The sequence below is a fragment of the Flavobacterium xizangense genome, from assembly GCF_054075145.1.
This window is the reverse complement of sequence record NZ_JBSIPG010000002.1, coordinates 1-57671: the sequence shown is the minus strand read 5'-3', so window position 1 is coordinate 57671 and position 57671 is coordinate 1. Positions and strand designations below refer to the sequence as shown.

42 protein-coding genes (1 of these 42 running past the window's edge) are annotated in these 57671 nt (G+C 35.1%); 27 read left to right on the top strand and 15 right to left on the bottom strand.

The genetic code is table 11. From position 1 onward, the window contains the following. Window positions 1-1332: the 5' portion of a glycoside hydrolase family 97 protein gene (locus ACWA1B_RS05745; RefSeq protein WP_456904955.1), read on the bottom strand. The gene continues 612 nt to the left of window position 1, outside the view; the window shows 1332 of its 1944 coding nt (coding positions 1-1332); it begins with the start codon at window positions 1330-1332; the stop codon falls past the left edge of the window. A 286-nt stretch (window positions 1333-1618) separates the two neighbouring features. Here ACWA1B_RS05745 and ACWA1B_RS05740 point away from each other — a divergent pair, with 286 nt between their 5' ends. Beyond that, complete coding sequence (locus tag ACWA1B_RS05740) at window positions 1619-1804, top strand: hypothetical protein (RefSeq protein WP_456904953.1); 186 nt, start codon at window positions 1619-1621, stop codon at window positions 1802-1804. Window positions 1805-1919: 115 nt separating this feature from the next. On the opposite strand, the gene ACWA1B_RS05735 is transcribed toward ACWA1B_RS05740, so the two are convergent. The 5 genes from ACWA1B_RS05735 to ACWA1B_RS05715 all read right to left on the bottom strand — a co-directional run bounded on the left by ACWA1B_RS05735 (window position 1920) and on the right by ACWA1B_RS05715 (window position 12010). After that, window positions 1920-3143 carry a sensor histidine kinase gene (locus tag ACWA1B_RS05735; RefSeq protein WP_456904951.1) on the bottom strand — a complete coding sequence of 408 codons (1224 nt, stop codon included), beginning with the start codon at window positions 3141-3143 and terminating at the stop codon, window positions 1920-1922. 20 nt (window positions 3144-3163) lie between these two features. After that, window positions 3164-9538: a HAMP domain-containing protein gene (locus tag ACWA1B_RS05730; RefSeq protein WP_456904949.1), complete on the bottom strand. Its 6375-nt coding sequence runs from the start codon at window positions 9536-9538 to the stop codon at window positions 3164-3166. A 143-nt stretch (window positions 9539-9681) separates the two neighbouring features. After that, window positions 9682-10113, bottom strand: coding sequence for a response regulator (locus ACWA1B_RS05725; protein ID WP_456904947.1), 432 nt, complete (start codon window positions 10111-10113; stop codon window positions 9682-9684). Beyond that, window positions 10100-11560 (bottom strand): ATP-binding protein, encoded by a 1461-nt coding sequence (locus ACWA1B_RS05720; RefSeq protein WP_456904945.1) that lies wholly within the window; start codon window positions 11558-11560, stop codon window positions 10100-10102. Before ACWA1B_RS05720 ends, ACWA1B_RS05725 begins: the two co-directional genes overlap by 14 nt. A gap of 72 nt (window positions 11561-11632) precedes the next feature. Then, window positions 11633-12010 carry a response regulator gene (locus tag ACWA1B_RS05715; RefSeq protein ID WP_456904943.1) on the bottom strand — a complete coding sequence of 126 codons (378 nt, stop codon included), beginning with the start codon at window positions 12008-12010 and terminating at the stop codon, window positions 11633-11635. A 457-nt stretch (window positions 12011-12467) separates the two neighbouring features. On the opposite strand from ACWA1B_RS05715, the gene ACWA1B_RS05710 reads away from it, so the two are divergent. The 4 genes from ACWA1B_RS05710 to ACWA1B_RS05695 all read left to right on the top strand — a co-directional run bounded on the left by ACWA1B_RS05710 (window position 12468) and on the right by ACWA1B_RS05695 (window position 16475). Continuing rightward, window positions 12468-13649, top strand: a complete 1182-nt coding sequence (locus ACWA1B_RS05710; RefSeq protein WP_456904941.1) for a serine hydrolase domain-containing protein — start codon at window positions 12468-12470, stop codon at window positions 13647-13649. 133 nt (window positions 13650-13782) lie between these two features. Then, window positions 13783-14778, top strand: a complete 996-nt coding sequence (locus ACWA1B_RS05705) for an SDR family NAD(P)-dependent oxidoreductase (RefSeq protein ID WP_456904939.1) — start codon at window positions 13783-13785, stop codon at window positions 14776-14778. Between the two features lie 92 nt (window positions 14779-14870). Continuing rightward, window positions 14871-15692, top strand: a complete 822-nt coding sequence (locus ACWA1B_RS05700; RefSeq protein ID WP_456904937.1) for an AraC family transcriptional regulator — start codon at window positions 14871-14873, stop codon at window positions 15690-15692. Window positions 15693-15707: 15 nt separating this feature from the next. Continuing rightward, entirely contained in the window at window positions 15708-16475 is a 768-nt protein-coding gene (locus ACWA1B_RS05695; protein ID WP_456904935.1) for a methyltransferase domain-containing protein, read from the top strand. Between the two features lie 27 nt (window positions 16476-16502). Here the strand turns inward: ACWA1B_RS05695 and ACWA1B_RS05690 are convergent, their stop codons facing one another. Then, entirely contained in the window at window positions 16503-17645 is a 1143-nt protein-coding gene (locus ACWA1B_RS05690) for a PepSY-associated TM helix domain-containing protein (RefSeq protein WP_456904933.1), read from the bottom strand. Window positions 17646-17875: 230 nt separating this feature from the next. On the opposite strand from ACWA1B_RS05690, the gene ACWA1B_RS05685 reads away from it, so the two are divergent. Then, complete coding sequence (locus ACWA1B_RS05685) at window positions 17876-20278, top strand: TonB-dependent siderophore receptor (RefSeq protein ID WP_456904931.1); 2403 nt, start codon at window positions 17876-17878, stop codon at window positions 20276-20278. A 90-nt stretch (window positions 20279-20368) separates the two neighbouring features. Here ACWA1B_RS05685 and ACWA1B_RS05680 read toward each other — a convergent pair whose 3' ends face one another. Further along, on the bottom strand, window positions 20369-21148 hold the full coding sequence (locus ACWA1B_RS05680; RefSeq protein WP_456904929.1) for a bestrophin-like domain: 780 nt from the start codon (window positions 21146-21148) through the stop codon (window positions 20369-20371). Between the two features lie 222 nt (window positions 21149-21370). Continuing rightward, the gene (locus ACWA1B_RS05675; protein WP_456904927.1) at window positions 21371-22168 is read right to left on the bottom strand and encodes a polysaccharide deacetylase family protein; all 798 of its coding nucleotides are present in this window, start codon (window positions 22166-22168) and stop codon (window positions 21371-21373) included. A gap of 264 nt (window positions 22169-22432) precedes the next feature. Here ACWA1B_RS05675 and ACWA1B_RS05670 point away from each other — a divergent pair, with 264 nt between their 5' ends. Both ACWA1B_RS05670 and ACWA1B_RS05665 read left to right on the top strand, forming a co-directional pair. After that, window positions 22433-23068 carry a hypothetical protein gene (locus tag ACWA1B_RS05670; RefSeq protein ID WP_456904925.1) on the top strand — a complete coding sequence of 212 codons (636 nt, stop codon included), beginning with the start codon at window positions 22433-22435 and terminating at the stop codon, window positions 23066-23068. A 140-nt stretch (window positions 23069-23208) separates the two neighbouring features. Then, window positions 23209-23661, top strand: a complete 453-nt coding sequence (locus tag ACWA1B_RS05665; protein ID WP_456904924.1) for a hypothetical protein — start codon at window positions 23209-23211, stop codon at window positions 23659-23661. 77 nt (window positions 23662-23738) lie between these two features. Here the strand turns inward: ACWA1B_RS05665 and ACWA1B_RS05660 are convergent, their stop codons facing one another. Continuing rightward, window positions 23739-25346 (bottom strand): class I SAM-dependent methyltransferase, encoded by a 1608-nt coding sequence (locus ACWA1B_RS05660; RefSeq protein WP_456904922.1) that lies wholly within the window; start codon window positions 25344-25346, stop codon window positions 23739-23741. 193 nt (window positions 25347-25539) lie between these two features. On the opposite strand from ACWA1B_RS05660, the gene ACWA1B_RS05655 reads away from it, so the two are divergent. Further along, complete coding sequence (locus tag ACWA1B_RS05655) at window positions 25540-25986, top strand: YybH family protein (protein ID WP_456904920.1); 447 nt, start codon at window positions 25540-25542, stop codon at window positions 25984-25986. A gap of 2 nt (window positions 25987-25988) precedes the next feature. On the opposite strand, the gene ACWA1B_RS05650 is transcribed toward ACWA1B_RS05655, so the two are convergent. Continuing rightward, window positions 25989-26807, bottom strand: coding sequence for a helix-turn-helix domain-containing protein (locus tag ACWA1B_RS05650; protein WP_456904918.1), 819 nt, complete (start codon window positions 26805-26807; stop codon window positions 25989-25991). 106 nt (window positions 26808-26913) lie between these two features. Then, the gene (locus ACWA1B_RS05645; RefSeq protein ID WP_456904916.1) at window positions 26914-27900 is read right to left on the bottom strand and encodes a GlxA family transcriptional regulator; all 987 of its coding nucleotides are present in this window, start codon (window positions 27898-27900) and stop codon (window positions 26914-26916) included. Window positions 27901-28047: 147 nt separating this feature from the next. Between ACWA1B_RS05645 and ACWA1B_RS05640 the strand changes: the two genes are divergently transcribed. The 5 genes from ACWA1B_RS05640 to ACWA1B_RS05620 all read left to right on the top strand — a co-directional run bounded on the left by ACWA1B_RS05640 (window position 28048) and on the right by ACWA1B_RS05620 (window position 33028). Beyond that, window positions 28048-28359 (top strand): EthD family reductase, encoded by a 312-nt coding sequence (locus ACWA1B_RS05640; protein WP_456904914.1) that lies wholly within the window; start codon window positions 28048-28050, stop codon window positions 28357-28359. A gap of 169 nt (window positions 28360-28528) precedes the next feature. Beyond that, on the top strand, window positions 28529-30253 hold the full coding sequence (locus tag ACWA1B_RS05635) for a tetratricopeptide repeat protein (protein WP_456904912.1): 1725 nt from the start codon (window positions 28529-28531) through the stop codon (window positions 30251-30253). 128 nt (window positions 30254-30381) lie between these two features. Then, window positions 30382-30960: a Crp/Fnr family transcriptional regulator gene (locus ACWA1B_RS05630; RefSeq protein ID WP_456904910.1), complete on the top strand. Its 579-nt coding sequence runs from the start codon at window positions 30382-30384 to the stop codon at window positions 30958-30960. Between the two features lie 164 nt (window positions 30961-31124). Further along, window positions 31125-31982 (top strand): SDR family oxidoreductase, encoded by an 858-nt coding sequence (locus ACWA1B_RS05625; RefSeq protein WP_456904908.1) that lies wholly within the window; start codon window positions 31125-31127, stop codon window positions 31980-31982. Window positions 31983-32023: 41 nt separating this feature from the next. Next, entirely contained in the window at window positions 32024-33028 is a 1005-nt protein-coding gene (locus tag ACWA1B_RS05620; protein ID WP_456904906.1) for a VOC family protein, read from the top strand. 95 nt (window positions 33029-33123) lie between these two features. Here the strand turns inward: ACWA1B_RS05620 and ACWA1B_RS05615 are convergent, their stop codons facing one another. Beyond that, complete coding sequence (locus ACWA1B_RS05615; protein WP_456904904.1) at window positions 33124-33912, bottom strand: polysaccharide lyase; 789 nt, start codon at window positions 33910-33912, stop codon at window positions 33124-33126. A 500-nt stretch (window positions 33913-34412) separates the two neighbouring features. On the opposite strand from ACWA1B_RS05615, the gene ACWA1B_RS05610 reads away from it, so the two are divergent. The 6 genes from ACWA1B_RS05610 (at window position 34413) to ACWA1B_RS05585 (ending at window position 38844) form a co-directional block, all read left to right on the top strand. Next, entirely contained in the window at window positions 34413-34568 is a 156-nt protein-coding gene (locus ACWA1B_RS05610) for a hypothetical protein (RefSeq protein WP_456904902.1), read from the top strand. 65 nt (window positions 34569-34633) lie between these two features. Further along, window positions 34634-35146 carry a PRC-barrel domain-containing protein gene (locus ACWA1B_RS05605; protein WP_456904900.1) on the top strand — a complete coding sequence of 171 codons (513 nt, stop codon included), beginning with the start codon at window positions 34634-34636 and terminating at the stop codon, window positions 35144-35146. 53 nt (window positions 35147-35199) lie between these two features. Then, the gene (locus tag ACWA1B_RS05600; protein WP_456904898.1) at window positions 35200-35577 is read left to right on the top strand and encodes a nuclear transport factor 2 family protein; all 378 of its coding nucleotides are present in this window, start codon (window positions 35200-35202) and stop codon (window positions 35575-35577) included. A gap of 227 nt (window positions 35578-35804) precedes the next feature. Beyond that, window positions 35805-36755 carry an aldo/keto reductase gene (locus ACWA1B_RS05595; RefSeq protein ID WP_456904896.1) on the top strand — a complete coding sequence of 317 codons (951 nt, stop codon included), beginning with the start codon at window positions 35805-35807 and terminating at the stop codon, window positions 36753-36755. Between the two features lie 589 nt (window positions 36756-37344). Further along, window positions 37345-38013, top strand: coding sequence for a GNAT family N-acetyltransferase (locus tag ACWA1B_RS05590; protein ID WP_456904894.1), 669 nt, complete (start codon window positions 37345-37347; stop codon window positions 38011-38013). 132 nt (window positions 38014-38145) lie between these two features. Further along, on the top strand, window positions 38146-38844 hold the full coding sequence (locus ACWA1B_RS05585; protein WP_456904892.1) for a DUF1826 domain-containing protein: 699 nt from the start codon (window positions 38146-38148) through the stop codon (window positions 38842-38844). Window positions 38845-39375: 531 nt separating this feature from the next. Here ACWA1B_RS05585 and ACWA1B_RS05580 read toward each other — a convergent pair. Further along, the gene (locus tag ACWA1B_RS05580; protein WP_456904890.1) at window positions 39376-40095 is read right to left on the bottom strand and encodes a LytR/AlgR family response regulator transcription factor; all 720 of its coding nucleotides are present in this window, start codon (window positions 40093-40095) and stop codon (window positions 39376-39378) included. Continuing rightward, window positions 40082-41146, bottom strand: coding sequence for a sensor histidine kinase (locus tag ACWA1B_RS05575; protein ID WP_456904888.1), 1065 nt, complete (start codon window positions 41144-41146; stop codon window positions 40082-40084). Before ACWA1B_RS05575 ends, ACWA1B_RS05580 begins: the two co-directional genes overlap by 14 nt. Window positions 41147-41302: 156 nt before the next feature. Between ACWA1B_RS05575 and ACWA1B_RS05570 the strand changes: the two genes are divergently transcribed. The 7 genes from ACWA1B_RS05570 to ACWA1B_RS05540 form a co-directional block, all read left to right on the top strand. Continuing rightward, on the top strand, window positions 41303-43153 hold the full coding sequence (locus ACWA1B_RS05570) for an alpha-amylase family glycosyl hydrolase (RefSeq protein ID WP_456904886.1): 1851 nt from the start codon (window positions 41303-41305) through the stop codon (window positions 43151-43153). A 36-nt stretch (window positions 43154-43189) separates the two neighbouring features. Beyond that, the gene (locus ACWA1B_RS05565; RefSeq protein WP_456904884.1) at window positions 43190-45829 is read left to right on the top strand and encodes a DUF5916 domain-containing protein; all 2640 of its coding nucleotides are present in this window, start codon (window positions 43190-43192) and stop codon (window positions 45827-45829) included. Window positions 45830-46232: 403 nt separating this feature from the next. Beyond that, entirely contained in the window at window positions 46233-46877 is a 645-nt protein-coding gene (locus tag ACWA1B_RS05560) for a carbonic anhydrase family protein (RefSeq protein WP_456904882.1), read from the top strand. Between the two features lie 209 nt (window positions 46878-47086). Next, window positions 47087-47539, top strand: a complete 453-nt coding sequence (locus ACWA1B_RS05555) for an Hsp20/alpha crystallin family protein (protein ID WP_456904880.1) — start codon at window positions 47087-47089, stop codon at window positions 47537-47539. Window positions 47540-48396: 857 nt separating this feature from the next. Continuing rightward, window positions 48397-49308: a PorP/SprF family type IX secretion system membrane protein gene (locus ACWA1B_RS05550; protein ID WP_456904878.1), complete on the top strand. Its 912-nt coding sequence runs from the start codon at window positions 48397-48399 to the stop codon at window positions 49306-49308. An 11-nt stretch (window positions 49309-49319) separates the two neighbouring features. Further along, window positions 49320-51263: an OmpA family protein gene (locus ACWA1B_RS05545; RefSeq protein ID WP_456904876.1), complete on the top strand. Its 1944-nt coding sequence runs from the start codon at window positions 49320-49322 to the stop codon at window positions 51261-51263. A gap of 55 nt (window positions 51264-51318) precedes the next feature. After that, window positions 51319-57671 (top strand): Ig-like domain-containing protein (locus ACWA1B_RS05540; RefSeq protein ID WP_456904874.1); only part of this gene is annotated, 6353 nt, incomplete at its 3' end.

Below are 57671 nucleotides of genomic sequence, written 5' to 3'. Positions count from 1 at the left end.
GCGGGGCAGGGTAGCGCCATGGAAGTTGATGTTCAGACCAAATTCTGCGGCATCAACAAGTATATCGTGATACAATTTCATAGTTGCTTGTTTGTCTCCGCCAAAGAAATCAATTTTTAATCCTTTCACGCCAATTTCCTGCAGCCATTTCATTTCTGAACGTCGGGCTTCTGAGGTATTCATTTTGTTTTTTGGCGTTTGCGGAGCGGTGTTCCAATTTCCATTTGAATTGTACCAAAGCAAAAAACCAACATTTTTTGATTTGGCATAATTAACCAATTCCGCCATTTTTTCTTTACCAATATTGACATCCCAAAGCGCATCAATTAAAATGAATTCGCAGTTCATATCAGCCGCAAGATCAATAAAAGTTTTTTGATCGTTATAATTGCAGCTTTCATCTTGCCAGACAATCCAGCTCCAGCTTGCGCGGCCTGCATCAAATATTTTTGGTGTTTTTACAAGCGGTTTTACAACATCTGTAGCTGCGGTTGATTCCACAATTGGTTTCAGCGTTTTTCCTATTGTTATTGTTTTCCATGAAGTTTGCATTGGAAGTGGAGCAGTAGCGGTAACAGGTCCGTCATGATTGTTTTCTCCCTCTTGTGGAAAAGTAACCGTATAAATTCCGTCTGTACTTGCGTCGCTTAATCGGGTTCCGACATAATTTCCGCTGATTCCGGTTTCAGAAATCAAAAGCCAGCCATTATTTCCTAAATGAAAAAGCGCCGGAAAAGTAAAACCTAGTCCGTATTGTGATTTTGTTCCAATTGGTTCTTCTCTCGTATATTCTTCTTCATAAGATGGTTTTGTTTTTTCCCATCCGCTTAACGGCGGCGCTTGAGGTGTAATAAAAGTGGTGGTTTTTGAAGGAAGTTTAAAACCAGTAATTTCTTTTTCAATGGTACAGTTTCCAGTATTTTTTTTGCTTTTCGGGATCAAATAGGAGAAAGCAACATCTGTATTTGTAACTCTGAAAATGATGTTTATCGTGTCATTAGCAAAGTTTGTAAAGGTGCAATTTATTTCATTTGCTTTATAATTTACCTGACTTACTTTAGAACGATTCAGTTGATACGATTCCTGAATTTTATTTGTTTTGCTTCCAATTAATTTAAGTCCTTTCGTAAAATCTCCAGCGGAACTTATTATTCCTAATGGAGACTTAGCAAGGAATTCTTCGCCTTGGAAAAATACTTGGTAGTAAGCAAGGCCATTATCGACAGAAATTTCAAGTTTTAAATTTTTATCGGTACTAAATGTTGAAAGTTGTTGCGCTCGAAGCGAATTTGAAATAATGAATAGGAGAAAACTAAGAAAGAAATATCTCATTTTTTGCAGTATTTTGATCGGTTAGTAAAGTTTGGGATTTTAAAAAAAGTAATAAGTGTAAAAATAACACTATTTTTGAAAAGAAAAATTTTGAAAAGGAAAGTATTTGTAAAATTTCAACTATTTCGAACAGAATACAATAAAGAAAAGGGAGGAATAATTAAATCAATCTTTTCGTTTTAAAAAAACAAACACCTTTTGGAGTGTCTTTTTAAACCATAATTGAGATGTTTACGTATATAAGAATGAGTTGAGTTTTCTTTTTTCAAAATCTTAAAATAAAAATATGATAAGTAATATCCCAGAAAACAGTTTAATAGTAGAGCTCATTTTAATATCAATTATTTTTTTAGGATTTTCGGTTTGCTTTTTTATTGTCAAAAGCAAAGTTTTAACTTTTAAAAAAGAAAAAATAACTGATGAAGACTTTGATAAAAGTCTTGAAAAAGCAATAAAAAATTTAAGAAAATAATGCTTAATAACAGCCGTAAATTCTCAGTTACAGGCTGAATTCAGTTATTTTAAAGATACTCCAATTTGGAGGGATATCTTTAAATTTGTTTTTCTTTATTTTATTTGAAGAAAATTTATTGCGGAATAAAAATATCAAAAGTAGCACCTTTCATAGGCTGAGATGTAGCCATAATTATTCCGTTATGATTTTCAACTATTTTTTTTACAATGGCCAGGCCAATACCTGTTCCGTCATAAACATCCCTGCTGTGGAGTCTTTGAAAAACGCCAAATATTTTTTCGCTGTGCTCAGGTTCAAAACCAATTCCGTTGTCCTGAAAACTGATATGACAGTAAGTTTCCAAAGGAATTAATTTATCGTTATGCAAATCTTTTCCAGTTGCCATTCGGCTTTTAATTGTAATTTTAAGTGGAACTTCTTTCTGAGAAAATTTCAGTGAATTATTGATTAAATTTTCAAGAAGCTGAATGAACAAAAATGGAATAATATTTATTTTTCCATGTAGATCAGTAATAATCAAAGCATTTTTTTCGTTGATGTTTTCTCTGAGCGCTTCTTTTACATTTTCAATTATAGTTTCAAGATCTGTATTTTCGTAAATGCGATCAATAATATTTGTTCTGGAAAAAGCCAAAAGATCGTTGATTAATTCACGCATTCGATTGGTCGAATACAAAATGCGATCAAACTTTAATCTTCCGTCAGGGCTTAAATTTTCATATTCTTTTGCAAGAATAATATTTGAAAATGTCTGGATTTTGCGCAACGGTTCCTGAAGATCATGACTTGAAATGTGAGTGAAAGCATCTAATTCGGTATTTTTTCTTTTTAATTCGTTTGCATATTTTTCGATAGCTACATATTGGGCAGCCAAATCTTCATTGGCCTTTATAATTTTGGCGTTAAGTGCATTTGCTTCTTCTTCTTTGAGCTGTAATTCTCTTGTTTTTTTATACAATTCAGTAAAAACCATCACTTTTGCCTTCAGAATTTCCGAGGATAATGGCTTGATCATATAATCAACCGCTCCCGATTGGTATCCTTTAAAAATATAATCGGAAGTATTCATATTGGCAGTGAGAAAAATAATGGGCACATGTTTGAGTTTGTCACTTTGACGAATGAGTTCAGCAGTTTCAAATCCATCCATAAGAGGCATTTGCACATCCATCAGAATAATGGCAAAATCCTGACTTTTCAAAAGTATTCGCAAAGCATCCTTGCCTGAAGTAGCTTCCACAAATTGATATCCCAAATCAGCAAGAATTACCTGAAGAGAAAGTAAATTTTCCTTTTTGTCGTCAACTAATAATATTTTAACTGGAGCGTGTTCCATGATGTTTTTTATTTAAAATATTATTTTAGCCAAACTCTCATTAATGAAGATAATTGCTCTACATTAACCGGTTTTGTAATATAATCCGAAGCACCAGATTCAATACATCTTTGTCGGTCGCCTTTCATTGCTTTTGCGGTAACGGCGATAATGGTTAGATCTTTATGTTTTGGATTTTGTCTGATGATTTTCATTGTTTCATAACCATCCAGTTCCGGCATCATAATATCCATCAAAACAATATCCATTTTGACATTCTGATTTAGAATTTCGATAGCTTCATGACCACTTTCAGCACTGATAACATCCAACCCAAAACGTTCTAGCGCAGTTGTAAGCGCAAATAAATTTCGGACATCATCATCAACAAGAAGCACTTTTTTATTGATAAGTACATCTTCTTTCAAATAATACGTTTCAATTCGTTCCCTCATGCTGTCAGGCATGTCTTTATGCACACGATGGAGGAATAGGGCAGTCTGATCGACCAATTCATCAATCGAAGTGGCGCTTTTTGTTATAATACTATAAGCAAAACGATTGAGTTTGCTTCTTTGTTTTTTATTGACGTCGCCCGCAGAATGGATAATTATGGTTGTTTCCTGAGTATTTATATTATTTTCGAGATCATTAATTAAGTCAAGACCGTCAGCATCTGGAAGAAATAAATCCAATATAATACAGTCGAAGGATTTTTCTTTGATTAATTCTACAGCTGCTTCTGCTGTTAGAGCCGTTGATATTGAAATGTCATCACCTTTGACCGCCTCTACAATTAGCTTTAAATCCACGGGATTATCATCAACTACTAGAAGATTTTTTTCTTTTTTATTTTTGAAATCATGAATATCGTTAAACATTGCAGTCAGTAAATCATTTTTTACCGGTTTTACAAGAAAGTTTCTGGCGCCACGTTTTAAGCCTTTATTTCTTTCATCTTCTCCCGAAATGATATAAACCGGAATGTGTCTTAACGTAAAATCAGTTTTAAGGCGATCGAGAATTTTCCATCCGCTGGTATCCGGCATATTCAAATCCATTGTGATAGCATGAGGTTGAAACTGATTGATATAGTCAATTACATCATTTCCTTTAGTGGTTACAACAGCTTTAATATCATGCTGATGCGCTCTTTCCAGAAGGATTTTTGCAAAAGTTATATTGTCTTCAGCAATTAAGAGAATTTTGTCATTTGGCCTAATATTGGCGCGGTCGTCACCAACTTCATCCACAAAATACAAATCAACATCTGATTTATTGAAACTAGCTGACGGAAGCGATTTTAAACGACTTTTTCCGGCGTGAATTACATTTGTTTCTTCATTGACGCTTATTTCTTCAATTTCAGTATTATGAACAAATTTTAGTGGCAGGAATAAAGTGAATTTGCTTCCAATATTGGTATCACTTTCGAGTTCGATACTTCCGCCTAATAAATCAGAAAGTCCGCGGCTGATGGATAATCCTAATCCAGTTCCCCCATATTTACGGCTTGTAGAACCTTCTGCCTGCTGGAAGGCTTCAAAAATGATATTTTGTTTTTCTTTTGAAATTCCGATTCCGGTATCTGAAATTTCGAATGCCACGACAGCTTCAGCATTTTCCAGATTATTGTTTTTTGTTTTCCAATTATTATCTGCTTTGTAAATGCTTAATCGGACTTGGCCTTTTTCGGTAAATTTGAATGAATTGGATAACAGATTTTTCAGAATTTGATTTAATCGCTGTGAATCAGTTTCCATTAATTCAGGAAGATTATCGTCCATCAATATTTCAAAATCAAGATGTTTTGCCTGAGAAATAGGGTTGAAGGTTGATTCCACAAATCGGCTGATTTCAGCAAAACTAATCGGATTATAATCCACAGAAATATAACCAGATTCAATTTTAGAAAGATCCAGAATGTCATTAATTAACTGAATAAGGTCATCACCGCAGGAATTGATTGTTTTGGCAAACTGAATTTGTTTTTCAGATAAATTTCCGTCACGATTGGCGATTAATTCATTGGCCAAAATTTGCAAACTGTTAAGCGGCGTTCTTAATTCATGTGACATATTCGCAAGGAATTCCGATTTGTATTTGGATGTTAATGTAAGCTGATCGGCTTTTTCTTCCAGAGCTTTTCTCGCAACCTCAACTTCCTGGTTTTTAAGTTCAACTTCCTCTTTTTGGTTGGCCAATAAAATCGCTTTTTCTTCAAGTTCCTCATTAGTGTTTTTCAATACTTCCTGCTGACTTTTCAGCTCGTTTGCCAATGATTGCGACTGAACCAATAATTCTTCGGTTCTTGAATTGGATTCAATGGTATTCAATACAATTCCGATACTTTCCGTTAAACCTTCAAGGAAATCTAAGTGTGTTTGGTTAAAAGTATCAAGCGACGCTAACTCAATTACCGCTTTAAGTCTTCCTTCAAATAAAACCGGAAGAATGATGACATCTTTTGGTTTAGCATCTCCAAGTCCCGAATTAATTCGGATGTAATCTTTCGGAACATTGCTTAAAATTACTCGTTCTTTTTCAATAGCAACCTGACCAATAAGTCCTTCGCCCATTGCATATTGCGTGATGGAATCTTTTCTTTTAATGTAAGCATAAGAAGCAATCAGATTCAATTTGGAATCCATAAAATCTTCACCTTCTTCTAAAATATAGAAAAGCCCATGCTGTGCCGTAACAACTGCAGCAAGTTCAGAAAGGATTTTTTTAGTAACCGCATTCAATTCTTTTTGACCTTGAAGCATTTGCGTAAATTTAGCTAAATTCGATTTCAGCCAATCTTGTTCCTGATTTCGCAAAGTAGTTGCCTTAAGATTTGAAATCATTTGGTTGATAGTATCTTTGAGCGCCTCAACTTCACCTTTTGCTTCAACACCAATTGTTCTCGTCAAATCTCCCTGCGTTACCGCCGATGCAACCTCAGAAATTGCACGTACCTGAGTCGTAAGATTTGCCGCTAACTGATTTACGTTTTCTGTTAAGTTTTTCCAGGTTCCTGAAGCTCCAGGAACGTTTGCTTGTCCACCCAGTTTTCCTTCAGCACCCACTTCACGTGCCACCGTTGTTACCTGATCAGAAAAAGTCGCGAGTGTGTCAATCATTTCGTTGATTGTATCCGTTAATTGCGCCACTTCACCTTTAGCATCAATAGAAAGTTTTTGTTTCAGATTTCCTTTTGCTACAGAAGTTACAACTTTAGCAATTCCACGAACTTGTCCCGTTAAATTTGAAGCCATGACGTTAACCGAATCCGTTAAATCTTTCCAGGTTCCGGCGACACCTTTTACTTCCGATTGTCCTCCTAATTTCCCTTCCGTACCCACTTCACGTGCCACACGAGTAACCTCAGAAGAAAAGGAATTTAACTGTTCCACCATTGTATTGAAAGTGTTTTTCAGATCCAGAATTTCCCCTTTTACGTCAACGGTAATTTGTTTCGAAAGGTCACCATTTGCCACGGCTTTGGTAACATCAGCAATGTTACGAACCTGACCGGTTAAGTTCGATGCCATTTGGTTCACGGAATCCGTTAAATCTTTCCATGTACCGGCAACTCCAGGAACGAATGCCTGACCGCCTAGTTTTCCGTCTGTACCAACTTCACGTGCCACACGAGTTACCTCAGAAGCAAAAGCACGAAGCTGATCTACCATAGTATTTACGGTTTCTTTTAATTGAAGAATCTCTCCACGAACGTCGGCGGTAATTTTCTTGGACATATCTCCGTTGGCAACAGCAATGGTTACTTCGGCGATATTACGAACCTGAGTAGTTAAGTTACCCGCCATTTGGTTCACCGAATCCGTCAAATCCTTCCATGTTCCGGCAACACCCGGTACGTTGGCCTGACCTCCCAATTTTCCTTCAGTACCAACTTCACGCGCCACACGCGTAACTTCTGAAGCAAATTCACGAAGCTGATCCACCATTGTATTTAGCGTTTCTTTTAATTGCAGAATTTCTCCAGCTACGTCAACCGTAATTTTTCGGGACATATCTCCATTCGCAACGGCAATCGCCACATCGGCAATGTTACGCACCTGAGCGGTAAGATTTCCCGCCATTTGATTTACTGAATCGGTTAAATCTTTCCAAGTTCCCGCAACTCCAGGAACGTTTGCTTGCCCTCCCAGTTTTCCTTCAGTTCCAACTTCTCGCGAAACCCTTGTAACCTCCGAAGCAAAGCCTCGAAGCTGATCCACCATGGTATTAATCGTATTTTTTAATTCTAAGATTTCTCCTTTTACGTCTACCGTAATTTGAAGTGAAAGGTCGCCCTTTGCCACGGCAGTCGTAACTTCGGCGATATTACGAACTTGGCCAGTTAAGTTGGATGCCATTTGGTTAACAGAATCCGTTAAATCTTTCCATGTTCCGCCGACACCTTCAACCTGCGCTTGTCCTCCCAGTTTTCCTTCGGTACCTACCTCACGCGCTACACGAGTTACCTCAGACGCAAAGGAATTCAGCTGACCCACCATGGTATTGATGGTGTTTTTAAGCTCTAAAATCTCTCCTTTGGTATCAACGGTAATTTGTCGGGATAAATCTCCTTTTGCAACAGCTGTTGTTACTTCGGCGATGTTTCGTACTTGCCCGGTTAAGTTGGATGCCATTTGGTTCACCGAATCAGTTAAATCTTTCCATGTTCCGCCCACACCTTTTACTTTTGCTTGACCACCGAGTTTTCCTTCAGTACCAACTTCAAGCGCCACACGCGTTACTTCAGAAGAGAAGGAGTTCAGCTGATCCACCATCGTATTAATGGTTTTTTTCAATTCGAGAATTTCCCCTTCGGCTACTGCCGTAATTTTTTTCGAAAGGTCACCATTTGCAACGGCTGTCGTTACTTCGGCAATATTTCGTACTTGTCCGGTTAAGTTGGATGCCATTTGGTTTACCGAATCCGTTAAATCTTTCCAGGTTCCACCAACACCTTTTACTTTGGCCTGACCTCCCAATTTTCCTTCAGAACCTACTTCACGTGCCACACGAGTTACCTCGGCACCAAAAGAGTTCAGCTGATCCACCATCGTATTGATGGTATTTTTTAGTTCGAGGATTTCTCCCTCAACATTTACGGTAATTTTTTTCGATAAATCTCCTTTTGCTACGGCTGTTGTTACTTCGGCAATGTTTCTAACTTGTCCGGTTAAGTTGGATGCCATTTGGTTCACCGAATCGGTTAAATCTTTCCAAACTCCACCAACACCACGTACTTTTGCCTGACCTCCCAGTTTCCCTTCAGAACCTACTTCTCGTGCCACACGAGTTACCTCAGAAGAGAAGGAATTTAACTGATCCACCATGGTATTGATAGTGTCTTTTAGTTCCAGAATTTCCCCTTTTACGTCAACGGTAATTTTTTTCGAAAGATCTCCTTTTGCCACCGCTGTTGTTACATCGGCGATATTACGTACTTGCCCGGTAAGATTGGATGCCATTTGGTTAACGGAATCCGTTAAATCTTTCCAAGTTCCACCAACACCTTTTACCTGCGCCTGACCGCCTAGTTTTCCTTCGGTACCAACCTCACGCGCCACACGAGTTACCTCAGAAGAAAACGAGTTCAGCTGATCCACCATCGTATTGATGGTGTTTTTTAATTCCTGAATTTCTCCTTTTACGTCAACAGTAATTTTTTTGGATAAATCTCCTTTTGCCACCGCGGTTGTTACATCGGCGATATTTCTAACTTGTCCGGTAAGATTGGAAGCCATCTTATTTACTGAATCCGTCAAATCTTTCCAAACTCCACCAACACCCCGAACTTTTGCCTGACCGCCCAGTTTTCCCTCAGTTCCCACTTCGCGCGCTACACGCGTAACTTCCATAGAAAAAAGGTTCAACTGTTTTACCATGGCGTTTACTTCTTTTGCAATTCTGAGAAACTCTCCCTGCAACGGATTTCCTTCAATAGCTAAAGGCATTTCCTGTGATAAATTTCCTTTTGCAACTGAGGTAATTACGTGCGCAATTTCAATTGTAGGGTGAACTAAATCGGAAATCAAAGTGTTTACGGAATCCACACAGGAACTCCAAGAACCGCGTGCTCCGTCTAAAACGACACGATTGGTCAATTTTCCTTGTTTACCAATGCTTTTTCCAACCTTCTGAAATTCAAAAACCATTCTTTCGTTCAGGTCAATTATTTCGTTTAAAGTATCGCAAATGGCTCTTTTTGTTCCATCCTGATCGGTAGGGAAACGTTGGGAAAAATTACCATTTTTTACTTTCAGCAAAATTTTAAGAAACTCAGCATCACTAAGAATTGATTCCTCAGTTTTGCTTTTCTTGCTTTTACTGTTAGGTTTTATTTCATCTGTTATAACAGGCACAGCAATCAGCATGTCATTTTTCAGTCCTTTATCGTTATGTTTCTTATTTTTCATAATTGGTAAATCTTTGCTATAGGATTGGTTTTTGGTGATTCGAGGTTAATTGTTAATTGTTAATTGTTAATTGTTAATTGTTAATTGTTAATTTGGTTTTTTGGCTTTTCATTAATAATTAACAATTCATAATTAATAATTGTTTAAACGTTTTCATTCAATAAAATCTTCCTAAGATGAAATTGTACGAAAGCATCCATAGAATCTGGTCTTTTTGTGTTGTCGTTGTAATTTAAAGGCTTTATGATATATCCTGAAATGCCTAATTTTTCAGCAGTTATGCGATCACTGCTTTCAGAAGAAGTGGTCATGATAAACACTTTTAAATGTTTTAAATTTTCATCAGTTCTCAGGATTTTCAGAAATTCAATTCCATTCATTTTTGGCATATTAATATCCAGTAGAATCACATCCGGAACAAGCGGATTTTCCGTATTTCTGAGCATTTGAAGTGCTTCAAGTCCATTATAAGCTGTATGTAGAAAATATTGAATCTCTAGCTTTTTTAATGAACGCTCAACAGAAATTGTATCGAGTTCATCATCTTCAATTAATAAAATATTAGGCTTTCTCATACTGTTTGTTATTTCTCCAGGTGAAAGTAAATGTGGTTCCTTCTCCTAGTTTTGATTCTACATGTATACTTTCTCCCTGATCATCAATAATTTTTTTAACAATGGCGAGTCCAACGCCGGTGCTTTCCATTTCATTTTTCTCTCTCAGTGTCTGAAAAATTTCAAATATTTTTTGGTGATATTCTTCATCTATACCAATTCCGTTGTCTGTTACTGAAAATTCATAGTAGTTGAGTACTTTCTGGCACTTTATTTCGATATATGGATTTTCAGGTTTTGAATATTTGGCTGCATTACTGATTAAATTCGAAAAAACCTGTTCCAGTTTTAAACGTTCTGTAACTAGCTCTGGAAGATTTATAATTTCGAGTCTGAATTCTCTCGGAACAATAGATTGTGCAATTTCATGAACAAGCATATTAGTATCAACCAATTCTGGCAAAGTCTTCCTGTTTATGCGCGCATAATCTAAAAGTCCATTTATTAATGCTTCCATGCGTTGTGTTCTTTTCGGAATAATATTGAGATAATTTCTCAATGAGGGGGAAAGTTCGTTCGATAAATCTTCCTCAATCCAGCTTATTACATTGTAAATTCCCCTAAGTGGCGCTTTTAAATCATGAGAAACAACGTAGGCAAATTTGTTAAGTTCTTCGTTTTTGTTTTCCAGTTCCTGAATATTCTTTTCGAGTCGGCGCGACATAATATTCAACGATGCGGCGAGAGCGCTTAGCTCATCTTTTTTAAAATCCCGAACAATAGTAAAACGGCCTTTTGAAATCGTATCGGCGACCCGAACCATAGAATTTATTCGTTTTGTAATCATAATTACAATATAAGCCGTGCTACATATTCCAACAAAAATGGTAAGGGATAAAAAAACCAGTGAATAATTTCGCGCTTTGTTTAGAGAATGCAGCAACATTTCACTGTGATGGGCTCTCGTTTTGTATTCGATTTTTTCAAATCTTTTAAATTTTTCTGTAATCGAATCATTAATGTTCTTGCCAATGTGCTTCTTAAACTTAGTATCTAAAAGGAATTGGTACGTTTTAGGATTTTCTCTTCGTGCCCGAATTAATTCGGATGTAAAAGAAAGCCATTCCGAATGAAGAATACTTATAGAATCTAAAATAGAAGACTGAATAGTATTGCTGTCAATGAGCGTATGTTGTTCTACAAAAAAGTCCGGAACTTTTTCTATTCCGCTATAATAAGGCGCCAGATAGGTCGTGTCATTAGTAAGTAAATAACCCCGAACAGCGCTTTGCATTTGTAAAATGGCTCTGTGAGTTTTATTTGAATTTCGGATGACAGCTTCTGATTTTGAAAGAAACTTTGAGTTTTGATTGACTTTGAGAGACAGCCTGTAATTGGTATATGAATCTGCAGCAGAAAGCAAAATGATAAGCGTGAAGGCCAAAATTATTTGAGTTGATAATTTCATTGTCTTTCTATTAAGAAAATCGCATTAAAAAATTAGTATTTAAACTGAAGCTTTTTTATGTTTAAAAGTTGCTTATATTGTAAAGTGGCTTATGATTTTTTTCATTTCGTTAAAATCATTTGGCTTTGAAATAAACTCTTTTGCTCCATATTTTCTGGCTTTTATTTTTGTTTCTTCAAATTGGGACGTAGAAAAAATAACAATGGGAATATCCTGAATAACTTTTTTTGTTTTGATTTCGGCCAAAAATTCAAACCCCGACATTATTGGCATATTCAGATCAAGAAATATAATATCTGGGCTAAGTTCTTGACGAATTAATTTGTTGAGCGCTTCAACAGAATTGTGCATGGCAGTATAATCAGCATCAGACACAGCTTGCAAAGCTTCCATGAAAAATTCGCAATCGTCAATATCATCGTCGATTTGCAATATGTTTTTATAAATCATGAGTATAGTTGTTTCATAAAATTCAATATCAGTTTATGTTATTAACTAATGAAAGTAATAAATAAGATTTTCCTTTATTTTACATGATTCTCGATTTATTTTATATAATTATCATATTGTACTTAAATTTTTGAAAGACAGCGCTCTATGATTTTCTGAAAAATTGATTGTTGAAATGATTTTGGACTACTTTATTTTTATTGCAAAAAAGTCGCAATCAGTTATTTTTAAACTGTTCGCGACGATTGGATCTTTTTTTTCTGATTTGAATATTTTATATTTTAGATTGATTTTGAAATTGTTTGTTTTTCTTTTAAGTTTATAATCAGATTGTTTTGGGTTTATTTATAAAAAAAGAAGCACTTTGAAATCTTAATAAGATGTTTCAATAAGAACTCAAAACAATAAATTAACGTGTTAAAAATCTTAAAGCCATTAATAATAAATACACTTAAAAATGAGGAAATTTCTTTTGATAATTTTTTTTGCGGGTATTTTTTCCAGTGTTGCTCAAAAGTCTGTTTTAATAAAAAAACTGGATGGGAGTACTATTTCTTCGGATAGTTTGACGAGTAAAATTGGAAAGCTGATGATCAACGGCGACGTAAAAGGATTAGGTATTGCTGTCTTTAACTCAAAAAAGCCCGTTTACATTAAAACTTTTGGCTATAGTAATGTCGAAAGCAAAAAAGAATTACAATTAAATACCAATATGTATGGTGCATCGCTAAGTAAGGCAGTTTTTGCTGTTTTGGTTTTGAAACTTACTGAAGAAGGAGTTTTAGATTTGGATAAATCATTGCAGAGCTATCTTCCAAAACCAATTTACGAATATGAACCAAAAGTATGGCATGAAGATTTTAAAGGATTAAAAGATTATCCGGAGTACACAAAAATTACAGCCAGAATGTGTCTGGATCATACATCAGGACTTCCAAACTGGCGTTGGTTTGAGTCCGACGAAAAATTGAAAATAAAGTTTGAACCAGGAACAAGATACAGTTATTCTGGAGAAGGACTTACTTATTTGCAGGTTGTGATCGAAAAAATTACTGGGAAAACTTTAGAAGAATTGGCGCAGGAGAAGATATTTAAGCCACTCAAAATGACTTCTTCAAGTTATAAATGGCAGGGAAAATTTGAAAAAGATTACGCTTCTGGTTATGATCCCGCTGGAAAATTGCAGGAAAAAGACAAAGATAATGCTCCTCGTGGCGCAGGTACTCTGGAAACTACGGTTGAGGATTATAGCAAGTTTATAACGGCAATTTTGAACAAAAAAATCCTGAATTCAAAATCATATAAGGAAATGTTTAGTCCGCAGATTCGGATTCGTTCTAAAAATCAATTTGGTCCCGGCGCTTTAGAAGATGGAAATTGGAACGATAAAATTGAGCTTTCCTATGGCTTAGGATGGGGAGTTTTAAAATCACCTTACGGAGTTGCCGCTTTTAAAGAAGGGCAAGGCTCCGGTTTCCAAAATTACAGCATAGTTTATCCTGAAAAGGGTACCGGAATGCTGATTATGTCCAATAGCCATAATACAGGAGGTATAATCAAATATTTGCTTGAAACGGGTATTGCCGATATTTATACACCTTGGGAATGGGATCAGTATACTCCGTATGATGCTAAATAGCCCATTTTAAGTTTCAGATTTTGTTGTTAATCATGGACGTTTAAACAAAGTATATTAGGACGTTTGAACAAAATGGAGGCAACGAATCGCCAATACCTTTGTTTCATTAAGAAATAACTAAAATTTTCTAACAATGGAACAAAACAATTATCAAGGATTAATGCAAAAACCAGTTAATTCTGGATTTGATTCTTCATCAACAGCAAGTGATGTAATAAAAGGTATTAACCTTACAGGTAAAATTGCAATCGTAACAGGCGGAAACACAGGAATTGGTCTTGAAACAGTAAAAGCGCTGGCAGGAGCAGGTGCAACAGTTATAGTTGCAGCAAGAGATGTTGAAAAAGCAAATAGAAATCTGATAGGGATTGAAAACACTGAAGTCGAAGCGTTGGATTTATCTGAACCAAAGTCTATTGATGCATTTGCCGACAAGTTTTTGGATTCAGACAGACCGCTTCATTTGCTGATTAACAATGCTGGTATAATGTGGGTACCGCTCCGCAGAACAAGCAATGGTATTGAATCACAATTGGCTACCAATTATTTGGCTCAATTTCAACTTACTGCCAGATTATGGCCAGCTTTAAAAAAAGCGAATGGCGCAAGAGTGGTAAATGTATCTTCGCAAGGACATCAGTTTGGGGATTTTAATTTTGATGATCCTAATTTTTTTAATCGTGACTATGAAACACTGCAAGCGTACGGCCAATCAAAAACAGCGAGCAATTTATTTGCATTAGAATTAGACCAAAGAGCAAAAGAACATAAAGTGAGAGCTTATTCACTACATCCAGGCTCTATTGGAGGAACTGAATTAGCGAGAGAAGCTCCGCTGGAATTATTCATTAAAATGGGCTTTTGCGATGCTGAGGGCAATATAAAACCAGAAGTTACAGCTTCACTTAAAACAATTCCTCAAGGCGCTGCGACAACAGTTTGGTGCGCTGTGAGTCCAAAATTGAATGATATTGGCGGTGTTTACTGCGAGGATTCAGAAATTACGTCAATTGCTAGTGGAGATGCTATTGAAAAAGGTATTAAACTATATTCATTAGATAAGGCCAATGCTGGACGATTATGGAATTTAAGCGAAGAAATGACAGGAATTAAATTCAATATTGAGTAAACAAAATCACACTGCTTTTTTATTTTTTAATATCTTTAGAAGAATAAAGATTAAAAGATTAAAGCAGTGTTTTTTTATCAGAAAGAAATACAATGAATTACGAAGCAAAATACATTACCGAAGACATAAAACTTTCCCGATATGAAGATGCATTTTTCAAATCAGACATTATGTTTGAGCATCACATGTTGATTTGGTTTATTTCGGGTGAAACAAAAATAGTACAGGCTGATGCTACTTATGTTTTTAAAAAAGGAGATATTTTTTTGATACCAAGAAATCAACTGGCAACGATTATCAATTATCCTAAAGATGGACAGCCGCATAAAACGGTTGTAATGCATTTATCAGTAGGAAAACTGCGTGAATTTTATGCTAAATTGGATTTGAAACCAAAACCATTAGAATCACAAAAAATATACAGTTTCAATAATCATCCTTTGTTGGAAAGCTGTCTGGCTTCGTTGATTCCATATTTTGACATGGAAGAGCTTCCAAGTGATATTGCTTCTCTGAAAATTACAGAAGCAATTACGATTCTAAGAACAATTAATAAAGGCATAGACAATGTATTAGCTAATTTTGAAGAGCCCGGTAAAATTGATTTGGCAGGCTATATGGAGAAGAATTTTATGTTCAATCTTCCTTTGGAAAAATTTAGTTATTTGACGGGTAGAAGTCTAACTACTTTTAAACGAGATTTTAGTAAAACATTTGATACTACACCACAACGATGGCTCACCAAGAAAAGATTAGAATTGGCACATTATCAGTTTGCTGAAAAAAGAAGAAAACCAATTGACGTTTGTTATGAAACTGGTTTTGAAAACCTTTCGCATTTTTCGGCTGCATTTAAAAAGAGATTTGGTTATGCGCCAACAGATTTATTGAATAAAGTAAATACTAACAGTTAGTAAATAGAAATAAATATGCCTTGGAATCCTGAAATATATAATAAATTTAAAGACATTCGGTTTAAGCCATTTGTTGATCTAATGGAACTTATAAAACCGATCGAATCCGGAAATGCCATTGATTTAGGTTGCGGAACAGGGGAGCAGTCTATTTTTTTAGCTGATAAATTTAAGCAGATTAATTTTTTAGGTGTTGATTCTTCAGCAGAAATGCTGGCAAAATCAAAGGAATATGTGACAAAGAATCTTCATTTTGAACAATCTACTAACGAAGGCATTGCAAATTCAGATAAAAAATGGGATTTGATTTTTAGTAATGCAGCTTTGCAATGGTCTGACAATCATGAAGAATTGTTTCGAAAGTTGATTAATTTACTTAATTCTGGCGGACAGTTTGCAGTACAAATGCCGGTTCAGAATGAAAATAAGCTCAATCAAATTCTACATCAGCTTGTAAGTGAAGAACCGTTTAAAAGTTATTTAAAAGGCTGGAAAAGAGATTCTCCTGTTTTGAGTATGGATCATTATGCGCAAATAATGTTTGACGGCAATCTTGAAGATATTCAAATTATGACGAAAGTATATCCCATTATTGCTCAAGATCACGATGCACTTTTTGACTTTATTTCTGGTTCAGCGTTGATTCCATATATGGAATTACTGGAAGAAGATCAGAAGAAACTTTTTGTTATAGAATATAAAAAGAGAATTGCAGAGAATTTTCCAAAACTTCCTGCTATTTATGCTTTTAAAAGAATTTTTCTTTATGGAATAAAAGCTTAAAAATACTAAAAAAGAATAAGGTAATTTTTAAGCGATTGCTTTATTTAATTTTTTGTTCAACTTTTTTACAGGAGATTTTTTCTTTGCTTTTTTCTTCTTTTTAAGCCAAATAATAAACCCTGTAATGGGTAAACTCGCAGCAATCAAGCTGGCAAAGAAAGCAACGATTTTACCAAATAATCCGAAGAATCTTCCCGTATGGACTTCGTAATTTGATGCTTCTATAATATCAGCGGCATTGAAATCTTTATATAATTTGTAACGAAGCAGTTGTCCAGTTTTGGCATCAAAGAAAAACGTATTTTGATTCCGGTACCATTTGTACGGATAAGTCATTCTTAATCTTACATCTTTGTCCTTTTTTATTGAAAACGTTGTCGTATTTGCGCCTGGATATTTCTGATTTGCCGTTTTGTAAATTCGGTCGTAACGTGCTGCTAAAGATTCTTTCGTAATTATGTTTTCAGATTGTACTTTCATTCCATCAGTAAGTTCTGTCCCTGTTACAAAAGCAGCTGCATTTTTAACTTCTTTAAAAGCAAAAAATAAACCCGTAAATACAATCGCAATAAGAAAAAAAGAAGCATAAAACCCTAATACATTGTGCAAATCATAATTAACGCGTTTAAAATTGCCTTTCCATTTAATTGTCAAAGATTGTTTTAAAGATTTTATTTGCTTTGGGAACCATAAAATTAATCCGGTTATTAACATCAACGCAAAAATTACAACTGCCCAGCGCTGTATAAAACTGCCAATTTCACCTAAAAGCAGTTCGGTATGAAGTTTTCTCACAACGGTAAGCCAATCTTGTTTTTCATTACCTATCAAAGTACCGTTATACGGATTAAAATAGTAGGTTTTCTTTTTTGTCGAAAGTTCTACAGGGGCATTCGGAATCTGCTGGTTTATTTTGATTGAAGTGATTTTATCTTTTGGAAATTCCTTCTGAAAACTGGTAACAATTTTTTCCAGTCCAACAAAAGATTTCTCCTGAATTGAAACATACAATTTTTCATCTTTCGAAAAGTCTCTTATTTCTTCTTCAAAAACATAAATACAACCTGTTATACTAATTATGAAAACAATAATTCCGGTCGCAAGTCCAAGCCATAAATGAACTTGGCGTGCTATGTTTTTAATCTGTTTTAGACTCGGAACTGAAAGCATAATTGAAAATATTTATTGAGAATTCTGGGCTGTGGGCGCAAATATAGCTGTATTTTAGAAACAGTCCAAATAATAATAATCACATTTTGAAGTATTTGTGTTAGTGTTTTTCTTATGCTTATTTCTAATGATTTTTTTCTGAAAAAATAACGATTTACAGTTGATATATTGAAATATATATTGTTCATTTGCGTCATAATTTAGAATAAGTATAAATAAGAATAGCTATTATGAATATACCTTTACATTTAATTTCCTCTTTTACAAAATCTTCCAGTTTAAAAATATCAGATTTAATAAACAACTCATCTGTTTTATTAATTGTTTTGTTTTTCAATTTGGGATTTACACAAGCTCAAACGGGACAAATCTCAGGAAGTGTAATTACAAATGAAGGAAATGCTGGTCAGGGTGTTTTGGTAAAATTGGTTGAAATCAATAAAACAGCAGTTACAAACTCAGCAGGTAATTATGAGTTTAAAAAAGTTCCTTTTGGAAAATATACGCTCGAAGTTACCATGTCTGGTTATGAGTCTTCACTTGAAACGGCTGAGCTTACAGAACAAATTCCATCAATTTCAGTTGACATCAAAGTAAATTCATCAATCGAAAATCTAGATGATGTTGTGATTCGAACAGGAGGAAACAGATTTGCTAAAAAAGAAAGTTTTGATGTAGCCAAAATGCCTTTAAAAAACATTGAAAACTCGCAGGTTTATATTGTAGTAAGCAAGGAATTAATGAAAGAGCAAGTAGTAACAGATTACAACAGCGCTTTTAAAAACGTTCCAGGAGCAGGTATCGCCGAGGTTAGAAATCAGGGACGCACAACTTCAATCTCTCGTGGTTTTCCTACTCCGCAAGTAGTTAGAAACGGTGTTGGAAGTTTTACTTATACTACAATTGATCCTTCAAATTTAGAGCGTATCGAAGTAATTAAAGGGCCTTCAGCAACACTTTTCGGGAGCACGTTGTCGTCATTTGGAGGTTTGTTTAACCGTGTTACCAAGAAACCGTTTGATACTTTCAAAGGTGAAGTTTCCTATTCAGCGGCCAGCTGGGATTTAAACCGATTGACTTTTGATGTAAATACACCAATAAATCAGGATAAAACAGCTTTGTTGCGAATCAATACGGCACTTCATAGTGAAAGAAGTTTTCAAGACGCTGGTTTTAACAGAAACTTTTCAATTGCGCCAAGTTTTTCATATAAAATCAATGAAAGATTAGACCTTTTAATTGATATTGAATTTAGTATGTACAAAGCAACTTCGCCAACCAGACTTGCCCCTTTTGTAGTGGCTAACACACAAAGCAGTATTGAGGAACTCGATATGCCTTATAAATTATCTTTTGCTAATAATACGATCAATTATACGAGTCAGCAGTACAATGTTTTTGCACAGTTAAAATATAAAATGTCAGATGAATGGACTTCTCAAACTATATTGTCAAGAACAAGATCTTCGTCTGAGGGGTATGTTGTAGCTTTACAAATGAGATCGGCTACAACATTAAGACAACAGGTTACCAATCAAGATTCACCATTTTACGGAACTGATATTCAGCAAAATTTTATTGGGGTATTTAATATTGGCAAACTTAAAAACAGAGTGGTAGCTGGTGTAGATTTTTACAGTCTGCGCGCTATGAGAAATGATGCGATTGTCAATATGCCAGCGATGGATTACAAGAAGCCAGGTGCAGCTTACGATAATTTTACTCTTCAAAAAGTGGAACCAATGTTTGCCAATGCTACTTTTACAAATTTTGTATCTAACGATGAAGATACTTATAGTGCATATGTTTCTGATGTTTTAAACGTAACCGAGAAATTATTAGTAATGGGTGGCGTTCGTATTGATAAATATGAGAATCATGGTACTTATTATCCTAGTAAAGATTCTATCGCAGGAAATTATAACCAGACAGCAGTATCTCCAAAATTTGGAGTAGTTTACCAAATTGTAAAAGATAAAGTGGCTGCTTTTGGTAATTATATGAATGGTTTCAGTAATGTTTCTGGTTCTGATTTCTACGGAAATACTTTCAAACCAAATCAGGCGAATCAATGGGAAGGTGGTTTTAAATTCGATCTTCCTAACATATCGGCAACACTTAGTTATTATGATATTGCCGTGACAAACATAACACGTGATGATCCGGATCATGTTAACTATTCAATTCAGGATGGAACGCAGGTTAGTAAAGGTTTTGAAGCGGAGTTGATTGCCAATCCAATTTCGGGATTAAATATTGTCGCCGGTTATACTTATAATGACAGTAAATACGAAAAGAGTAACGCCAGTGTTCAAGGTTTACGACCAAGTACAGCAGGATCGCCAAGAACAGCAAATTTATGGGCAAGTTACAGACTTGTTACAGGACGTGCACAAGGTTTAGGAATTGGTTTTGGTGGAATTTATGGAAGTGAATATTATCAGACTAATACAACGACTTTCAAATTCTCAATTCCATCGTACACCGTTTTGGATGCTTCTCTTTTTTATGATCAGCCAAAGTATAGAATTGGTTTAAAAGTAGATAACTTAACAAATGAAAAATATTGGTCATACCGACTTGCGGCTCAAAATCCAACACGTATAACAGCGAATGTGACGTTTAAATTCTAATTTTTGTTTCAAAAATAGAATTATATAAAATAAAAAGGGATGATTTCAAATAGTTGAGATCATCCCTTTTTTATTGATTTGCATTTTTAATCACTCAAAATTTTTTCTTAAGTCGATTATAGTTTGGTTGGGTGCATCCAGATTTACAAAACCTCGGCGTGGTCGGTCTAAATCAAGTGTGAACAATACAACCAACGAAACTAGCAAACAAAAGCCAATTTGTATCAGCCAATCGATTCTGCCATTGCGTCCTTCTGAATAGCCACCATAAAATGCTGTTATAATAGATAGAAAAAACAACATTATTAAAATACTTTGCGGAACTTTTGCTTTTTCTCCCGAAAGACGGGTGGTAGTTACATCAATCATGGTGTTTAAGGCCGGAATCATTTGTTGGGTTGCAGCAAGATTATTTGGGTCTTTGGAAAGATCTGTTGCCCTTTTCCACAATTTTCCTGAAATTACCTGAGATAAACTGTCGGCCTTTAAAATTCCTTTTATATTTGGTCCTGCTTCATAATAGGAAATTCGGGCTTCAACATAATCTTTAAAATCTTTTCGGAACAAAGCTCTTGTTGAATCGGGATATAAATCACTTCGTAGTATGGCTGTACCAATATCATTTGCTTCTTCCACAACAACCTGTCTTCGCGAATTATATCGGTCACTGCTCATGCCAAAAGTGAAGGCCAATAAGAAAAAAAGTAAGGCTACAAGTGTTGAAGTTTCAGTAGATTTTTCTGTGGGAGGCCTTTTATTCCGAATATAGTTCCCTACTTTTTTACCAATAAAACTTGAAATAATCATTAAAATAAAAAGCAAAAGTGCAATTACGCCAGCATCCGTCTGGTTTAGTGTATTTGTTTCCATATAGTTGATTAAATTTTTAATCTTACGATTTGAATTATACTTATTATTTGAAATCTTAAGTTTTTTTCAGAAAAAATATTTTATTGCATAGCAGGATATGTTAGGTTTAGAGCGTATTGTTAACATAAAGATATTGCTTTATTTCGCTTCAAAAATGTAAAAGCTATCTTTTTTTGTTTTAGTATCAGTATTTTAACTGCCGTTTTTCTGTCTTTTTTCAAATTATAATTTGGCCAAATCATCAATAGTGTAAAATTTCAAACCATTATTTTTGGCATATTTGCAAAGATCTTCCAAAGCCGAAAGTGGAGTTTCTAGCTTTTCATCTGCGTTTGAAACGGTTTTATGGCCATAAAAAATCACTATTTTATTATGCGCTTTGGCATAATCTATTAGAGTTTTATAATACGGAATATTGAATTGTTTGTAATCGTCATCAATTCCTAAACCGTAAACCACTCTGTTGCCTTCATAATAGCAAAATTGGGATTCTGGCCGAATTTCTTCATAAGTAGTTCCTCTAATGATATCAAAATGTTTGAGTAGTTCAGTATCTAATTCGGCATTTCGGGCTCCATCAGGATACGCAAAAGAATGTATATTAAACCCATCTTTTTTCATCGCAGCTTTTAGGGGCAAAATATCATCATTAATGTATTTTTCGATGCCAAATTCCTTGGAATATTTTAGCGCATTCAAATGATTATAACCATGTCCGGCTATATCATGTCCTCTGTTTTGTAAAAAATGCAGTTTTGATTTTTGGTCTTTAGTCAAACTTCCATACCAGCAAACAAAGAAAGTTGCTTTCCAGCCGTAAGGATGTAATAATTGATCAGCTTGGTACCAATCTTCAATGTAATCATCGTCAAAAGTAAAAAGGACGCCGGGCGGATAAGATTTCTTTGAAGGTTTTGCAGCAGAAGTTTTTTCTTCTGAATACATTTTAAAAAATAAAACAAAAATGGCGATAGCAATAATTAGTGTAAGTGCTATTTTTTTTGAAAATAAGTTCTTCATAAAAAGAAAGTTCGATTAGTTCTTAAACGGAAATTTTATTGTTTTTTTGCCCTTTTCACGCTCTGTTTGAGTAGTTATAAAGATAATTTTTAAAAATTAATTTCATAAGTTTTAATTTCTCTTTTTTAAGAAACCAATAAAGAATTTATAATTTTTAATAAAATTTGAAAAGTAGATTAGACTATGAGTTGATTTTTTTTAGATTTGTAAACCCAATATTATTTTCAAAAGATGTGTTGGGCTACAATTATAAAATCCAAAGGCATGAAATCTTATACGTCAATATTTTTATTTTTAGTGTTTATCTGTTCAAATTCTTATGCGCAGTTGAGTTCAGATAAAATATTTGAAAGCTTTAAACAAGGAGAACGTACAAATTGCTCATCGATTGCATTTATTAAAGCTTCTCTCAATATTTATGGATTAGATAATCTTTTTGTTACTGAAAAAATAGATGATAATGTACAAAAGATAACGCTAAAGAATAATGATTCGTTCCATCTTAATAGTGAGGAAATAAGTAAAGCAAAAGTATCTGCCGATTTTGTTTGCATTAAAGACAATTGCGAAAATGAAAAAATAATTGATTACGCAATATTGACGTATGCAGTTATGGCAAAATACAAACAAATTATTGACAAAGAAGATACTTTTGACAGAGCATTAGAAGATTTAGAAAGCGGAGAGGTTTATACGCCAACGATTTACAAATATTTAGGATTTCAAAAAGGCAAGCAGATAGAAAAACTAAAGAGAGAATCTGGAAGTGAATTCTGCGGTGTTGTAGCTTGGTCTACAGCGCACGCTGTATTTGTTTGCGAAGACTATATGGATTATTACGGCAATAAAAAAAGTATCTGGATAAAGTACCCTGGACGTTTTAGAATAATCAAATCATAAAAAATTGTATAAAATGTAGTTTTTTAGCTACAATATTTTAAGAATAAAAATTTAATTGCAAAAAAGAAATTAATTAAGTTGCAATTTAAGTTAATTTATATATTTTTGTTTCCATCACAATTAACCAAATCTACTAACAAATGAAGAGCAAGATTTTCTTACTAAGTTTCCTTTGCTTCTTGGCGACTGTAGCTGTATCAGCACAAGCAAAAAATGCTCCAAGAAGTATTATCAGTACAACAGCCCTAATCCGTAAATACCACGATCAAAAAGAATTGAGCGGTATGCAAAAGGGTGAACTTTTAGAATTGTACATTGAGCGTATTAAAGTTTTGGTAAAAACCTTGCCTTACATTGCTTTGGTTACAAAACCAGGTGTTACTATGGCTGACTTAGGTATCCCAGACGATAGCGAACATAAAAAAGTATTAGACAACCAAGCAGTTGGTACTACAACTTTCCTGGATACTACTGTAGATTTCCAAAGAAAGATGATGCCATATTCTGATAAAGGAAACCTTATCGCGGCTATCTTATTTTACGAAAGCACTTTAAAATCGTTACACGAATTCAACGACTTGAACGAAATGTAATATTTTGAAATATCATAAAAAAAACTCCAAAGTTATCAGATTTTTGGAGTTTTTTTATTTTAGGCACTATTTGATATTCAGTTTCCTTTCAACAAATTGATGCTAACAGTCGCTGTGTCAGCATCTGGAAATCGCCTGAAGAAAGATTTATCTGGAAATAATCCGGCTTCTGCAGCGATTTTGTTAAAGACATCAATTTCAACAATATACTGATCAGAAAAACCATGAGTAGCATCATAAGCCGTTGCGGCAGTTTTTCCTAAATTATTGGCTGTTAATTTTGGATTTATAGTATGCAATTCAATCAAAAGCAAACCAAATTTACGCACATACGGCGACCATTTTTGTAAATGTTCCAAGAGATTGTCCTCTACCAAATTATTGCTGAGTCTTTTTCCTCTAAAGGCAAATGCGCCAGTTGAATCGCTGTTTCTTTCTTTGTTGTTATTTTTTGGATCTTCCCAAATTCTATTATGATCTAGAAAGGTTCTTACGTTTAGCAAATCCTTCAAATCAATATTATAATTTTCTCTCAAATCATCTGAAAGTAAATCGGGACGTCCAATATCACCCCAAATTACTTTTGCCCAAATATCAGCTTTGATAAGATTTGCACGGGTTACTTTTAGCGCAGCTTGGTTATAATCGGCTCCAACTAAAAATAATGGGTATTCGTCAAGTATTTTTCCTCTTATGGTTTGTCTGTCAATAACTTCGAAAATATGCTGCAAGAAAGCGCCGTTTCCGCAACCCATATCCAAAATACCTTTTGGTTGTTCCTCAATTGGCAAATTAAAAAGTTTGATTATAATATCATCGACAATTTTAAAATAAGTTTCATGCGCACCTCCGCTTCCCCAAACATTCATTTCACGGTCAACATGAATTTCGTTTTCGCCATCAGCTATCATTCTTAAAACTGTTGGATCGCCAAACATTAGTTCTTCAATTTTAGCAAAAGTGGGCAAGTAAGAAACCGTAACGCCATAAGCACTGGCTCTTTTTGCGAAAAACAAACCCACATCTGTAAATTGATAATTTCCATTTTTTTCTAAAAACCAACCAAGATGGACAAAGAAATCCAATATTTTTTTGAAATTTTCCGGAGATTTATGAAACTCTTCGGGTTTAAAAGAAGTTTCCATAAAATATTTATGAAACATTCCTTTCATCGCCAGGCGTACTATTGTTGGTCCGATCAAATAACCTTCAATATGCTTCAAAATTTGGTTTTGAATTTCATTCGTCAAGTTATTATCGGCAGATTTAAGTCCGTATTTTTTTTTATATTTTTCAAAAATACTGTCGAGTTTTTCAAAAGGTGCATCTTCAAAAAGACGCGGATGAAAATGTGCCGAAAATTGAAGCAAATCGACAACATCTTCATAAAGATAGAATAGTGAAAAAGCAATTTCTGATTTTTCATTTACAGAAATCGTAATTTCCTGTGTTTTGTTATTGACCTCGTATTCTAAAAATCCTTGTGAAGCCAAAATTCTTAAACCGACATTCAGATAGCCTTCATTTGCTTTAAAAAGTGTAGCAAGTTCTGCCAGCTGTATTTGTTTTTTGTCGAGAATGAGTCCTAAAACTTCTTTTTTCTTTAGTGCTATTGCCACCGGAGCAACTGCTAAACCGTCAAGGTGTCTAAAAATTGAGCTTCGGAGTTGAGATGTATCTGTCATAGTACAAAAATGAAGGTTAGTTAAAAATAGTGATTTTTTTAATCAATAATAAATTATGAATTATGAATTATGAATTATGAATTATGAATTATGAATTATGAATTATGAATTATGAATTATGAATTATGAAGTTGTTCGTTATTTTACAATTTCCTGATTTGGAGATTAATTTACTTTGGAAAAAAATATAAAGATGAAAACAAAAATTATTTTAATCGGAATGCTGAGCATCACTATGTGGTGCAATGCACAAACAGAAAACGCCGCATGGAAGTCGGTTCGAAAAACAATTGAAGCGAGCAATGCAATCTATGCAGATTTAGCTAATAAAAATGACGGATCAATCCTCACAAGGTATAGCGCTGATGCTTGCTTGTATCCACCAAATGCAGCACCATTATGCGGAGGCAAGGAAATAGCATCTTTTTTTGCAGGAGGACCTCAAGTACACGTTAAATTTTCTATTCAAAATTTGTATGGAGATCCAGAAACATCAGTAACAGAAGAAAGTTACTATGAAATGACGGATATGAATGGAAAAAAATTGGATGACGGAAAAGTGATTGTTATCTGGAAGAAAACTAAAGATGGCTGGAAAATGCATCGGGACATGTTTAGCAGTAACCATCCGGCAAAATAAATCTAAAAACCAATGTTTACAGCTTGTTGGAAATCAATATCATTTTTTATCAGAGAATTTCGGGATGCAGATGGCGTTATACCCGTAAACTTCCTAAACTCTTTGATAAAATGAGCTTGATCATAATACCCGCAGTCGTACGCTATTTCAGTAAGCGATTGCGGTGTATTAAGTACTAGTTGCAGACTTTTATTAAAACGTACTACAGAGGTATAAGCCACAGGACTTATGCCAATATTCGCCAGATATAGTTTTTGAATATATCTTTCTGATAATCCAGAAGATTGTGCCAAAGTTGGTAAAACAGGCAGTTGAGAATTGGGCAAAAACTCCTGACTAATATTTTGCAACGTTACTACTTTCTTTATTCGGGTTTCATTTTTTTTGAGTTGTTGAAGAAAATGGTTCTCCAGAATATTGATTTTTGAAGTTAATCCGTTTGCATCCATTATGCGGGCATATAATTCTCTGTTTTCAGTTAATGCTACATCGTACATATCAGTGGCATAATTGGTGAATTCTGATAACGGATCAGAGAAAAATAATGCACTTGCATGTGGATAAATCCTTGCAATAAGAACTGATGTACCTTTAGTAACTGTTAATCGGGTAGGAAGGGTAAGATGTCCCAAAAGCTCTATATCAGGTGTATCTTTTCGCTTGCCGTTAATGATCGTAGCCGCTTTTCCCTCGGAAATATTGACAATAAAGTCAACATATCCGCTTGGATAAAATACTTCGTTCACGATATCTTTTTCAATTGTAACGACAGTGTAATTCTTTATATATGGCGCTAAGACAGCGGAAGGCAAAATCTGCATAAAACTATTTTAATTTGTTGATTTATAGCTGATTTTAATTAGAGAATAAATGCAATTGAAATGTTACAGAAAAAAAAAAAATAGATTTAAAAATTACTTTGGGTTTTTATGTTGCTGAAAGTACATCTTTGTAATATTTTTTCTTGTATTCCAATGGTGATATGCCGGTAATTTTTTTAAACACATCGCGAAATGTTTTAATATCGGAATAGCCGACTTCATACATTACTTCGTTAACCGCTTTTCGATTGGTTTCAAAGGTTTTTTTCGCTGCTTCAATTTTCACTCGTTGTGAATATTCAATCGGAGTATTTCCTGTGGCTTTTATAAATCTTCGGTCAAAATTTCTTCTTCCGACATTAAATTTTGAAGACAATTCAGTTACCGATATTTTTTCTGCCAAATTCTTTTCGATGTACAATTGCGCTTTCTTAATTACTTCGTCATCGTGTTTTTTCTGACCTGAAAAAATAGCAAATTGCGATTGCGTATTTCGATTTATTTCAATTTGAAAAACTTTGGCACAATATACAGCTGTTTTTCTATCATAATATTTCTCAATAAGATAGATCATTAAATTAAGAAATGAATAGGCGCCACCATTGGTATAAATTCCATTTTCGTCTGTAATTAATTCATCGACACGCAAATTTACTTTTGGAAATAATTGACTGAAATTTTTGGTTACTGACCAATGTGTAGAACAGTTTTTTCCATCCAGTAAACCCGAAGCAGCAAGCATAAAAGCTCCCGTACAAATGGTCGCGATTTCTGCTCCTTTATGATATTGATTTCCCAGCCATTTTACTAGAGCTTCATTGTGTTGTAATGCAAGCTGATAGTTGTGATTTAAGGATGGAATTATGATAAGATCTGTTTTTGTAACCGAAAAAATAGTAGTATGTGGTTTAACCGAAAAAAGCCCTCCATTGAAATCTACCTTTTCAGAAAGTCCGGCCAATTGAATCTTAAATATTTCTTTTTTGCCGTTTGCCAACTGAAATGCATTTGCTTTATTAAAGATTTCATAGGCACCTGAAATACTGGAAAGATTATTATCTCCTTGAGGAACTAAAATCGTGAGTTGCTTCATCTTTTTTTATATAAAGATACTAAAAGTTTGTGTCCAAATATCCCCTTCAGAATGTCTAATCAACACTTTATAAAGATAAATATTTGGCTTTAATTTTAATTTGAGAAATATATAAGAACTATTTATAACTATTAAACAAACTCTATTATGGCAAAAATGACTGTGATTTATAAAAAACCGAAGGACGTAGCTTTTTTCGAAAAGCATTATTTTGAGGTACATATTCCATTAGCAAAAAAGTTGCCGGGACTTATCAAATATGAAATTAATAAAGGCCCAATTATTTCGTTGACTGGAAATTCTGATGTTTATCTTATTGCAAATTTATATTTTGAATCGATTGATACGATGATGGACGCTTTTAAATCTGATATCGGACAAGAATGTGCTTTGGACAGAAAGATTTTTGCCAGTGATGAAGAGGTTCAGATTTTTGTTTACGATGTAAAAAACACATAAATACTTGCCTTAAAAAGATTTAGAGCAATAATAAAAAGAATAATTAAAGAATGTCATGTATCTGATAAATAGTTATTTAGTGTAATTTTTGTAAGTTTGTTTAAGAAACCCCAACTTTACTTTTCTTACGCGCTTTTGACACTGATTTATTAAATAAAATATTCTTTTGATGAAACATTCTTATTTAATTTTTGCTGTTTTTTTGCTTTTTGCTTGCAATAAAAATAAAAATACTGATACGAAATCAACTAAGATAACTTCGAATCAGGGCTGTTATATTCCGAAGACAACAGATAAAGACTGGTATGCACTTAATAAAAAAGCGCCAAAATTTGAAGGTCTAAGTGGAATTGATTTTAAAATTTCAACTAATAATCAGGAAGTTCAGCAGTATTTTAATCAGGGAATGATGCTGGCGTATGGTTTCAATCATGCTGAAGCTGCAAGATCATTTTATGAAGCTTCACGTTTAGATCCCAATTGTGCAATGTCATATTGGGGATTTGCTTATGTTTTAGGTCCAAACTACAATGCCGGAATGGAAGAGGATAATTTTCAGCGGGCATATGCTGCGGTTCAAAAAGCGAAGCAACTTTCTGCAAATTCTTCTCCAAAAGAAAAAGCACTTATTGATGCATTAACGGTGAGATATGTTGCAAATCCGCCTTCAGATCGAAAACCATTAGATATTGCATACGCAGCAGCGATGAAAAAAGTGTATGTGAAATTCTCATCAGATCCTGATATTGGCGCACTTTATGCCGAATCCTTAATGAATCTTCATCCTTGGGATTTATATGATAAAAACACTGGCGCAACAAAAGAATGGACTCCCGAAATAGTGAAAGTTTTAGAAGAATTAATGATTAAAAACCCGAAACATCCTGGCGCTCATCATTTTTATGTACATGCAATTGAAGCTTCTGCAACTCCTGAAAAAGCTTTCAAAAGTGCTAAATTGCTTGAAAATTTGGTTCCCGGATCAGGACATTTGATCCACATGTCATCACACATATACATTCGCACAGGAGATTATCACGAAGGATCGCTTTCAAATATTGAGGCTGTAAAAGTAGATAGTCTTTATACAACATTATGTCACGCGCAAGGTGCTTATCCGTTAGGATATTATCCGCATAATTATCATTTTTTAGCCGCAACAGCAGCTTTGGAGGGAAATTCTAAATTGGCTTGGAATGCTGCAAAAAAACTTCAGGAACATACTTCAGTCGAAATAATGCGTCAGCCCGGATGGGGGACATTGCAACATTATTATACTATTCCGTATTATATTGCTGTTAAATTTTCGATGTGGGATACTATAATTTCGCTTCCCAAACCAGACAAAGATCTAATTTATCCGGAAGCTGTTTGGCATTACGCGAAAGGAATGGCTTACCTGGGCAAAAATGATTTAAAAAATGCCGAAAAGGAATTTGTCGTTCTTGATAAACTATCAAAAAATGCAGTATTAAAAGATATTACAATTTGGAATATTAATACTACTGAAGATCTTGTGAAGATTGCTTCAAAAGTTCTTGCTGCAGGAATTGCTTCGGAGAAAAATGATCTAAACAAAGCAATCTCACTATTAAATGAGGCAATTGGTATTGAAGATCATCTTAATTATAATGAACCGCCGGATTGGTTTTTTTCGGTGCGACATTATTTAGGAGCGGTGCTAATCAAAGCTGGAAAATACAACGAAGCAGAAAAAATCTATAAAAAAGATCTACAAATCTGGCCTAAAAACGGCTACGCTTTAATTGGACTTTATAATTCTTTAATAAAGCAGAAAAAAGAAAATGAAGCATTGAAAATTAAATCGGCTTTTGATAATTCATGGAAATATGCTGATTTTAAGATTGTTTCATCGGCTTCTGTTATGGATTAATCAACTCTTTCTAATTGAGAGGTTTTCTGATGAAGAATCAAAGAAATGATTTTTCTGTATGTTTTTAATAGTTATGTAGCGTTTGAAAAGTTTGTTCATCAAATGTGTTTTATATAATTTTACATTCTATGTATGAAATATTCCAAAAATACCTTGAAGAAAAAACAGAACTGACACAAGCAGAATCTGAACGTATACAATCATTCGCTATTATTAAAAAACTTCGCAAAAGACAATATCTACTTCAGGAAGGAGATGTTTGGAAATACGATGCATTCATTACGCAAGGCTGTGTCAGAACATATACTGTCGACGAAAAAGGAAGTGAACATGTAAATAGTTTCAGTATTGAAAATTGGTGGACAGGAGATCGCGAAAGTTTGATGATGCAACAGCCGTCCCGTTTTAATATTGATGCCATTGAAGACACAGAACTTGTACTTTTTACGCATGAAAATTTTGAATTGCTTTGCAGAGAAATTCCAGCTTTTAATACTATGGTCAACATGATTTTGCAAAGAAGTTTTATCGCGGCGCAAAACCGAATTCAGGCTTCGTTGACTTTAACAGCAGAAGAAAAGTATCTGAATTTTGTAAATAAATATCCGGGCTTCGCTTCCCGAATTCCTCAAACTATGATTGCCTCTTATCTTGGAATGACGCCAGAAACATTAAGTCGCATTCGAAAACAGACGGCAAAAAAATAAATATCATCAGGAGCTCTTAAAGCTCCTTTTTTTGTGCCTATTCCAAACTCTTGATCTAAATCAAGTTTTTACTTATTTCTAATCAATGTGCAGGTTTTGCATTAAACGCAACTTTGTAATGTTCAAAAGAAACAAACATTATAAACATTTAAATATTAGAAATCATGTCAAAAACAATTTTTATTACAGGAACAAGTACAGGCTTTGGAAAACTTACAGCAATAACTTTAGCAAATGCTGGTCATTCAGTTATTGCAGGAATGCGCAACACAAAAGATAAAAACGCTGCTCCGGCAAAAGAACTCGAAGCAATAGAAAACATTGAAGTAGTCGATATTGATATTACAGATGATACATCGGTTCGTGAAGCTGTCGAAAAAATCCTAATTAAATACGGAAAAATTGATGTTCTTATCAATAACGCGGCAGTAAGTGGTTTTGGTTTGCTTGAAGGTTATTCTATTGATCAGGTTCGTAAAATGTTCGATGTGAATGTATACAGCGTACTTCGTATGTATCAGGCAGTGCTTCCTTCTATGAGAAAAGAGAAAAACGGACTTGTCATCAACATTACAACCGGAGCAAGCGGACATACACTTCCTTTTATGATTCCGTATATCGCATCAAAATTAGTGGTTGAAAGTTTTACAGAAGGATTACAAGATGAACTTGCAGCTTACGGAATTGAAAATGTAAGCATTCAGCCAGGCGTTTATCCAACCGAAATGAATAACGGTTCTAAAGCAGGTATTCATGCCGACAAAGCTGAAATTATAGCAGAGTATGGAGAAGCTGCAACAGAAAAATTCAACGCATTAGGTACAGCATTATTTGGTAAAATGGCTCAGTTCGATATGAATCCGCAAACTATTGCTGATGGTATTTTAGAATTGGTAAGTATGAAAAAAGGGGAGCGACCACTTCGTTTTCCACTTGATGCCATTGCTCAGGGAACTGACAAAGAATTTATTGAAGCCCGTGCCAATATTAAAGCAAAATGGCTAGCAGCTTACACTAATTAATTTTTAAACATCAAATAATTTATTCAAACAGTTTTATAAAAATGAAAACAAATCATAAAAAATCAAATGGAAAAGTGCAGACTTCAGCTGCAGCAATGTTGAATGTATTAATACTTTTTTCAGCTTCAGAAAAAACAATAGCTCAGAATAGTATAGGTATAGTAGGAATAGATCATGTCGGAATTAATGTTCCGGATCTCAATAAAGCCGTTACATTTTTTGATGATGTACTTGGTTTTAAACCAGTAACACAATTAGGACCAATTCCGCTTGACGCTGATTGGAAGAAATTAAATAACATCAATCCTAACACGGGGGCTGTTACCATTAAAATGATAAATGCAGGAAATGGAGCCAGCATAGAAGTATTTGAATATGCCGAAAATAAAGGAAGTATCAATCATCCCAATACCGATGATATTGGAGCATCACATATTGCATTTTATGTGAATGATATTAATACTGCTGTACAACATTTAAAAAGTAAAGGTGTAAAAATATTAGGGGAGCCTTTTACAACGCCATCTGGTGATACAGCCGGAGAATCTTGGGTTTATTTTGAAACGCCGTGGGGTTCTAAAATGGAATTGGTTTCTTATCCGAATGGAAAAGGATACGAAAAATCACATCCAAAAACGGTATTATGGTCCCCAAAGAATAATGTGGTTAGAAAAGTTTCTGCAGATGATTTTGATGCCAAAAAGAATACAGCTATAGTTGAAAATCATCTTAAAATATGGAATGAAAAAGACGAAACAAAGCGTAAAACTTTATTAAATGAAGTTTACGCATCGAACGTAGAAATGGTAGACCATCATTTTATTGCTGAAGGAACAGAGGAAATCAGCAAATTTATTGTGGAGCTTCAGAATAAAAATCCTGATTTTAGATTTACTTCAAAATCAGTAGAAACAAATCACAATATAGTGCGATTGTATTGGCAGTTTGGTTCAAAAGTAAAACCAGCAGTTGTAAGCGGAATGGATTTGTTTGTAATTGAAAACGGGAAAATACAAAAGTTGTACGTTTTTGTTGATCAGAAATAATTAGATTAATTCGTTTTATCAGTTTTAAAAACAAGCCGCCTTTGTGGGCGGCTGTTTTATTTACTAAAAAGTTATTGTTTAAAAGTAATTAATTACTATTGTGCATCCCAAGATGCACTTGGATAATAAATAGAACTTGTTACCGGAGCTTTCCAATATTCCTGACTTCCGCCACGGAAAGTATGCAAACTTACTGCATTGACATTACGCTTGGCATCATTAGTCACCCAACGAATTTTCTCATTTAGGATTTCTGTACCATTTACATAATATTTTACATATCCGTCGGTATTTGAACCTGTATTTAATTTAACAGATATCTGACAGTTGTATGTCACACCTTCCTGGATGTAATACTTTTTTCCAAAATCATTACCAAATTGTCCAGGCTGATCTCGATAATAAACGTAAGGTTGCAAGTAAGCACCGCTTCCTTTAGCAGTATTTGAACCATTTGGACAATACCACATAAATCTTGCGCTACCGCCATTTCCATCCCATCCTGGATCGCCACCTGTATTCTGGTCACCAATTAAGATTCCGTATCCGCATTTTCCGCCTCGGCTCCAATAAAAACCAGAATTAAATTTCATTTGGAACCAAACAGTGTAAACGCCCGTTGACCAAACACCGTACGATGTACATAAACCACCAGGGCAAGATAATGTATTTGTTGCCAATGTAATTGTTCTGGCTCCGGCGCCACCACCTGCTAGTGCGGCAACGTTTTCTGCCGCGGCTTTAGCGGTAACAGAATTGTTGACGATTTTCAGCTCATCTTTAATAGCAGATTCAGCCACATTTAGATTTTGTTCCTTTTCGCAGGAAGCACATATTAATGCTGTAATAAATAGTAAACTTGTTAATTTTAGGATTTTTTTCATTTTTTAAGGGTTAAAGGTTAGTAAATAATTTATGGTTAGTAAATAATAGATAGTAATTACAATATATGACACCGAAATACATTCTTTCCATTCTTAATAATCGTATCATTTAATATACAATCAATACAGCTTTTTTTTCGCATATTTATTCAATGTATTGAAATATATATAGTTGTATTTTTTAATATTAAGATTGTACTTGTTATTATGTTTTCAACTGATAGTGTAAAGTTGATTAATTATTGTTATGAGAAGGGGTAATAAAGTACGGTTTTACGTACACAAAAATCCAGTGTACAGGTTTTGCACTCAAATTGATTATTTTTATAAATAAAAACTTGTTAAAATTTTGAATTAAAATATAAAAAACATAATAATCTTCCAAATTAATCTACTGGGAATTTTGTAACATCAAGATGAAATTAAATACGTCTTATTTTTCTCTCCTTTGTAACTTTAGTAGAGTATTAAAACTATTATAAAATCAAAAAAATAGAGTTATGGCAGAAATTAAAATTGAGAAGAAAAAACCGGTATGGCCATGGGTTGCTGTGCTGTTAGTAATCGCAGGGATTATATACTACATCTATTTTTGTGACCATACCGTTCACAATGAAAACAGTGTAGAAATTGAAAACACTAAAAGTGCACAATAGAGCACAATGGCTAGGAAACACCAAAGTTAAATCTGGCAAAAAATATACAATTAAAATTAGAAATTATGGAAAATAAAAACAGAAACCTATATAGATTAGACGAACTATCTGATTATAAAATTGCATCAAATTATGCTGATGTAAGAGGATGGAAAATTGTAGATGCTGATAACCGCACCATTGGTAAAATTGATAATCTCTGGGTGAATAAGGATATGAAGCGGGTTGTTTATTTGGATGTGAAAGTTGACCAAAAACTAATAGAAGACAACCAAAATGAAGTACATGACGTTATAGCAAATGATAATGGAAGAGAGTTTATTTATAAGGACGGAGACAACCATATTATAATACCGATTGGATCTGTAAGCATAAATAAAGACACAAAAATTGTTATGGCGAACAGCATAGGATATGATACATTCAGAAATACAAACAGATATAACAGGCAAAATAATTTTGACAGAGAATATGAAAGAAAAGTAATGAATTCCTATTATCCTGAAAATGATCCAGACTCAGTTTACTATAGCGATGATGACACTTTCTACAATCGAAGAGAATTTGAACATAAATAATATTTTTTGTCAGTTTTTTTGTAAATTGTTTGATTATTATTAAAAGGATGATTATGGAAACGCAAATTATTGAACTTGAAAAAAAATATTGGCAAGCAATGGAAAATCATGATTATGAAACAGTAAAAAAACTTACGCTGTTTCCTTGCATGATAGCCGGTAAAACTGGGTTACAAAGTGTAGACGAATCTATGTTTAAAAAGATGTTTGAGTCTGTTGATAGTGGTAAAATAAAAGTAGTGAATATTTCTGATGTGGAAGAAAAGTCAGTTAGCGAAATTACCACGATAATTGGATATTTAATAGAATTAGAAATAGCAGATGATAAAGAAAATTCGCCAATGAAATGTGTGTGTACTTCTACCTGGGTTAAAAAAGATAACAATTGGGTTTGTGCACTTCATACAGAAACAGAGCTGTCTCAACAATAGAGTAAAAAACAAGAAAAAAACGCTAAACCAAAAGTTTAGCGTTTTTTTTGTGACCTCTACAATATAATTCTTAATTGAGACAGATTTAGTTTTTTGCAGTAAGTATTAACTAATTCTTTCTTAATATATTCTAAGCAATTAATCAGTAGAGAGAAAAATAAGTGTTTTATTTAAAATATAATACATATTTTTATTTACTGATATGAATTGACTAATAAACCAAAAAAATGAATTCTAATAACCAAAAAAATGAAATAAACCGACGCAGATTTTTACAAAATAGTATGAAATTTGCGGCTGCCGGAATTTATTTAGGCATGTTTGGCATGCCCGAATTGTTCGGAAATGTCGTAATGGAGAAAGATCATGGAGGTATTCCAGATATTAAACTGAATAATGGATTAAAAATGCCTATACTAGGATTTGGAACTTACGGACTAAGTGGAGAAGTTTGTCAACGATCTGTTGCAGAAGCTATATCAGCAGGCTATCGTCTTCTTGATACTGCAAAAGTGTATGGAAATGAAGAAGCGGTAGGTAGAGGAATAAAGCAAAGTGGAATTGACAGAAAACAACTTTTTGTAACCTCAAAACTGTGGGTTGATGATGCGGGTTATGAAAATGCTAAAAAAGGTTTTGAAGAGACGTTAAGAAAACTAGGGCTTGAATATCTTGATTTATACCTAATACACCGTCCAAGAGGAGATGTAAAAGGATCTTGGAAGGCAATGGAAGAGCTTTACAAAGCAGGAAAAATAAAAGCTATTGGGATAAGCAATTTCGACCCTGCGCAACTGGCAGATCTTTTGTCTTATGCTCAGGTAAAACCTGCCGTGAATCAGATTGAAACACACGCTTATTTTCAACAATCTAATGATTATAATGTGCTGAAAAAGCATAACATTCAAATGGAGGCATGGGCACCTTTTGCAGAAGGTCGTAACGGACTTTTTACAAATGAAGTATTAACCCAGATTGCCAAGAAACACGGCAAGACTACTGCACAAGTGAGTTTAAGATGGCATAACCAGCGCGGTATTGTTGCTATTCCAAGATCTTCGCAAAAAGCACACATCCTAGAAAATCTAGATATATTTGACTTCAAACTCGATCACGCAGATATGAGCGCGATTGAAAAGCTTGATTTAAATCGAACTCAGTTTCCAGAATGGAGCTAAAGCTTGACGATAATTTTTAATCTTATATATTTTATAAAGCTTCTTTAATTAGAAGCTTTTTTTATGTTGTTTTTAGTTTACGATCCTTTATAAATTAGCACTTCTTTTCTGTTTTTTTAGAAAAATGCCTTTCATTTTGAATAGGTAATCCTATCATTTTGATAGCTTTTTTTAAATAAAAAAAGCTCTTTTTTTTTATAATGTATTGATATTTAATTTGTTGTTTTTGTTTTGTTTGTTTTGGTATGCCGTTTGTTTTTATCCGATAAATTAATTTAACTATTTGAACAAATCAATATTCAAGTATTGAATTTTAAAACTAGAATAGTTTACGTCAACTGCTATAATAGCAGAATTAATCGGAAACATTATCAATTAAAAAAAAATATGAAGGCAACTAAAACACGAAACAAGGAGATTACAAAATTATATTTATCGAACAAATCAATGCGCAATAAAGATCGGTTCATCAATTTAATGGTGTTCACTATCGTTTTTTTTATTGCTATTTTACTTATTTCTCAATTAGTTTAAAATCAAATTATTTGAAATTTTCACTTTTATTTTCTCACCCCATATTTTAACAATTATGAAAATTATAGATCCCATAATTAATCCTAATATACATCTTGCTAATAACAAAATTTTTTTTTCCGATTCATTTCGCAGCAGAGAAACTATCTCGGCCGCCGAAGAAACGGAAGCATTAATTGAATTCACCATCGAAAAAGCCAGATCCGTACATACTTTCTGGATCAAGGAAATTTGTGACGTTACATTCTCGTCTGCTATAACACGAGGAACTGGTATCTCTGGTCGTTCTCCAGAGTTACTTGAAACAAAAATGAAAAAAGGGGAAGCTGTAATTGCTTTTGCATCAGATGGGCGATGGGCAGGTTTTTCTTTTATTTCTTCTTGGGAGGAAGGCAAGTTTGTTTCTAATTCGGGACTTATTGTAGCACCAGAATTCAGACATACCGGACTAGCCAAGAAAATTAAACAAAAGATTTTTGAGCTGAGCCGTGAAATGTATCCTGATGCCAGTATATTCAGTTTAACTTCTGGTCTTGCAGTAATGAAAATGAATCATGAACTCGGTTTTGAACCGGTTACCTTTGCAGAACTACCATCAGATGAACTGTTTTGGGAGAATTGTAAATCCTGCGTGAACTGTCCGATATTGATGAGCAAGGAAAGAAAAAACTGCTTGTGTACTGCAATGCTTTATGATCCAAAACAAAAAGACACAGTTATTTAATTACTATGGAAAATTTTAACGATAACTAATAAAAATATTTTGGCTCCAAAAGTTTATAGCGATAAATATTTCGCAACTAACTGCTATTATATAATTTTGTAATGTATGAAGTAAAGCTTCTTATATAATACTATGAGCAATACATTTTCTGACAACAGCCAAATAAGAATGGTATATACTTTCTCTGAGCTGGTACATACCAATTTCCAAGGAGAAATGAATGCATTATGCTGGCACAGAAATTTGGATGGCGATTTTAATGAGATTGTAGCCAAGTTGTCTTTAAAATATAATATAACTGAAGTTTCTCCTGAAGACTTAATGGTCCTCCAATTGTCGGAAAAGGGGAATAGAGCAAGGCAAATAATCTTAAAGGACTTGCAATTATTAGCTGATTTCGGAGCTTCTCCATCTCTTAATTTACTGAAGTGTTATGAACGTGACGATGAATTTGATTTCATATCGACTGATGTGTATTCGTTTCATGTTGATCGTTCGCCTATTGCAACTGATACTTTTTTATGCACCTATCACGGAGCGGCAAGTGAAATTATTTCTAATTCCCAGGCAGAGCAAAAGATTCTAATTCCAGAAATCCGAGCTAAATTAAAAGAGCTGTATGATGGACCAGAGGAAGAGTTCGAAGACTTTTTGAAGGAGAATTATTTTGATTTGCATTATCACACACATGCAGATGCAGAACCTATTAATTTAGGGCAAGGACATCTTTGGCGACTGGCTGTAGATCATCCAAAACAACAAGTATTGCCTTGTATTCATAGGGCACCTATAGAAAATGAAGGGGAATATCGATTGTTGTTGATTTGTTAAAATAAATTTTATCTTATGTTTTCCTTAATAAGATTCGGCAATAACGGCATCACAAATATTTTGAATAAATTTTAAAGGTATTAGTACTTTTAGTTAGGATCAAATTACACTGTATCTAATGTTGATTGAGGAGTAGCCTTTGATTACAAGTATCTTATCGACTGGATAAATTAGATTTGTAAACTGTCTTTAAAATGAAGAAAGAAAAAAAAGGTAATGCTTTGGCGAACAGAAAAGAGGATTTAAAGTGTGATAGTAAATTGCAAGAGCAATAGAGTGTAATGCTATCGGAACTCGGAAAAGATAGTACCAGAGTAAGAGAAAAGAAAGATTTGACAGAAAAAAAGCTAGGGTTGAATCATTTTCAGCTTCCATGCTTTTAATAGCCTTTAATCCATAAGAAATACATTTATTAAAGTCGCCTTTATAACGATAGATGACAGACAACGGAGCATAAATGTACTGCAGGTCTTTATGACCTATTGCTTTGTATAGATGTATCATTGATTTTTGTAAAATATTACAAAAAACTTATTTTATAAACGAATTCAGGATATGACATACAGATGTATGATAAAACCTTCCTATAGGTAACTGTTTGTTTTTGATATTGATATTGTTTGTATTGTAACTTGTTATTTTATTTAAAGCCACTAAAAAAGAACGATGAATTCTGAAAAACAGACCTTCAGGTAATTTATCTTCCATTTCTGTAATAGATTGATAAGTTTTGTAGCAGTCAGTTGCAGTATAGATTAGTAAATAATTACCTTGAGATTCAAAATAGTCTATTTCTTCTAAAAAGAGTTTTATCATTTTCCTTTCACATTTTACAAAAATAAAAGGATTTTCGGTCTCTGTTTTTTTTGAATACAATACGATTTCATTTAATTCCCTAATTTTACTGTATTTGTTTATAGCTTTAGTAAAACGTTCGAAAGAAATAGGTTTTAAAATATAATCAATAGCCTCTAAATCAAATCCTTCAACAGCATATTCAGAGTAAGCTGTCGTGAAAATTATTGCGATTTCAGGAAGTACATTTCGGGCAAATTCTATTCCTGACTTTCCAGGAAGGTTAATATCCAGAAAAATAAGATCAATTTTTTGGGTTTTCAAAATATTTTGAGCACTTGTAACACTGGTAAATTTGCCCTTTAGATCCAAAAAATCAATTTTAGAAATATGAAGTTCTAACAAAATAGATGCTGGTAGCTCATCTTCAATTATAATACAGTTAACAATTGCCATCTTTTATTTTTAATTTTAAGGAAACAAAAAAGCTAGTAGTTTCATTTTTAATAGTTAAGATATGTTTTTCCGGATAGAGTAATTCTAATCTTCTTTTCACATTTGCAATCCCAATTCCACTATTGCAGTTTTCTGTTAAAGCATTAAGTTTTTCAGGCAGACTATTTTCAATTTTAACTGTAAACCAATCATCAGTTACGGTAATAGAAATAGTAATCCAGCCCTGATTATTTTCGTCTAAACAATATTTATAGCTATTTTCAATAAACGGCAGTACCAAAAAAGGTTCAATAGAATGATTTTCAATAGTTCCATAAACGCTAAAACTCAATTGAAGCTGATTGTCAAATCGTAATTGTTGCAATGCAATATAATTTTTGAGATAATCAATTTCGTTTTGCAGTGAGATACTTTTATTATTTACATCATAAATTGAAAACCGAAGCAGATCTGAAATTTTAAGAACAATCTCTGCAGAATCATTTGATTTGCTTAAGATCTTAGCATATAAACTGTTCAAGACATTGAATAAAAAATGAGGATGAAACTGATTTCTGAGAGAAGACAATTCAGCTTGTAGTTTCTCTGCTAATATTATTTGTACCTTATTTTTTTCTTCTCCTAAATGATAAAACAATTTAAATGCAATTGGAATTGTAACCACAAATTGCAATTTACTTACATTATATAAAAAAACCGGAGCTGATAAAAGAGGTTCAATTTTCCAGAAGGTTAAATAGTAACGCAGAATGATATAATTGTCAATTAATCGTTGCAGAAATGCAAAAAGCAGAATTAGAATGATGTAGGTAATAAAAAAAGCGAATGTTCTTTTTCGGAATAAAAGGCGGGGCATTAAAAGTTCGACTATAATAGCTACAAAGCACACTTTTGGCAAAACACTGTACCATTCGTTGCGGAGTGCCGTTATGAAATCTCCGGCTGGCAAACCCTGAATCAGACTAAACAGTAAAATATAACCCAGCCAATATAAAGTATAAAGTTTAATTTTCTGAGATCGATTTTCAGGATCGTAGGTTAGTACATTCATTTTGGTTGTGTTTTGTCTAAATGTAAAAATAGTGCTTTTGTTTCAATTGAAAATTGCTGTTTACAATACAAATCATGTCGTTTAAATAAGTTGCTTTTTTAAGCTAATAAAGAAAAATATCTTTCGCTAGTTATATTAATTTAAAAAAAGCCAAAGATGAATAAAAGATTACTTTTTTACTTGATTTTAATGCATTTAACCTTTGTGATGAATGCAAAAAACATTGATGTATATCCGACAAATTGGTGGGTCGGAATGAAAACAAATTCTATTCAGTTACTCATCCGCAGTACTGGAAATGCTTTCACATCTGATAATGTTACTATAAATTATCCTGGCATTAGAATTATAAAAACACATCAATTTTCGAATAAAAAATATTTGACAGTAGATATACAGATTTCTGCCGAAACTCTTCCAGGCAATGTTACAATTGAAGTTAATCAACAAGGAAAAAAACAAAAAATTAACTGGCCAATCTACAAGCGAAGATCGGGTAACGGAACGTTATATGCTCAAGGTGTAAATTCAGCTGACTTTATTGATCTTATTATGGTAGATCGTTTTAGTAATGGAGACGTAACTAATGATCATGTAAAAGGAATGAGAGATCAATCTTTAGACAGGAGTCAAATGTATGATCGTCATGGCGGTGATTTGCAAGGTGTAATTAACAATTTAGATTATTTGCAAGGATTGGGAATTACCACTTTATGGTTCACGCCAGTAATGGAAAATGATATGCTAAATAGAACAGAACATGGCTATGCAATTACAGATCATTATAAAATTGATGCACGTTATGGAGGAGATGAAGTCTATAAAAAATTAAGTAGTCAATTACACCAGCGTGGTATGAAACTTATTTTTGATGCTGTTTACAACCATTTTGGTCTTTATCATTTTCTTGAACAAGATCCGCCAGAAAATGACTGGGTTCATCGCTGGCCAGAGTATACCCAAACCAATTATCGAGAACAAACACTGTTTGATCCTTATGTAGCAAAATCAGATCAGAAAAAAATGAGCGATGGCTGGTTTGATAAAATCATGCCTGATATTAATCAGGATAATCCTTATATGGCTAACTTTTTAATTCAAAATTGTATTTGGCATATAGAGACCTTTGGTATTGATGGTATTCGTTTAGATACCTATACTTACAATGATTTAAATTTTGCAAATCGATGCAATGCAGCCATTTTAAATGAATTTCCTAAAATGACCATTTTTGGAGAAATTATGGTACATGGAGTTGCTAATCAGGCCTACTTTGAACAAAATAATATGGAAACTGCTTTCAAAAGCAATTTGCCTTCAGTTGTTGATTTCCAGAGTTTATATTACGGAATCATTCCCGCACTCACACAGCCATTCGGATGGACAGAGGGAGTGAATAAATTATATTATACACTTAGCAGTGATTTTTTAAGTAAAAATCCAATGCAAAAAGTATTGCTTTTAGACAATCATGATGAGCCGCGTTTCTTTTCAGTTGTTGGAGAAAATGTAGAGAAACAAAAAATGGGTTTTCAATGGTTGCTTACTTGTCGTGGAATTCCACAATTGTATTATGGCTCAGAAGTGTTGGTTAAAGGATTTAAAGCCCCAGATGGTTTAGTGCGCGCTGATTTTCCTGGTGGATGGACTACAGATGCTAAAAACGCCTTTACAAGAAAAGGTTTAACAGAGGCCGAAAAATCAACCCAGGATTTAGTTCGAAAACTAGCTAATTTCAGAAAAACTGCTTCAGCAATAACAACAGGAAAAATGATGCATTACATTCCAGTAGAGGGCTTGTATGTTTATTTCAGATATGATGAAAGGCAAACGATTATGTGTGTTATGAATACAAGTAACTCAGAAAAAGAAGTTGATTTTGAAAAGTATACTGAACGAACAAAAGGGTTTCGCTCGGCTAAAAATGTAGTGACAGATGAAGTCTTTTCAATAAAGAAGACCACAATTCCGGCTATGAGGATGTGGGTATTAGAATTAAATAAGTAATTCGGTTTCCTTCTGATGAAAATCAATTTTGTAAAAATGTGGAATATAATTTATTCAAAAAGAGTTTTGTTTTTAGTACTATTTATGTTTCAATTAGGTATTGGACAGCAAAAAAACAAAATCAACAAGAAAATATACACCACAAAATCCTTAGGAGATTTGACTGCTCCAGTCATTGATGGATATTTAACAGACGAAAGCTGGAATATTGTTGATTGGACGGGAGATTACATTGAAAATCTCCCTAACGAAAATACGAAACCTATCGAACAAACCAAATTTAAGATTGTATATGATAAAGAGTTTATTTATTTCGGTTTTAGATGTTATGATAAAGGCCCAAAAGGGATAGTTAAAAGGTTATCAAGACGTGATGGTTTTGAAGGAGATTGGATCGAAATCAATATCAGTAGCCATAATGATCAGCTTACGAGTTTTTCATTTGCGGCCTCTGTAGCAGGTGTAAAAAGCGATGGATTTATTTCGGACAATGGAAAAACGTGGGAAGGAAACTGGAATCCGATTTGGTATTTAAAAACTAATATTGATGATGAAGGATGGACTGCAGAAATCAAAATCCCATTAAGTCAGCTAAAATTCAGCGATGCCCCTGAACAAGTTTGGGGCCTTCAATCTACGCGAAGATATTTCAGAACAGAAGAACGCTCTGTTTGGCAACGAATTCCTCTTGATGCTCCTGGCTGGGTAAGTGAGTTTGGAGAATTACATGGTTTAATTGGTTTATCTCCCCAGAGACAAATAGAAATCCAGCCTTTTGTTCTTTCTAAATTAGAAACATATCCTCAAGAAGACGGAAATCCGTTTAAAACAGGAAAAGACTTTAAACTAAATGGTGGTTTGGATGCTAAAGTAGGGATCACCAATGACTTAACGCTGAACCTAACAATTAATCCTGATTTTGGACAAGTAGAAGCCGATCCTGCTGCAATCGTTTTGGATGGTTTTCAGGTTTTTTATGACGAGCGACGACCTTTTTTTGTTGAGAATAAAAATATTTTCAACTACACTTTTGCTGATGATCAGGATAATTTGTTTTATTCCCGCAGAATTGGCAGAAATCCCAACGGACAACCCAATATCCCTGATGGCGCTTTTATGACAATCCCGAATAATACAACTATTTTGGGAGCAGCAAAATTTAGTGGAAAAACAAAAAATGGCTGGTCAATTGGAATACTCGAAAGTGTAACGGATAAAGAGTATGCAAAAATTCAGGAAAATAATGAGAGAAGAGAAGTAATTGTAGAACCTTTAACCAATTATTTCGTTGGACGTGCTCAAAAAGATTTTAATAATAGAAAAAGTTATTTTGGAGTGATGTTTACAGGAACCAATCGAAATTTGGAGACTGATTATCTTCAATTTTTACATAAATCTGCTTATACAGCCGGAATTGATTTTAGGAATCAATGGAAAAACAGGAAGTATTACTTTAAAGGAAATTTTGTTATTAGCAAGGTTAATGGGAGCGAAGAAGCAATAACAGCCACACAAAGAAACATGACACATTTGTTTCAGCGTACAGATGCGGGACATTTGTCTGTCGATCCCAAAAAAACATCGCTGACAGGAACCGGAGGAAAATTTGAAATGGGAAAGGCAAGCATTGGAAACTGGCGTTATAAAGGATCTGTAATTTGGAGATCGCCGGAATTGGAATTAAACGATATTGGGTTTTTAAGACAAGCCGATGAAATTAAACAATACACTTTTCTGTCTTATGAGACCTTAAAACCCTTTGGTGCATTTAGAAAAATAGCAACCAGTTTAGAGCAGTTTTCAATCTTTGATTTTGAAGGAAATTATAATAAAATGCAATATACTTTGGGGTCTGATGCTATGTTAAAAAACAATTGGAATATTGTAGTTTCTGCTATTTATAAGCCTGTAAACTATTCTAATTCGATTTTGCAGGGTGGCCCGAGATTTAGATATTCTGAAGACTTTTTTAAATCAGTTAGTGTTTCATCAGACAGCAGGAAAAAATTGCGATATAGTATTGCTCTATATGATAACAAAGGGAAAGATAATTCTTTTTCATATTCAGAGCTTAACCTCGGATTAATCTATCAGCCTGTTAATTCTTTTATGCTTTCTATCAATCCGGTTTTGTCTTCAAATAAAAATAAATTGCAGTACATTACTGAGACTAATTTTAATAAAGAAGCAAGATATATTACGGCCAATTTAACTCAGAATACATTAAGTGCTTCCATTCGATTTGACTATAATATAAACCCGAATTTAACTATTCAGTATTATGGACAACCTTTTATTTCGAGAGGACGGTATAACCATTTTAATAAAGTAATAAATCCTGTTGCGAAATATTATGGTGACCGTATAAGCTTGTTTAATCAAAATCAGATTGAATTTAATGAGACTAAAAATAGGTATGAAATAGATGAAGATACAAATGACACAGTCGATTATACTATTTCGAATCCTGATTTTTCTTTTGTACAATTCCGGTCTAATTTAGTAGCGCGTTGGGAATATATTCCCGGTTCAGAACTATTTTTAGTGTGGTCACAAGGAATAACAGGAAACGGAAATCCGAATGAAAATTTAGTAACAGAATTAGATTCTCTTCTTTTAGGACGAAAACCTACTAATACTTTTTTGATAAAAATGACCTACCGTTTTATGTTTTAGTCGGAAAGACTATTCAAATTGAAAAATCTTTCTTTGTTAATAAGATAAAAAGACGTCAATTGCCTTCAATTGGCGCCTTTTGGCTGTGAGAAAGTTCTAGGCAACTTCGTGTTTTTCATGACAGAAATTTTGCTGTGTTTCGTCACAATTTTACCCCTATCATTGAGTCAGAGATGGAGAAGAGAAAGAACAAACTGGAGACAATTTGTAGATTTGATGAGACCGCGCTTGCTCTCAAAGACTAAAATAAGGGAATATACATATCTCAACAGTATTGTTTAAGAGGCCCCAGAGATTTATATGTGTAAATCATTCTGTAAATTGTCTGGTTAACTTTTAAATTACAAATTCTTATATTTGGATCGGAGACATGCAATAGAATCACATTTAAAACCAATCATAAATGAAAACATTGACCAAAGAAATGCAGGCCGCAATAACTCCTTCTAAGGCTTTAGAACTTTTAAAGGAAGGAAACCAGAGATTTGTAAGCAATCTAAAAATAAACCGTAATCTTTTGCAACAGGCCAATGAAACTTCAGACGGACAGCATCCCTTCGCTGTAATTCTGAGCTGTATAGACAGCCGAACTTCTGCGGAATTAATTTTTGACCAGGGACTTGGGGATATTTTCAGTGTGCGTATCGCCGGAAACATTATCAACGAGGACATCCTGGGCAGTATGGAATTTGGCTGTAAAGTGGCTGGATCAAAAATTATTGTTGTATTAGGCCATACAAAATGCGGTGCAGTAAAAGGTGCTTGTGACCATGTTGAAATGGGTAACCTGACGGCACTACTGACCAAAATAAGACCAGCGGTGGATGATGAAACGCAGACAAAAGAAAACCGCAATTCAGGCAATGCTTCTTTTGTAGAGAATGTGTCGGCCATCAATGTTAAACGTACCGTAAAATCAATAATGGAACGCAGTCCAATTTTAAAAGAAATGATTGAAAATGGTGAAATTGGAATTGTTGGGGGATCGCACGACATTACTACGGGTGAAGTAACATTTTTTCCTGACACTATTAAATTCGGATTATAAAAAAAAACAAAAGCAGTGATGTTTTCTTAACATTAAAAATAAGTACTGTCAAAAAAAGGCATTCTTAATAGATTAAAATGACATTTTTTCATTATTTATTATGATAAATTGTCAGAATTAGGAGATGGCATATTTTTTGTTTTTTTTCTGTTGCACACCTTTGTGCAAGTTCAAAAATTTATTGTACAACAATTTTAAAAATTACTGTTATGAATCTTATTAAAAGAAACGGAGGCCGCGTGCCGGCTTTCCAGCGTTTGTTTTTTGATGATGTTTTTGGCCGCGATCTTTTCAATTGGGAAAACAACAATTTTTCAACCACAAGTACCACACTTCCGTCGGTAAATATTAAAGAAACTGACGAGAATTATGAAGTAGAAGTTGCGGCTCCCGGCATGAACAAGGAAGACTTCAAGGTTACCCTTGATAATGGACAACTGCTTATATCTTCATTTAAGCAAGAGCAAGTAAATAAAGAGGAAGAAAATTACACGCGCAGAGAGTTCAGTTATCAATCTTTCCAGAGAAGTTTTATGCTTCCTAAAAATGTCGTGGACGAAGATGGAATTCGTGCCCGTTACGAAAATGGAATTTTACTGCTGTCTATTCCTAAATTGGAGCAAGCCAGACAAAAGTCAATAAGGATGATTGAGATTTCTTAATTTTTACCCATGCTACCAAAAGCTGCCTATTAAAGGCAGCTTTTTTTATGATTTAAAATACGTGGTCACATATATTTACTGATGCCTGATAAAAGTAATAGGGGATGAAATATTAAAGCGAAATATGTATGATTAATTTTCTGTACATCTTCGCAAAAAAGAGATAAATGATCAATATAGTATTTTTTATGTTAAAATTTAAAAAAAAACCATATTGTAAAACATTGGTAATCAATATTAATTATTTAGTTTTGTAAGAGGTTTAATACTATTATTGGAGTTTTTGAATTTTCGTAACCAGAAATTTTTATATAATAGTATGATTGAGCGAGTGGATTAACTACTCAAATTTTGAATCTTTAGAGATTTTAAAATTATTTTCTTTGATTTTTTTTAAGTAGACTGTTAACCAAGACTCATTGTAAAAGAAATGATATGAGAACTAGATTTCCTTATTTTATCTGATCAATAAAATGAGTGTATTATTAATTGAATTTCTGCCCTCAAATTTTTTTGCCTACCCCATCATAAATCAATTCATGATAAACTCATTTTGTCATGAATTTTTGGCCCCACTTTTTTTAAGTCATTTAAGTATTTATTAGAATTTAAAATTATTTATCAGCCAAACCAATTTAAGCCTTTTGATAAAGTGTTGATTCACTTTATATTTTCCAAACCGAATATTATACTCCTAAAAATTTTATCATTTCCCTTTAGTCTAATCTGTAAGATTCCAATAAACCTATTGGAACTGATTTGACTAATCAAACATGTATTCTATTGATTTTGTTGAAGAACCTTAGTTCTTATGACTAATTCGTCATGCCTTAATGTTAAATTTTAAAATTTGAAAGATGAGGAAAAAACTACTTTTTTACGTATTTCTATTTGGATATTGCGGCAGTTATGCACAGCAGGATGCGCAGTTTACGCAATATATGTATAACACAATAAACATAAATCCTGCCTATGCCGGTTCTCGCGGCGTGCTGAGTATTTTTGCTTTGCATCGCGATCAATGGGTAGGGTTAGATGGTGCACCAAAAACAAATACAATTTCTGTAAATACTCCAATAAACAATAGCAATATTGGACTTGGCGCATCTTTAGTCAACGATAAAATTGGGCCTACAAATGAGAATGAGTTTTCTGTAGATTTGTCCTATACTATTCCTACATCAGAAACCTGGAAGCTTTCTTTCGGGATAAAAGGTTCAGTAGACGTCTTTAATCTTGATGCAAGTAAACTAAATCCTGAAAATCAAGGTGATCCTCAATTTCAAAATTTAGACAGCGATGTATCTCCCAATGTAGGAGCTGGAATTTATTGGCATTCAGACCGAGCTTATATTGGATTGTCTGTCCCCAACTTTATTCAAACCAACAGATATGACGACAATGATGTAGCAATTTATAAAGACAAAATAAATTACTACTTGATAGGCGGCTACGTTTTTAATTTTTCTCAAGAAATAAAATTTAAACCAGCACTGTTGACAAAAATGGTTGAAGGAGCACCACTTCAGGTCGATGTATCTGCTAACTTTTTATTCTTTGAAAAACTGACATTAGGCGTTGCCTATCGTTGGGACGCCGCCGTGAGTGCTTTGGCAGGATTTCAAATCACAGATGGATTATATGTTGGTTACGGCTACGATCAGGAAACCACCCAATTAAGAAACTATAATTCTGGTTCGCACGAAATATTTCTGCGCTATGAATTCTTCATAAATAATGGCAAAATCACAACTCCTCGTTTCTTCTAATAAAAAGTATCATGAAAAACTATACACTACTTTTCCTTACAGTTGTAAGTACTTTTTCTTTTGGCAGTTATGCGCAGCAAGCCAAAGTAAATTCCGGAGATAAAAAATATGATAATTATGCTTATGTCGATGCGATAAAAACATACGAAAAAGTAGCAAATAAAGGATATAAATCTGAGGACATGTTTAAAAAACTAGGAAATTCCTATTATTTTAATTCAGATTTCTCAGGCGCAGCAAAATGGTACGGTGAGCTGTTTGCAATGAATAAAGCTGTTGAACAAGAGTATTATTACAGATATGCGCAATCGTTAAAATCAATCGGCGAAGTAAGCAAAGCAAATAAGCTTATGGACGATTTTTATCTTCAATCAAAAAATGATAACAGAGGCAAGCTTTATAAAGAAGATATAAACTATTTAGAGGTTATAAAAGCAAATTCTGGACGATATAAAATTGAAGATGCAGGGGTAAATAGCAAGTATTCAGACTACGGATCATTTGTTTATAACAACAAGCTCTATTTTGCTTCTGCTAGAGATACTGGAAATTTTACGCAGCGTAAACATAAATGGACTGGCGAATATTTTACTAATATTTATGATGCAGATATTAATCCGGAATCTGGAAAAACGACAAAAGTTAATAAGTTTAAATCTGCGATAAATACAAAATTTCATGAAGCGTCTCCGGTTTTTACACGTGATGGAAAAACAGTTTATTTTACCAGAAATAATTACCTCAACGGAAAAAAGGGAAAAGATGAGAGTAGAAGTACTTTTATCAAAATTTATAAAGCCACATTAGATAAAAATAATAAATGGTCAAATATCACCGAACTTCCTTTTAATAGTAATAATTACAGTGCAGCTCATCCTGCTTTAAGTCCTGACGAAAAAACACTTTATTTTGCTTCTGATATGCCGGGCACAATCGGGCAGTCCGATTTGTATAAAGTAAGCATAAATCCAAATGGCGGTTATGGTCCACCAGAAAATCTTGGCACTACAATCAATACAGAAGGAAAAGAAACATTCCCTTATCTAACAAATGAAAATGAAATTTATTTTTCATCAGATGGTCGTCCCGGCCTGGGAGGTTTGGATGTATTTGCAGCCAATATTGATTCAAATGGCAAAATAAGCAATATCCAAAATGTAGGTGCTGATGTTAATTCTCCTAAAGATGATTTTGCTTACATCATTGACCCAGTATCCAGAAGAGGTTATTTTAGTTCAAATAAAGATGGTGGCCAGGGTTCTGATGATATCTACAGTTTCTTAGAAACGAGAAGACTTAATTGTATTCAGGAACTTTATGGTGTCATTACCGATGCTGAAACTGCAATCGTTTTGCCTGGAACTAAAGTCACTTTATTTGACGATCAGATGGTAGTTGTAAATACTATGGTCTCAGATAATTCAGGAAATTATTCTTTTTCTGTAGAATGTGGCAAAACATATCACGTGAGAGCCGAAAAATCAGACTATACTACAAAAGAAATACCAGTTACGATTGAAAAAACAAGTGGTAAAACAAGTTTGCCAATTGCATTAGAGAAATCCATATGCAGGGTAACTGTTGGTGATGATTTGGGTAAATGTTTTGGTATAAAAATGATATACTTTGATTTAGATAAATCTAATATTAGGGCGGAAGCAGCCATAGATTTAGAAAAAATATTGGTTGTTTTAAATGACTATCCTGCGATGAAACTTGATATTCGTTCGCATACAGACAGTAGAGCAACACACCAATACAACGAAGCTTTATCTGACAGAAGAGCAAAATCGACAATTAATTGGCTCATTAAGAATGGTATTGCTGCAAATCGATTAACTGGAAAAGGATACGGGGAGACACAGCTTGTCAATAAATGCGCAGATGGAGTTCAATGTACTGAAGAAGAACATCAAGCCAACAGACGAAGCGAATTTATTATTACTGCTTTATAATTCTGATTAAGGCTTATTTGAAAGAAAAAATATAGAACATTAAAATTTATCGATAATGAAAAATAAATTTAAAATCTTATTAGTATTTGTTACAGTGTTTTTAATAACAAGTGTATCTGCTCAAACGAATTACAGTTTTTCAATTGCTGATATTTTAAGTTCAATGCCAAACGGAAAAAGAATGCCTGATGGAACTATTGTAAAAGCACAGCTAATAACTACAGGCGGCGCAACACATTCTACAGGTACAGCGGGCTCAGGAACAGCAGGACCAGATATTGGCGGATTATTTACCGGAGTTACGCTTCCGGCTTATGTTGGAGATAGGACTCCTTCAAATTTCACTAAAATTCAAATGGCAAATACTCAAAATGCTGATAATGGAGTAGGGAATAACTGTAGCTCCAGCATTGGTTTTAGAATTTATTTCAGCAGACCTATCTCCAGTATCAATTTTCTTGCTTTAGACATTGATGGAGTTCATGGCACTCCCAATGGAAATGCTGAATGGGTTGCTTTTTTTGGCTACGATGGCAATACTTATGTTCCTTACATTATTAGCGGACCAACAACACAACTTACCAATCAATCAATCAATACCTCTGCAGCAGGTCATAGCTGGAGGACTTTAATAAGCAATTCAATTGGAGCTACCGCTGCCGCTGCATTGCCTAATAATATGACTATTAGAAGACAAACAACTAATGGAGGATCTGGAACACCTGATGATCTAAACCATCAGGTGTTATTTACTCCACCATCAACGACGACCAAAGTAACGGATTTCTTTTTGATGACAGGAATTTGGAGTGTTACGGGGCAGTCCAATGTTCAGGCATCAGGTTTAAGTCCAATAGTAATTACAATAAGTTCAGATTTTGGAGATGCACCAGATAGTTACAAAACATTGCTTGCCTCAGGTGGGCCTTCTCATGGCGTTGTGGGAACACTAATATTAGGGGATAATAATTATACAGAACCCGATGGTTCGCCATCTGTATTGGCAGACGCTTCCATTGATGATGATGGAATTCAGACAATTCCTCCATTGACAAACAACGGACAATTAATCAGCAGTTATACCGTAGCTACTAGTTATCACAATAATACTGGGCTTCCAGCAAATTTTGCGGCATGGATTGATTGGAATAACGATGGCATATTTCAGCCAGAGGAAGGAACTACCGCAACAACGCCGGCAGGAACATTGTCAGGAAGCGTAAACCTTACATGGAATAATGTTACTTTAACCAATACATCCGGACATGCAAAAACATATCTTAGGGTGCGAGTAACCACAGAAGTTATAACGACTGCTGATTCTGGCGGTGCTTTTATGGATGGTGAAGTCGAAGATTATGCTATTGGGCTTCCAGCTGCAACGCCTGATTTTGCCTGTTTTAATGTTGGTTCACCTTCTGGTCTGATTAATGTACTCTCTAATGACACTACAGGAGAAGTTATTGTCCCACTTACAACAGGATTAGTGAATCCCGGCACAGCAACAAATGTTGTTGTAGATGTTTTTGGCGATATAATACAAATGACTATTCCAGGAGATGGAATATGGAAAATCAATACATCTGGACAAGTAACTTTTGAACCAGAATCGAGCAGTGTAATAAGTCCAACGCCAATTGCTTATAATGGAAGAGATGCAGATGGGAATATATCTAACAATGCGTTAATTACATTAACCGCCGCAAGTATTCCAGTAGATACAACCGTATCATCTCAGGGGTGTTTTCCAACTACACTAACAGCAACCGCCAGTGTTCCCGCTGGTCAGTCTGTTGTTTGGTATGATGCCGCTACGGGGGGCAATATCGTAGCTTCTCCAACTCTTAGTGCTGTTGGTACTATTACTTATTATGCACAAGGAAATAATGGTACATGTGTCACAGCAGTGCGGACTCCTGTAACTTTGACCATAACTGCGCCACCAAATGCAGGAAATTTGTCAGGAACGCAAAATATTTGCCAGGGAACAACGACCACTTTTAGTTCAGATGGTGATGCAGGGGGGACATGGTCTAGTCTTGACCCTACAATTGCTTCTGTAGACAGCAGTGGAATAATTACGGGATTATTAGCTGGCACTACAACAATAAGTTATACAATAACTGGAACGGGCGGATGCACAAATGTCTTCGCAACAAGAACCGTTACTGTCGAAGATGCTGCAGAATCGGGTACTATATCAGGAAACCAAGATATTTGCGTTGGTGGTACTTCTGCATTAATTTCGAGCGGTACCCCTGGAGGGCTATGGGAAAGTGAAGATATTACTATTGCAACGGTAGATGCAAGCGGACTAGTGACGGGAGTTGCGAGAGGTACTGTAAATATAAAATACACCATTATACAGACTGGCACCTGTACCGTTATACCTTCAACTTATGCGGTTAATATTATTCAAGTAAATCCCGGTACTTTATCAGGAAATCAAAATGTTTGTATAGGAGAAACAACAACGTTTACTACAAATGGAGATTCTGGTGGAGACTGGACTGTTGACAATGCAACAATAGCTTCTGTAGATGCAAATGGTGTAATTACGGGTAACTCAACTGGAACCGCTACAATTACCTATACTGTAAATAGTGTCAGCGGCTGTCCTTCTGCTTTTACAACAAGGACAGTAACAGTAAATGTAAATCCGCCTGCCTCAGCTGCAGATATTACAGGAAATAATACTGAAATATGCCCAGGAGGTACAGCTTCCTTGACGGTAAGTTCTTCAGTAACCAATCCTGTATTTACGTGGTATGCTGATCAAACCACTACAAGTGTACTTAGTACTGGACCAACGTATAATGTACAACCCGTTTCAACAGCAACTTATTATGTGAGTGTGAAAGGAGATGCTATTTGTGAAAATGATCCGAATACGAGAAAAGCGATAACTGTAACGGTAAATACTTTGGGATTGGCTTCAGATATAACGGCTAGTGATTTAGCAATTTGCGCTGGTTCTGCGGCTTTTTTGACAGCTTCATCTTCCAGTGTCACTACTCCTATATTTAGATGGTACGCCGATCAGACGACCGCAACGGTGCTCAGCACTGGAGCTACCTACAGTCCGACGCCGGCAAATACCACTACGTATTATGTCAGTATAAGTGGAGACGGTGTCTGCGAAAATAGTATTAATACCAGAAAAGCAGTTGTAGTAACAGTAAATTCATTGGCTACATCATCTGATATAGCTGCCGATAATCAAGAAATTTGTGGAGGCTCTACTGCTTCTTTGACCGCTTCTTCACGTATTGCTTCACCGGTCTTCAGATGGTATGCTGATCAAACTACTTCAACAGTATTGAGTACTGGAGCCACATATAATGTTTCACCAGTGTCTACTACTACGTATTATGTAAGTGTTGCTGGTACAGGAGTTTGTGAGAATGCTATTAATACAAGAAAAGCTGTGACAGTTACAGTTAACGGCTTAGCAACAGTTACCGATATAGTAGCTACAGATATCACAGCTTGTCCAAATGATGTAGTTGTTTTGACAGCTTCATCGACTACAGTGACTACTCCAGTATTCAGATGGTATGTTGACCAGACGACAACAACTATACTTCATAATGGAGCAACTTTCAGTCCCTCACCAGGTTCAACTACGACTTATTATGTGAGTGTGAGCGGGGATGGAGTTTGTGAAAATGCTCAAAATTCCAGAAAGGCGGTGACAGTGACAATCAATCCATTAGCGACGGACGCAGATATAATTGTGGCTGATCAGACTATTTGTTCGGGTGAGATTGCAGTTTTAACCGCATCATCATCTCTTATTAATCCTGAGTTCATTTGGTATGCGAATCAAACATCTTTGACGCCACTTTCAATAGGAGAAATCTATGGTCCTTCTCCGACATCAACGACCACTTATTATGTGAGTGTAAGCGGAGACGGGGTTTGCGAGAATGCCATCAATACCAGAAAAGCGGTAGTGGTGACGGTAAATCCTTTGGGACTTGATTCTGATATTACAGCCTCGGACGCTGCGATCTGTGCGGGTTCACCAGCCACGCTTACGGCTTCATCTGCTACAGTCACCACTCCGGTCTTCAGATGGTACGCCGACCAGACGACCGCAACGGTGCTCAGCACTGGAGATACTTATACTGTAACTCCGGCATCAACAACGACTTATTATGTCAGCGTAAGCGGGGATTCCGTTTGTGAAAACGCCATCAATACCAGAAAGGCGGTAGTGGTGACGGTAAATCCTTTGGGACTTGATTCTGATATTACAGCCTCGGACAGCACGATCTGTGCGGGTTCACCAGCCACGCTGACGGCTTCATCTGCTACAGTCACCACTCCGGTCTTCAGATGGTACGCCGACCAGACCACAACAACCGTTTTAAGCACTGGAGCTACCTACAGTCCGACGCCGGCAAATACCACTACGTATTATGTGAGCGTGAGCGGTGATGGGGTCTGCGAGAATGCTATCAATACCAGAAAGGCGGTAGTGGTGACGGTAAATCCTTTGGGACTTGATTCTGATATTACAGCCTCGGACGCTGCGATCTGTGCGGGTTCACCAGCCACGCTTACGGCTTCATCTGCTACAGTCACCACTCCGGTCTTCAGATGGTACGCCGACCAGACGACCGCAACGGTGCTCAGCACGGGAGATACTTATACTGTAACTCCGGCATCAACAACGACTTATTATGTCAGCGTTAGCGGGGATTCCGTTTGTGAAAACGCCATCAATACCAGAAAAGCGGTAGTGGTGACGGTAAATCCTTTGGGACTTGATTCTGATATTACAGCCCCGGACGCTACGATCTGTGCGGGTTCACCAGCCACGCTGACGGCTTCATCTGCTACAGTCACCACTCCGGTCTTCAGATGGTACGCCGACCAGACCACCGCAACGGTGCTCAGCACTGGAGCTACCTACAGTCCGATGCCTGCAACAACCACTACGTATTATGTGAGCGTGAGCGGTGACGGGGTCTGTGAGAATGCCGTCAATACCAGAAAGGCGGTAGTGGTGACGGTAAATCCTTTGGGAATTGATTCTGATATTACAGCCTCGGACAGCACGATCTGTGCGGGTTCACCAGCCACGCTGACGGCTTCATCCACTACAGTCACCACTCCGGTCTTCAGATGGTACGCCGACCAGACGACCACAACGGTGCTCAGCACTGGAGATACTTATACTGTAACTCCTGCAACAACAACGACTTATTATGTGAGCGTGAGCGGGGATTCCGTTTGCGAGAATGCCATCAATACCAGAAAGGCGGTAGTGGTGACGGTAAATCCTTTGGGACTTGATTCTGATATTACAGCCTTGGACGCTACGATCTGTGCGGGTTCACCAGCCACGCTGACGGCTTCATCTGCTACAGTCACCACTCCGGTCTTCAGATGGTACGCCGACCAGACGACCACAACGGTGCTCAGCACGGGAGATATTTATACTGTAACTCCGGCATCAACAACGACTTATTATGTGAGCGTGAGCGGGGATGCTGTGTGCGAGAATGCCATCAATACCAGAAAAGCGGTAGTGGTGACGGTAAATCCTTTGGGACTTGATTCTGATATTACAGCCTTGGACGCTACGATCTGTGCGGGTTCACCAGCTACCCTGACGGCTTCATCTGCTACAGTCACCACTCCGGTCTTAAGATGGTACGCCGACCAGACTACAACAACCGTTTTAAGCACTGGAGATACTTATACTGTAATTCCGGCATCAACAACGACTTATTATGTGAGCGTGAGCGGTGATGGGGTCTGCGAGAATGCCATCAATACCAGAAAAGCGGTAGTGGTGACGGTAAATCCTTTGGGACTTGATTCTGATATTACAGCCTTGGACGCTACGATCTGTGCGGGTTCACCAGCCACGCTGACGGCTTCATCTGCTACAGTCACCACTCCGGTCTTCAGATGGTACGCCGACCAGACGACCACAACGGTGCTCAGCACGGGAGATACTTATACTGTAACTCCGGCATCAACAACGACTTATTATGTGAGCGTGAGCGGTGATGGGGTCTGCGAGAATGCCATCAATACCAGAAAAGCGGTAGTGGTGACGGTAAATCCTTTGGGACTTGATTCTGATATTACAGCCTTGGACGCTACGATCTGTGCGGGTTCACCAGCTACCCTGACGGCTTCATCCACTACAGTCACCACTCCGGTCTTCAGATGGTACGCCGACCAGACTACAACAACCGTTTTAAGCACTGGAGATACTTATACTGTAATTCCGGCATCAACAACGACTTATTATGTGAGTGTAAGCGGAGACGGGGTATGCGAGAATGCCATCAATACCAGAAAGGCGGTAGTGGTGACGGTAAATCCTTTGGGACTTGATTCTGATATTACAGCCTCGGACAGCACGATCTGTGCGGGTTCACCAGC

What these genes read in the sequence shown, in the direction of transcription:
- ACWA1B_RS05545 (WP_456904876.1), top strand. Translation starts at nt 49,320, where the DNA reads ATGAAAAACTATACACTACTTTTCCTTACAGTTGTAAGTACTTTTTCT.
- ACWA1B_RS05550 (WP_456904878.1), top strand. Translation starts at nt 48,397, where the DNA reads ATGAGGAAAAAACTACTTTTTTACGTATTTCTATTTGGATATTGCGGC.
- ACWA1B_RS05615 (WP_456904904.1), bottom strand. Translation starts at nt 33,912, where the DNA reads ATGAAAAAAATCCTAAAATTAACAAGTTTACTATTTATTACAGCATTA.
- ACWA1B_RS05620 (WP_456904906.1), top strand. Translation starts at nt 32,024, where the DNA reads ATGAAAACAAATCATAAAAAATCAAATGGAAAAGTGCAGACTTCAGCT.
- ACWA1B_RS05635 (WP_456904912.1), top strand. Translation starts at nt 28,529, where the DNA reads ATGAAACATTCTTATTTAATTTTTGCTGTTTTTTTGCTTTTTGCTTGC.
- ACWA1B_RS05740 (WP_456904953.1), top strand. Translation starts at nt 1,619, where the DNA reads ATGATAAGTAATATCCCAGAAAACAGTTTAATAGTAGAGCTCATTTTA.
- ACWA1B_RS05695 (WP_456904935.1), top strand. Translation starts at nt 15,708, where the DNA reads ATGCCTTGGAATCCTGAAATATATAATAAATTTAAAGACATTCGGTTT.
- ACWA1B_RS05590 (WP_456904894.1), top strand. Translation starts at nt 37,345, where the DNA reads ATGAAAATTATAGATCCCATAATTAATCCTAATATACATCTTGCTAAT.
- ACWA1B_RS05670 (WP_456904925.1), top strand. Translation starts at nt 22,433, where the DNA reads ATGAAATCTTATACGTCAATATTTTTATTTTTAGTGTTTATCTGTTCA.
- ACWA1B_RS05650 (WP_456904918.1), bottom strand. Translation starts at nt 26,807, where the DNA reads ATGCAGATTTTGCCTTCCGCTGTCTTAGCGCCATATATAAAGAATTAC.
- ACWA1B_RS05660 (WP_456904922.1), bottom strand. Translation starts at nt 25,346, where the DNA reads ATGACAGATACATCTCAACTCCGAAGCTCAATTTTTAGACACCTTGAC.
- ACWA1B_RS05665 (WP_456904924.1), top strand. Translation starts at nt 23,209, where the DNA reads ATGAAGAGCAAGATTTTCTTACTAAGTTTCCTTTGCTTCTTGGCGACT.
- ACWA1B_RS05680 (WP_456904929.1), bottom strand. Translation starts at nt 21,148, where the DNA reads ATGGAAACAAATACACTAAACCAGACGGATGCTGGCGTAATTGCACTT.
- ACWA1B_RS05725 (WP_456904947.1), bottom strand. Translation starts at nt 10,113, where the DNA reads ATGAGAAAGCCTAATATTTTATTAATTGAAGATGATGAACTCGATACA.
- ACWA1B_RS05710 (WP_456904941.1), top strand. Translation starts at nt 12,468, where the DNA reads ATGAGGAAATTTCTTTTGATAATTTTTTTTGCGGGTATTTTTTCCAGT.
- ACWA1B_RS05715 (WP_456904943.1), bottom strand. Translation starts at nt 12,010, where the DNA reads ATGATTTATAAAAACATATTGCAAATCGACGATGATATTGACGATTGC.
- ACWA1B_RS05560 (WP_456904882.1), top strand. Translation starts at nt 46,233, where the DNA reads ATGAAAACATTGACCAAAGAAATGCAGGCCGCAATAACTCCTTCTAAG.
- ACWA1B_RS05565 (WP_456904884.1), top strand. Translation starts at nt 43,190, where the DNA reads ATGTGGAATATAATTTATTCAAAAAGAGTTTTGTTTTTAGTACTATTT.
- ACWA1B_RS05700 (WP_456904937.1), top strand. Translation starts at nt 14,871, where the DNA reads ATGAATTACGAAGCAAAATACATTACCGAAGACATAAAACTTTCCCGA.
- ACWA1B_RS05705 (WP_456904939.1), top strand. Translation starts at nt 13,783, where the DNA reads ATGGAACAAAACAATTATCAAGGATTAATGCAAAAACCAGTTAATTCT.
- ACWA1B_RS05675 (WP_456904927.1), bottom strand. Translation starts at nt 22,168, where the DNA reads ATGAAGAACTTATTTTCAAAAAAAATAGCACTTACACTAATTATTGCT.
- ACWA1B_RS05645 (WP_456904916.1), bottom strand. Translation starts at nt 27,900, where the DNA reads ATGAAGCAACTCACGATTTTAGTTCCTCAAGGAGATAATAATCTTTCC.
- ACWA1B_RS05720 (WP_456904945.1), bottom strand. Translation starts at nt 11,560, where the DNA reads ATGAAATTATCAACTCAAATAATTTTGGCCTTCACGCTTATCATTTTG.
- ACWA1B_RS05625 (WP_456904908.1), top strand. Translation starts at nt 31,125, where the DNA reads ATGTCAAAAACAATTTTTATTACAGGAACAAGTACAGGCTTTGGAAAA.
- ACWA1B_RS05730 (WP_456904949.1), bottom strand. Translation starts at nt 9,538, where the DNA reads ATGAAAAATAAGAAACATAACGATAAAGGACTGAAAAATGACATGCTG.
- ACWA1B_RS05655 (WP_456904920.1), top strand. Translation starts at nt 25,540, where the DNA reads ATGAAAACAAAAATTATTTTAATCGGAATGCTGAGCATCACTATGTGG.
- ACWA1B_RS05640 (WP_456904914.1), top strand. Translation starts at nt 28,048, where the DNA reads ATGGCAAAAATGACTGTGATTTATAAAAAACCGAAGGACGTAGCTTTT.
- ACWA1B_RS05690 (WP_456904933.1), bottom strand. Translation starts at nt 17,645, where the DNA reads ATGCTTTCAGTTCCGAGTCTAAAACAGATTAAAAACATAGCACGCCAA.
- ACWA1B_RS05585 (WP_456904892.1), top strand. Translation starts at nt 38,146, where the DNA reads ATGAGCAATACATTTTCTGACAACAGCCAAATAAGAATGGTATATACT.
- ACWA1B_RS05735 (WP_456904951.1), bottom strand. Translation starts at nt 3,143, where the DNA reads ATGGAACACGCTCCAGTTAAAATATTATTAGTTGACGACAAAAAGGAA.
- ACWA1B_RS05555 (WP_456904880.1), top strand. Translation starts at nt 47,087, where the DNA reads ATGAATCTTATTAAAAGAAACGGAGGCCGCGTGCCGGCTTTCCAGCGT.
- ACWA1B_RS05575 (WP_456904888.1), bottom strand. Translation starts at nt 41,146, where the DNA reads ATGAATGTACTAACCTACGATCCTGAAAATCGATCTCAGAAAATTAAA.
- ACWA1B_RS05580 (WP_456904890.1), bottom strand. Translation starts at nt 40,095, where the DNA reads ATGGCAATTGTTAACTGTATTATAATTGAAGATGAGCTACCAGCATCT.
- ACWA1B_RS05600 (WP_456904898.1), top strand. Translation starts at nt 35,200, where the DNA reads ATGGAAACGCAAATTATTGAACTTGAAAAAAAATATTGGCAAGCAATG.
- ACWA1B_RS05595 (WP_456904896.1), top strand. Translation starts at nt 35,805, where the DNA reads ATGAATTCTAATAACCAAAAAAATGAAATAAACCGACGCAGATTTTTA.
- ACWA1B_RS05570 (WP_456904886.1), top strand. Translation starts at nt 41,303, where the DNA reads ATGAATAAAAGATTACTTTTTTACTTGATTTTAATGCATTTAACCTTT.
- ACWA1B_RS05610 (WP_456904902.1), top strand. Translation starts at nt 34,413, where the DNA reads ATGGCAGAAATTAAAATTGAGAAGAAAAAACCGGTATGGCCATGGGTT.
- ACWA1B_RS05685 (WP_456904931.1), top strand. Translation starts at nt 17,876, where the DNA reads ATGAATATACCTTTACATTTAATTTCCTCTTTTACAAAATCTTCCAGT.
- ACWA1B_RS05630 (WP_456904910.1), top strand. Translation starts at nt 30,382, where the DNA reads ATGTATGAAATATTCCAAAAATACCTTGAAGAAAAAACAGAACTGACA.
- ACWA1B_RS05605 (WP_456904900.1), top strand. Translation starts at nt 34,634, where the DNA reads ATGGAAAATAAAAACAGAAACCTATATAGATTAGACGAACTATCTGAT.